This window comes from Streptomyces sp. NPDC023838 (genome assembly GCF_040639555.1).
Lineage (GTDB): Bacteria > Actinomycetota > Actinomycetes > Streptomycetales > Streptomycetaceae > Streptomyces.
This window is the reverse complement of the sequence record NZ_JBFAAD010000012.1, coordinates 55,648-113,318: the sequence shown is the minus strand read 5'-3', so window position 1 is coordinate 113,318 and position 57,671 is coordinate 55,648. Positions and strand designations below refer to the sequence as shown.

Here is a 57,671-nt window from a genome sequence, read left to right as displayed (position 1 = left end):
GAGGATCGGCATGGTCAGCGCGACGATGCGGCCGCCCGCGCGGCGGGCGCGCTCGCTCGCGGCGAGCTGACGGGGGACGCGTTCGGGGACGGCCGCGTCGATGGTGAGGACGTTCCAGTTGAGGGGGCGCCCGGCGGCGGCGGACATCTCCACGAGGAGGTCTATCTCCTCGTCCGAGAACTGGTCGAGGCACCCGGCCACGATCGCCTCGATCTGGGTGCCCTCGTGCTGCCCGACCGCCCTGGAGAGCGCGAGCAGCTCGGCGGGCCGGGCATGCCGGGAGGCGACGGGGTGGCCGTCGCCGTCGGAATGGGTGGACGACTGGGTGGTGGACAGGCCCCAGGCGCCCGCGTCCATGGCGTCGTGGAGCAGGCGCAGCATGGCGTCGAGCTGGGCCGGGGTGGGCCGGCCTCCGACGGCGTCCGGCCCCATCACGTACCGGCGCAGTGCGCAGTGCCCGACCATGAACCCGGCGTTGACGGCGATCCGTCCTTCGAGGGCGTCCAGATACTCCCCGAACGTCGACCAGCTCCAGTCGACCCCGTCCTCCAGCGCCTTGAGCGCCATGCCCTCCACCCGGGCCATCATCCGCCGGGTGTAGTCGGCGTCCTCGGGGCGGTCGGGGTGGAGCGGAGCGAGGGTGAAGCCGCAGTTGCCGCCGGCGACGGTGGTGACGCCGTGGTTCATGGACGGGGTGGCGTACGGGTCCCAGAACAGCTGGGCGTCGTAGTGGGTGTGGGGGTCGACGAAGCCGGGGGCGAGGACGAGGCCGTGGGCGTCCTCGCTGGTACGGGCGCTCTGCGGGGCGAGGGTGCCGGGCTCGGCGATCTCCGCGATGCGGCCTTCGTGTACGGCCACGTCGGCGGGGTAGGCGGGGGCGCCGGTTCCGTCGACGACGGTCGCGCGCCGGATCAGGTGATCGATCATGCTGTCCCTCTCTGCCGGCTCCTCCGGAGCGTGGGTGTGCCCCGGCCGGGGGTCACGCGCGGCGGGCCGCCGCCGGGTGGCCTCCGGCCGGGGTGGACGGGGTTACGGTCCGGGATGCCGCGACCCCGTGCTCCTTGTTCGGCCCCCACCCCGCCCCTTCCCTAAAGCCCTCTGGCGGGCGGCCGGGGGCTTCGCCCCTGGGGCGGGTGTTCGTCTGCGGGCCGTCCCCAACTGGTCGCGCAGTTCCCCGTGCCCCTTAAATGCGCCCCGCAGGGGCGCCCCTATAGGGGCGCGGGGAACTGCGCGAGCCACCCACCACCGGCCCGCAGACGAACCGCCCGCTCAGGCGCCCGCGGCCTCGCGGAATCGGGTCGTCCGGTGTACCGGATCCGTGTCGATCTTCGGGATGACATGCTCCCCGATCAGCCGGATCGTGGTCATCGTGTCCTCGTAGGGCACACCGATCGGCAGCCCGAACGACAGCTGATCCGCCCCCGCCTGCTCCCACCGCTTGCACTGCCGCGTGACCTCGTCCGGATCCCCACAGATCATCAGCTCCTCCGCGATGAGGAGCTCGATGATCTCCGTGGTGTACTCGGGCAGCAGCTCGGGCCACTCCGGCACACCCTCCGGCCGGGGGAACGTGTCGTGGTAGCGGAACACCAGCGACTGGAGGCGGTTCAGGCCGCCCGCCGCCGCGATGGCCACCGCCTTGTCGTGCGTCTCCGCACAGATCGCCGTCGACGTCACCATCACGTTGTCGTTGACGAAGTCCGCGATCGGCTCCGCCTCCCGTATCGCCGTCTTGTACTGCTCCAGGACCCACTCCATGTCCGAGACCTTCTGGACGGAGAAGCCGAGGACGCCCAGGCCCTTCTTCGCGGCCATGGCGTACGACGAGGGGGACCCGGCCGCGTACCACATCGCCGGGTGCGACTTCCCGTACGGCTTGGGGAAGACCTTGCGCGGCGGCAGCGACCAGTGCTTGCCCTGGAACCCCACGTACTCGTCCTGGAGCCACATCTTGGGGAACTCCGCGATGGTCTCCTCCCAGATCTCCTTGGTGTGGTTCATGTCGGTGATGCCCGGCATGAACCCGAGGATCTCGTGGGAGCCCGCGCCGCGCCCGGAGCCGAACTCGAAGCGGCCCTCGCTGAGGTGGTCGAGCATCGCGACCTTCTCCGCCACCTTGACCGGGTGGTTGACCGGCGCGAGCGGGTTGAAGATGCCCGAGCCGAGGTGGATGCGCTCGGTCGCGTGGGCGAGGTAGCCGAGGAAGACCTCGTTGGCCGACAGGTGCGAGTACTCCTCCAGGAAGTGGTGCTCGGAGGCCCAGGCGTACTTGAAGCCGGACTTGTCCGCCTGGATGACGTATTCGGTCTCCTCCATGAGCGCCTTGTGCTCCGCCTGGGGGTCGACCGACGAGCGTGCCACGGGCACGTATCCCTGTACAAACAGCCCGAATTCCAAGGAGGTTCACCGTCCCTGTCAGCGTTTCTGACGCCTCGTCAGATTCATACGATACGGCGACTGTTCCACCGGCGTCCGACGTCGTCAATACCTGACGCCAAGTCAGGGATGGCTCAGAACAGGCTCACCCCGGCCAGCCAGCCGCCGTCGATCACGAACGGCTGGCCCGTGATGTACGCGGAGTCCTCGCTGGTCAGGAAGAGCGCGAGGGCCGCCACCTCCTCCGGCCGCCCGATCCGCCCCAGCGGCACCAGCCGCTTGTACAGCTCGGCCACCGCCTCCCTCGACTCCTCCGGGTCGGCCGTCGGGTCCAGGGCCGCCGGGTTGGTCATCGGGGTGTCCACGGCCCCGGGGCACACCGCGTTCACCCGGATCCCCTTCGCCGCGAGCTCCACCGCCGCGACGCGGGTGAGGCCGAGGATGGCGTGCTTGGTGGCGGCGTACGCACCGACGTACGCCATGCCCGTGAGCGCGGTGTACGAGGCCGTGTTGACGATGGTGCCGCCGCCGGCCGCCTCGATCTCGGGCGCCGCGTACTTGATGCCGAGGAAGGCGCCCACCTGGTTGACCTGGATGATCTGCTGGAACTCTTCGAGGGGGGTGGCGACGAGTTCGTTGAAGCGGAGGATGCCCGCGTTGTTGACGAGCCCGTCGAGGTGCCCGAAGGCCTCTTTGGTGAGGCCGACGGCGGCGATCCACTCCTCCTCCCGGCTGACGTCGAGATGGACGAACCGCGCCGACTCCTCCCCCAGCTCCTTGGCCACCGCCTCCCCCTGCTCGTCCAGCACGTCCGCGAGGACCACCTTGGCGCCCTCGGCCGCGAAGAGCCGCGCCTCCTGCTCGCCCTGCCCGCGCGCCGCGCCCGTGACGAGGACGACCCGCCCGTCCAGCTTGCCCATGTCCGACTCCCTAGGTGAGGTGTGGGGCCACGTCGGCGGCGAACGCCGCGATCTGGTCGATGAGTTCGGCGCGCCCGCGCGAGCGGAAGCGCAGCTGGATCTGGTGGACGCCGAGCGCGGCGTACTCGCGCAGGGAGTCGGCGAGGGCGTCGGGCTTGCCGCTGAGGGTGCGGCGCCCGAGGTCCCAGCGCGCCTCGCCCACGTACAGGGGCTCGGCGATGGCGCCGACGCAGAACGGCCGCTCGATCCCGTTCTTCTCCCGCACCTCCCTGATGCGGGCGATCTGGTGCGGCAGCTTGTCCCGGGGGTCGCCCTGCGGCAGCCAGCCGTCGCCGCGCAGGGCGGCGCGCCGGACGGCGGCGGGCGAGGAACCGCCGACCCAGATGGGCACGCGCTCCTGCGCGGGCCGGGGCCGCTGCCCGAGGTCCTGGAAGTCGAAGAGCCGCCCATGGAACTCGGGGAACTCCTCCGACCCCAGCGCGGCCCGCAGCGCGTCGACGCTCTCGTCGAGCACGGCCCCCCGGTGCGCGAAGTCGGCCCCGAGGACCTCGAACTCCTCCTGTACGTGTCCGGCGCCCACCCCCAGGACCAGCCGGCCGCCGCTGAGGTGGTCCAGGGTCGCGTACTGCTTGGCGGTGAGGAGGGGGTGGCGCAGCCCGACGACGGCGACGTGGCTGAGCAGGAGCGTGCGGGTGGTCAGGGCCGCGAGGTAGGCGAGGGTGGCGACGGGGTCGTACCACGTGGTGCCCATCGCGCCCGCGAGACGGCGGGGGATGGCGACGTGGTCGCAGGTGGCCAGGTAGTGGAAGCCGGCGCGGTCGGCGGCCCGCGCGATCTCGGCGAGGTCGTCCGGGGTGGCGCCGGCCTCCCAGGGTTCGGCGTACAGGGTGCTCTGGGACTGGATGGGGAGCTGCATCCCGTAGACGAGGGCGTGCGCTGGCACCGGGCCTCCTTGGCGTGGGCGGACCGTACGTACACCTGACGGCCCGTCACGCGACCGCCGCGTCCAGCTTGCTATCTGACGTGTCGTCAGACAAGCCCGGGGGACGCGGCGGTATCGGCTCCTATCCCGAGAGGGTGGTATCGGGTCCTACCCCAAGAGGGCGGTATCGGGTCCTACCCCAAGAGGGCATACACGGCGCTGGCCCGAGCGGCGGGCCCGTCCGCCATCTCCCCCTCCCCCTCCCCCTCGGCGGTGAGCGTGATCTCGGCGAAGGCCATGCGCCGCCCGAGCTTGGTGACGCGCGCGTCGACGAGCACGTCCGCGCCGACGACGGCCCGCTGGAAGCTGGTGGACTGCTGCACGGTGGTCATGGGCCCGTACGCGCCCCGGGCAGCGGAAATGGCGATCACGGTGGCGGTGTCGGCGGCGGCCATCAGGGCCTGCCCCGACATCCCGCCCCCGTCCCGCGCCAGCCGCGCGTCCCACGGCAGCCGCAACACGGCGTGCCGTTCCCCGACCTCCACGACGGCGAGCTTCAGATCGAGCACCCAGGGGGCGAAGTTGTCGGCGAGGATCTTCTGTGCGGTTTGGGGGGTCATGGGGGGATGGTGGCGGGGGTGGGGGGTGGGGGCAAGGGGGCCTTCCCGGATCACGGGCCTTCCGCCACCCCCGGCGCCGGCCGGTGGTGCCGCCCGGCGCCTCACCCGCCGCGCCCTGACCGGGAGCTCGTCCCGGGGGCGCCGTACGTCAGGAGCGCCGTCGGCGGCGCAGGTGCAGGAGCCCTCCGCCTGCCGCCGACAGGGCTACCGCGCCGGAGGCGGCAGGGAGCCAGGGACGTGAGGAACCGGCGGCAGCGGCCGTTGTGGTGGCGGCGGCCGTCGTGGTGGCGGCCCGGTCTTCGACAGGGGCGTAACCGCCGGCGAGACCCTTGCGGTCGTAGGCCGAGCCCGGGAGCTTGTCGCTGTAGCGCTTGGCGACGAGTTGCTGGTAGGCCTTGAGGGTGACGTGCGGCTTGCCTTGGAGGGCCACGCCGGCCTCCTTGTTGAGTGGTTCGACGGTGCCGTTGCTGGTCACCCGGTACCAGGCGTGGATCTGAGGCTCCATGAAGGTCTGTGCCTGATCGGTCCCGCGCTCGGCGGTGCCGACGTCCGCGTCGCCGTCGCGGATCCCCGCCAGCTCCCAGGCGTGGCCGCCCTGCTTCTGGGCGAGCAGGACAGCGGCCTGGTGGCCGTCGGCCGCGGAGACACGGGAGACGAGGTAGGAGAGCCGCAGAGCCGCGGCTGCGGTCGGCTTGGTCTTACCGGTGACGAACTCGGGTGACAGTTCGTAGAGCGGCACGGGCTTCTTGAGGTCGAAACCGGTCGAGGTGGCGGGGGCTTGGACGAGGCCGCGCGGGCTGCCGGCCGTGCCGCCGTCCGCGCCGGAGGCCGCCGTACGGTGCTCGGCGGCCGTCAGGAAGCGGGAGACGGTGTCGTGGACCTGGCCGGAGCGCAGCACCTGCTGCGCGGCGGTGTAGTCCGTCGCGGCGGGTGCGACAGGGCGGTCGGCGGCTTGCGCGGGAGCGCCCGCGCACAGGGTGGCGGCAGCGGCCGCGAACAGGACGGCGGCGCGTGTGGTCGTACGGTGCATGGTGGGTCCTCTAGCCGTGGATGCCTGTGCGCGAGTGGGTCCACCGGAAGGAGTTGTTTCCGGCGTAGGTGGAGTAGTTCCACCAGGTGTACGTCTGGGTGCTGGGCCACGGGTCGCCGACCGCCACCATGTTGCTGGTGCTGTCGTAGCCGTAGATGACGTTCATGTGGCCGCCGCCGGAGGTCCAGCCGATGCGGACGGCGAACGGGCGCCCGTTCGCGATCTCGGTCTGGGTCTCGCTGAAGGACGCGCTGCGGTACAGGTCGGTGCCGCTGTTGCGGAAGCCCATGTTCTTGAGGGCGTTGGCCATGTCGCCGAGCGTGGCGGGCTGGTTGTTGCAGTCCAGCCAGCTGTTCTGGGCGGCCAGTCGGCAGAAGTCGTACTGGGTGTAGCCGGTGTATCCCCAGTAGTTGGCGATGGTCAGGCCGGAGGCGTCCCAGCACCACTGGTTCTGGACCTGCTTCTGCATACCGATGTTGAGGGCCGTCCAGCTGGTGGGCCGGGTGGAGCTGCAGACCGGCAGGCTGCCGGTGTCCTCGCGGATGAACGCGTCGGCGAGGTAGTACGCGCCGGACCAGATCCAGCGCGAGTTGTTCTCCACGGCGTCGCCGGTGGTCCGGCAGACCATGGGGATGTGGTCGCCGACCGGAGAGCTGCCGGTGACGTTGGAGGACAGGGTGGGCAGAGACCGCTGGTTGATGGTGGGGAAGTTCCCCTGGCCGCCGACGACCGTTCCGGTGGTGGCGGCCTGGGCCTGCGGGGCGGCGGCCAGCAGGAGGCCGGCGGACAGGGCGGCGGCCACGGTGGACGCGAGTGTCCTCATGCGGGCCCGTCGGCGGGTCGGCGTATGAGCGGGTATGCGGGAATTCCTGCGGAATCTGTGCATGGGGGTTTCCTTTGTCTTGATCAAGGTGGTCGTCCTGATCAGGAAGGGCGGTTCCGGCGGCGCCGCACTCGGAAGATGGCGAGGCCGCCGATGGCGACGAGCAGGGCGGCGGCGCCGATGGCCAACGGGGTGCCTACGCCAGGTCCGCCGTCGGATTCGGTACGAGGGGCCGCCGCCGGAGGTGCTGCCGCCGGAGGTGTTGCCGCTGCCGGCGCGGCGGCCGACGGGGCGACCGGCGCGGGGGCCACGTCGGCCTGGGACTCGGCGCGGCCGAGCGCCGGGAAGGCTGTCTGTGCCGTGATGGTCCAGTGACCGGCGGGCAGCGCTTCGGCGGTGGTGAACGTTCCGGGCTCACCGGCTACTGGTACGAACCGCCAGGGCCCGACGCTGGTGCCGTCGGCCGAGGTGGCGGTGAGGGTGCCGGCGACCTTGTCCTTGACGGGGTGACCGTCGTCCTCCCAGGTCGCCTTGGTGACGGGGTGGCCGGCGGACACCGTGACGGTCAGATGGATGGTGTCGCCGTGGGCGTGCGCCGTGGCCGCGGAGCCCAGGAGGAGCAGGCCGGTGAGGGCGGCGGTCACTGCCGTGAGGCGGCGATCGGGCATGAGGGGGTGGCTCCGGTATGAGGGGGGTGGCAGGGGCCGCATGAGGACGGCCCCTGCCGTTGGTGGGGGGTCAGGATGCTTTCTGCAGGGCCCAGTTCTGGTAGTTGGAGGTGCCCGGGTCCTGGAGTTCGAGCAGCCAGGCTCCGTAGTACGGGCTGTTGCCGACACCCAGGACCAGTGAGCTGTTCTTGGCGGTCAGGCGCAGGCCGGTTCCCGACTTGGTGAGTCGCCACTGCTGGGCGTCACTGCCGGAGCAGGGCTGCTGGGCGACCCACTGGCCGGGGGCCGCGGCACCGCCGATCTGCAGGCACTTGCCCGACACGGCCGAGCGAAGGCGCGTACTGCCATCGGCGACGTCGTCGAAGTACCACTGCTGAGGGGTGAACCCATTGGGCTGGGAACCGACCAGGACGGTACCGTTCGCGCTCCCGCCGCCCCAGATCTCGGCAGCAAGACCCGTCTGACCGTTGGTCAGCGTGTACCGCGTGCCGGGCTTGGTAGCGGTGCCGCCGACGGGCGGGGTGTGGAACGACAGCGCGCGGCCGGGTCCGGAGTCGCGGCCGGCCTTGTCGCGGACCGAGACGGCGAGCCGGTAGTCGGTGTCGGGCCGCAGGTTGTAGACCCGCGCCGAGTTGGGCTGGACCCATGCCAGGTGGCTGTCGTTGAGCAGGAGCTGATACCAGGACACGGAGGACGCCGCCGGCCAGCTGACCACGGCCGAGTCGGACGTCAGCTGCCCGAGGACCGGGACGGGGCCCGTCGTCGGTCCGGTGCTGCCGGTCGGCGTCGGGGTCGGGGTCGGCTTCGGGGTGGGGGTCGGGCTCGGGTTCGGGTCGGGCCGGGTTCCACCCCCGGTCATCAGGAACTGGTTGTTCGCGACGTTCCAGTGCGTGGCGAGGTAACTGCCCGCCCTCGGACTGGTGTTGTAGTAGTCGTCGTGATTGCAGTCCAGGCGCTCGTCCTTGCTCCGCTCGGTACAGACGTTGCGCATGGTGGGGTAGTACGGCGTGTCCGAGTAGCACATGATGTCCCACTCGTCGGTGCAGTGCGCGCCTCGGCTGCTGTTCGGAGCGCTGTTGTTCACCGCACCGAGGTTGTGTCCGAGCTCGTGCGCCGCGGTGGAACCGCTCCAGCAGCCGGCGTCCGTACGGCCGTAGGAGGGGCCGAAGTTGCTGAGGTTGGCGGCGCCGGGGCGCTCGTCACCGTTGAAGGTGCCGATGCCGCAGTAGACCTTGGCGTCCGCGAAGATCATGTACTTGCGGTCGCGCCGGTCGAAACCCTTCTGCGCGAGTGCGGAGTTCAGAGCGCCGAACTCGGCGAGTGCCGAGCTCGACACCTCCACGTCGAGCACGGACGGCGTGCAGTCGGCTGCGGTCACGTACCGGATGTGCCGTACGCCCCCGGTCTCCTGCGCGCTGGCGAAGTAGATGGTGTCGGCGTCGGCGGCCCACCTGCGGAACGACGCCACGTACTCGCCGTACCGGTCGTTGCCGGGACCGTGCGCGTACACCACCTGTACCCGGTTGCCCGTACTCCCGTCGCCGTCGCACTGCACCGTTTGACCACTCGGCCCCGCCTTCCCGCTTGCGGTGCCCTGGGTGGGGGCGGCGGGCGGCGTCTTGGCGGCGGCGGTGCCCGCCTGGCGGGCGTCCACAGATGCCGTGGTGCCGGAGGACGGCTGCTCCGTGGAGGGCTTCTGGGTGGCGGGGCGGCTCGGCGTTGCGGCCGCTCCCGGTGCCTTCACGGCGGGTGGCGTGTCCTTGGAGATGTCCACGCCCTTGGGCGGCTTGTCGGGACCGTGCGTGCACCGGCCGTCGGCGGTGCGCAGGACGCCGGCGCAACGGTCGTTCTTGGGTGCGGAACTGAGGCCCTTGTAGACGAGGCCGCGCTTGCGGTCCTCGTTGGGTATTCGGGTCACCGGTTCCGGGGTCTTGTCGTGTGCGGGTGCCGGAGCGGGACCGTCCACGGCGGCCTGCGCCGCGGTGGTCTCAGGTCGGGACGAGTGGTGGTCGAAGACGCCACCGAGCGCCGCTGTACCGACGAGCGCTCCCGCCGTGACGGCTACCGCTGCGACGAGAATGCCGCGTCTTCGCCGCCGTTGCTGAACCTGTCTTCTGCGACCGGACAAGGCCACACCTCATTTCTGTGGGGGAGTTGTGGTTGGCCGGAAGTGTGCCAGAACGAATGCACGGACTGACAGGCCCGCTTTGCGCGGGGAATGGGAGCGTGCACTGCAGAACAATGCGCGGGAACAGTCGGCCCGGGGCCAATTCCCGTGCTCTGTAAGGGATTTGACAGCACGGGATCCAAAGGTCCATTCCAATGGATGGCAAACCCGAGGGGCTCCACTTAGGGAGATCGTTATCATGGAATGAGTAGCTCCACTTGTGTGCAATTGCACAGCGTGTCGACGCTCTCACCCATGATCACATTTTTGGGGAATCCGTTTAGGTAAGCCCAAGGCGCGCTTATGGAACCGCCCATGACGCATTGCAGGTACTCGGCTACAGCCCGCTGAAAAGAGCGCCCTCACCCCTGACCGCCGGCACTGGATAAGCGAGCACTGCCCGGTTGCCTCTGCCACGCGACGCGGCGGTGGCCGACGAAGTGACAGAGCACCTGCTCTGGAGCATCGGGAAGGGGTGGGGAGGGGGACTCAGCCGGCCCACAACCCGTCAGCCCCCAGCGACAGCAGCTCAATCGCGTTGCCCCGCACAATCCTCTCCACCACGTCCCCCCGCAAGTGCGCCATCTGCGACTCCCCCACCTCCTTCGACTTCGGCCACGTCGAGTCCGAGTGCGGGTAGTCCGTCTCGTACAGGACGTTGCCCACGCCGATCGCCCCCAGGTTCCGGAGGCCGAACGCGTCGTCGAAGAAGCAGCCGTAGACGTGTTCCGCGAAGAGTTCGGACGGGGGGCGGTGGACCTTGTCCGCGACTCCGCCCCAGCCGCGGTTCTCCTCCCACACCACGTCCGCCCGCTCCAGGATGTAGGGGATCCAGCCGATCTGGCCCTCCGCGTACATCACCCGCAGCCGCGGGAAGCGTTCGAACTTGCCGCTCATCAGCCAGTCGACCATCGAGAAGCAGCAGTTGGCGAAGGTGATCGTCGAGCCCACGGCCGGGGGCGCGTCCGCCGAGGTGGACGGCATCTTCGAGGACGAGCCGATGTGCATCGCTATCACCGTGCCCGTCTCGTCGCACGCCGCCAGGAACGGGTCCCAGTAGTCGGTGTGGATGGAGGGCAGGCCCAGGTGCGGGGGGATTTCGGAGAAGGCCACCGCGCGCACGCCCCGCGCCGCGTTCCGGCGTACCTCCGCCGCCGCCAGTTCCGCGTCCCACAGCGGGATGAGGGTGAGCGGGATCAGCCGGCCCCGCGCCTGCGGGCCGCACCACTCCTCCACCATCCAGTCGTTGTACGCCCGCACCGACAGCAGCCCCAGCTCCCGGTCGGCCGCCTCCGTGAACGTCTGGCCGCAGAAGCGCGGGAAGGTGGGGAAGCAGAGCGCCGACTGGACGTGGTTGACGTCCATGTCCGCGAGCCGCTCCGGGACGCTGTACGAGCCCGGCCGCATCTGCTCGTAGGTGATGACCTCCAGGCGGATCTCGTCCCTCGCGTACCCGACCGCCGTGTCGAGGCGCGTCAGCGGGCGGTGCAGGTCCTCATACACCCACCAGTCGCCGACCGGACCCTCGTCCCCCGGCGCGCCCATGACCGGTGCGAACCTGCCGCCGAGGAAGGTCATCTCCTTGAGGGGCGCGCGGACTATGCGCGGGCCCGAGTCCCGGTACTTCGACGGGAGCCGGTCCTGCCAGACGTGCGGCGGCTCCACCGTGTGGTCGTCCACCGAGATGATCCTCGGGAAGCTCTCCACGGTCTCCACAGTCTTCATGGTCTCCATGACACTTCACGGTAGACCCGATCTGACGATCCGTCAGCTCCTCATGCGTGCACGCTTCGGCCGGTCCGCCACCCGTACACCGGTCGCACCTCGGCCACTCACCCGTCACTCGTCGGCCAATCGCCCCGCCCTCCCCGCCCCGCGGCCCCCGTCCGTCTCCCGGACCGGTCCGCGGACACGCGCCGGTGACCTGTAACGAAAGTGTGCAGAGGCCTTGTGCGGAGCGTCACCCGTAGCTGACGCGCATGCCATGGACAGGGCAGACTGGCACGGGCATTACCAGCGCTACGGGGGCACAGGGGGTCGCTATGGACCGAAACGGCGAGCCGCGCATTCCGGAGCAGCGGGCTCCGGTCCCGGCAGCGGACGCCACACAGGCCGCGGACACCGCCGGCCTGCGCTTCGGCGTGCTCGGACCCGTACGCGTCTGGCGCGGCACCGAGGCCCTGCCGTCCGGCTCGCCGCAGCAGCGCGCCCTGCTCGCCGCACTGCTGCTGCGCGACGGCCGCACCGCCACCGCCGCCGAGCTCATCGACGCCATCTGGGGCGACGAACCGCCCTCCCAGGCCCTGGCCGCGGTACGGACGTACGCCTCGCGGCTGCGCAAGACCCTGGGGCCCGGGGTCCTGGTGAGCGAGTCCGGCGGCTACGCCATCCGGCTGCCCGCCGGAGTCCTCGACCTCGCCCACGCCCAGGAGCTGGCCGCCGAGGCCGAGAAGGCGCGGGCCGCGGGCGACCAGGCCCGGGCGCGCGAGCTGCTCAAGACCTCGCTCGCGCTGTGGACCGGCGAGCCGCTCGCCGGGATCTCCGGCCCGCACGCGGACACCGAGCGCACCCGGCTCGTCGAGTGGCGCCTCCAGCTCACCGAGGCGCGGCTCGACATGGAGCTGGACGCCGGGTGCCACGCCGAGGCCGTCTCCGAACTGACCGCGCTCACCGCCGCCTACCCGCTGCGCGAGCGGCTGCGCGAGCTGCTGATGCTCGCGCTCTACCGCAGCGGACGCCAGGCCGAAGCCCTCGCCGTGTACGCGGACACGCGCCGGCTGCTCGCCGACGAGCTCGGCGTCGACCCGTGCGCCGAGCTCTCCCGCCTCCAGCAGCGGATCCTGCAGGCCGACGAGGACCTGGCCCGGCCCGCCGAGGCGCCCGCCGCTCCGGCGCCCGTACGCGCGGCCCAACTCCCCGCCTCGGTACCCGATTTCACCGGACGTGTCTCCTTCGTCCAGGAACTCTCCGCCCGGCTCGCCACCGCCGACACCACCGTCATGGCCGTCTCCGCGCTCGCCGGGATCGGTGGCGTGGGCAAGACGACGCTCGCCGTGCACGTCGCCCACGCGGCCCGCCCGCACTTCCCCGACGGCCAGCTGTACGTCGACCTCCAGGGCACCGGGCCGCGCGCCTGTGAGCCGGAGGCGGTGCTCGGCGCGTTCCTGCGGGCGCTCGGCACCCCCGACGCGTCCATTCCCGACTCGCTGGAGGAGCGCGCGGCCCTGTTCCGCTCCACGCTCGACGGCCGCCGCGTCCTGGTCCTGCTCGACAACGCGCGCGACGCCGCGCAGGTGCGCCCCCTGCTGCCCGGCACGGCGGGCTGCGCCGCGCTGGTCACCAGCCGGATCCGGATGCTGGACCTGGCCGGGGCCTACCTGGTGGACCTGGACGTGATGTCCCCGGAGGAGGCCCTCCAGCTCTTCACGAAGATCGTGGGCGAGGAGCGGGTGGGTGCCGAGCGCCAGTCGGCGCTCGACGTCGTGGCCGCCTGCGGCTTCCTGCCGCTGGCGATCCGCATCGCCGCCTCCCGGCTCGCCTCCCGCCGCACCTGGACCGTCTCGGTCCTCGCCGCCAAGCTCGCCGACGAGCGGCGCCGTCTGGACGAGCTCCAGGCGGGCGACCTCGCGGTCAAGGCCACCTTCGAACTCGGCTACGGCCAGCTGGAGCCCGCCCAGGCGCGCGCCTTCCGGCTCCTCGGCCTGCCGGACGGCTCGGACATCTCGCTGGCCGCGGCCGCCGCCGTACTGGACCTGCCGCTCCAGGACACCGAGGACCTGCTCGAATCCCTCGTCGACACCAGCCTGGTGGAGTCGGCGGCCCCCGGCCGCTACCGCTACCACGATCTCGTACGGCTCTACGCGCGTGCGTGCGCCGAGCGCGACGAGGACCCGCCGTCCGAGCGCGCCGCGGCGATGTCCCGGCTGCTCGACTTCTATCTGGCCACGGCCGCCCGGGTGTACGCGATCGAGCGGCCGGGCGACCGGCTGGTGGAGCACCTGGCGCCGACCCAGTACCCGGGGCTGCCGTTCGCGGACGGGCACGCGGCGGTGGACTGGCTGTACGCGGAGGCCAACTGTCTGCTCTCGTGCGTCCACCAGTGCGCGGGCGACCCCGCGCTGCTGCGGCGCGCGGTGGACCTGCTGTGGGCGGCGAAGGACCTCGCCGAGTCGGGGGCCAACTCGCGGCAGTACGAGACCACGGCGGTGGCGGTACGCGACGCCGCGCACGAGCGGGGCGACGCGAGCGCGGAGGCGCGGGCCCGGCTCGCGCTCTCCACCGTGCTGCTCGTCTCCGGCCGGTTCGCGCAGGCCGACGAGGAGGCGCGGGTCTCCTCGCTGCTCGCCAAGGAGGCCGGCGACCCGATGCCGGCCGGGGCCGCGCCCACCGACCGCGGGATCATCGCGTTCTACCAGAACCGGCACGCCGACGGTGAGCGCTTCCTGCAGGAGGCGATCGACAACTACCGCGCCGACGGCAACCGGCCGGGCGAGGCGAGCGCGCTGTGCAACCTCTCCCGTATCCACGTGAACATGGGCCGTACGGCGAGCGCGGTCGAACTCGCCCAGCGCGGGCTGGACATCTTCAGCGAGATGGGTCTGGCCCTGCGGGTCGCCAACGGCCGCTTCGCGCTGGGCATCGCGCTGACGCGGGCGGGGCGGCTGGACGAGGCGCTGTCCCAACTGGGCGAGTCCCTGCAGGTCTTCCAGGACAACCGCCAGCGGCTGTGGGAGGGCACGACCCACTTCCGTATCGCCGAGGCCCATTTCGCGGCGCGCCGCCCGGCGCGGGCGGCCCAGCACGCGGAGCAGGCGCTGGCGCTGCGCTGCATCGGCGGCGAGTGGATGCGCGGCAACGTCCTGACGACGCTGGGCCGCGCCCTGGACCAGCTCGGCCAGGCGGACCGGGCCCGCGCGTGCTGGCGCGAGGCGCTGGCCATCTACGAGTCGACGGGCGCGGCGGAGGCCAAGGACGTACGGCAGTTGCTGAGCCCGATGGCGGCGGCGTAACGCGGGAGTTCCGCCGGCTCGGACGGCTGTCGGCCGCACCTGTCCAAGGGGTTGCCGAGGCCGTTTAGCCATCGTTTATCGCCCCTCGGCACTCTCTTACTCAACGATCCGCCGCGTCGGGGGGCAGGCGGGTCGACGGTGGGCCTCCCCGCTACTGTGGACGGCCCTTGCAGTGCCCGTCCGGCGACCCTCGGGGGAGCCGCCGGGCGGGCACCGTTCACAGCACGACATGCAGCAAACTCAGGGGAGCTGAACACGATGAGTGACGGTAACAAGCCCGAGATCGGCGACACCACCACGCAGGAGAACCACGCGGGAAGCCCGGGCTCCGGCACGGGTACGGGCACGATCATCCCGATGGAGAACCACGCGGGCCTGCGCGGCGGCGACGCCACGATCAAGCCCATGGAGAACCACGCGGGTCTGCTGGGCGGGGACGCCACGATCAGGCCCCTGGAGAACCACGCCGGGCTCGTAGGGCCGGGCGGCCCGGTCAAGCCGATGGAGAACCACGCGGGCCTGATCGGTACGGACGTCCTCAAGCCCCAGGAGAACCACGCGGGTTCCGAAGAGGCCTGAGCACCACCTGAGTGCCACTGCTGTACGGGGACCGGCCGCGGCGACGTGGAGGGGGGGTCGTCGCGGCCGGCGACACACGGGGGACACGGGGGAAGTACGGGGGAACACGGGGGAACCACCGGGCCACGGGGGAACGGGGGTCACGGGGGAGCGGGGGCTCGCCGGGGGCGCGTACTTGGGGGTGCGCGTCCCCGACGGGGAGCACGGGGGAAGTACGGGGGGAACGGGGGAAGTACGGGGGAAACCAAGCGCCCCGCGGCCGGACGTGCCGCGGGGCGCTTGGTGTCGGGGAAGCACCACCGTGCCTGCGGCCCTGGCCCGCCGTTCGTCTGCGGGTCGGCTGTGGCTGGGTGCTGGCCGAGAAGCCGCCCGGGCGAGAGGGTGCAGGGGGCGCAGCCCCCGCTCGGGGTCCGGGGGCAAAGCCCCCGAGGGGTGCAGGGGGCGCAGCCCCCGCTCGGGGTCCGGGGGCGAAGCCCCCGGGAAACTGCCCCCTACCTCCTCCCACCCCCACCCCCGGAGGGTTCAGGGAAGGGGCGGGGTGGGGGAGAGCTCCCGTAGCGCACCCTTCACCACCTTCCCCCCGGCGTTCCGCGGCAACTCCCCCACGAACCACACCTCCCGCGGCACCTTGAAGTTCGCCATCTCCCGCCGTGCCCACGCGATCAGCTCGTCCGCCGTCAGGGCCGAGCCGGGGCGGCGGACCACGAACGCGCGTCCCACCTCCCCCAGCCGCCCGTCCGGCACCCCCACCACCGCCACGTCCGCCACCCCCGGATGCAGTCCGAGCACCTGCTCGATCTCGGCGGGGTACGCGTTGAAGCCCCCGACGATGAACATGTCCTTGATCCGGTCCGTGATCCGCAGGTTGCCCGCCGCGTCCAGGACCCCCACGTCCCCGGTCCGCAGCCACCCGTCCTCCGTGATCGCCCGCGCCGTCTCCGCCTCGTCCTCGAAGTAGCCGCGCATCACGTTGAAGCCGCGCACCTGCACCTCCCCCGGAGCGCCCGGCGCCGCCAGGACCCGTACCTCCGTACCCGGTATCGCCCGCCCGGACGTGGACGCGATCACCTCCGCCGGGTCGCCGCGGCGGCACATCGTGACGATGCCGCTCGCCTCGGAGAGGCCGTACGCCGTGAGCACCGTCCCGATGCCGAGCTCCGTGCGCAGCCGCTCGACGAGCCGCAGCGGGACGACCGCCGCGCCGGTCACCACGAGCCGCAGCGCGGACAGGTCGTGGGCCGCGCGCGCCGGGTGGTCGAGGAGGGACTGGTGGAGGGTGGGCGGACCCGGCAGTACGGAGATCCGCTCGGCGGCGATGTTCGCGAGCACGGTCTCCACGTCGAACACCGGCTGCGGCACCATCGTCGCGCCCCGCATCAGACAGGCGATGATGCCCGCCTTGTATCCGAAGGTGTGGAAGAACGGGTTCACGATCAGATAGCGGTCGCCCTCCCGCAGACCCGCCAGCTCGCTCCAGATGGCGTACCCCCGCAGCGTCTGCGCGTGGGTGATCACCGCGCCCTTGGGGCGGCCCGTCGTGCCGGAGGTGAAGACGATGTCCGAGGGGGCGGAGGGGGCCACCGCGTCCGCCCGCCCTCGTACGTCCGCCGCCGGGACGCCCTCCCCCGCCGCCAGGAAGTCCTTCCAGGTCCAGAAGTCGTCCGGCGCGTCCTCCGCGAGGACCACCACCCGTTCCAGATGCGGCAGTCCGGGCAGCGGCCCGGCGCCCTCGCCCTCGGCGGCGGCACGCCGCAAGGTGGCAACGTACGACGTGCCCAGGAACGTTCCCGTGATGAACAACAGCTTCGCCCGGCTGCGCTCCAGGACGTACGCCGCCTCCGCCCCCTTGAACCGCGTGTTCAGCGGGACGAGCACCGCCCCGGCCGTGACCGCGCCGAGCGCGGAGACGATCCAGTCCAGGGTGTTGGGCGCCCACACCGCGACCTGGTCGCCGCTCTCCACCCCGGCCGCCATACAGGCCGCCGCCGCCCGTTCGACCCGCTCGCCCAGCTCCGCGTACGAGACGCGGGTGCGGCCCTCGACGACGGCCTCCCGCTGTCCGTACCGCTCGGCCGCGTCCCGTACGAGGCCGGGGACCGAGCCCCACTCCAGATCTCCCCGCCGGTCTCCCCTCAGCGTTCCCCGCATGGCAAGCCCTCCCACCACAGTAGCTGACTACCCGTCAGATTAGCTGTACCCTTCCTCGCTGTCAGCAGCAATCCAGCAGCGGTGACGCACGGCGATCGCGGAGGTGGCGGGTGTCGATGCTCAAGGACGCGACGGCAATCGCGGGCATAGGCCAGACGGAGTTCGCCCGCCGACTGGGCGACTCCGAGAAGAAGTTGGCCTGCCGGGCCATCCTCGCCGCGCTCGACGACGCGGGCATCTCCCCCTCCGAGGTGGACGGCTTCGCCTCGTACACGATGGAGGAGACCGACGAGGTCGAGATCGCCAAGTCCATCGGCGCCGGCGACGTCACCTTCTTCGGCAAGGTCGGCTTCGGCGGCGGCGGTTCGTGCGCCACCGTCGCCCACCTGGCCACCGCCATCGCCACCGGCCAGGCGAACGTGGGGGTCGCCTGGCGCTCCCGCAAACGCGGCAGCGGCCCCCGGCCGTGGACCAACACGACCGTCCAACTGCCCACCCCCGCCCAGTGGACGCGCCCCTTCGGGCTGCTGCGGCCCGCCGACGAGATCGGCATGCTGGCGCGGCGCTATATGCACGAGTACGGCGCCACCCGCGACCACCTCTTCAACGTCGCCCTCGCCTGCCGCAACCGCGCCAACCAGAACCCGGCCGCGATCATGTACGAGCGCCCGCTGACCCGCGAGATGTACATGACCGCCCGCTGGATCAGCGAACCGCTCTGCCTCTTCGACAACTGCCTGGAGACGGACGGCGCGCTGGCCTGCGTGATCGTCTCAGCCGAGCGAGCCCGCGACTGTCGGCACAGGCCCGTGTACGTGCACTCCGCCGCCCAGGGCCTGCCCGCGCAGCACCACGGCATGGTCAACTACTGGAACGACGACCCGCTGACCGGCCCCGCCTGGACCGCCGCCCGCCACCTGTGGAAACAGGCGGACTTCGGCCCCCAGGACGTCGACGTCGCCCAGATCTACGACGCGTTCACCCCGCTCGTGCCGCTCTCCCTGGAGGGCTACGGCTTCTGCGGCCGGGGCGAGGGCGCCGCCTTCACCGAGGGCGGCGCCCTGGAGATCGGCGGCCGGCTGCCGTTCAACACGGGCGGCGGCGGCCTGAGCGAGGCGTACGTGCACGGCTTCAACCTCATCAACGAGGGCGTCAAGCAGCTGCGCGGCACCTCCACGGCGCAGGTCCCCGACGCCGCGACCTGCCTGGTCACGGCGGGCGAGGGTGTGCCCACGTCCGCGATCCTGCTGAGGAGTTGAGATGCTGGCCCCGGTGACCGACGACGACGGCGCCCCGTTCTGGGAGTACGCCGCGCGAGGCGAACTGCGCGTCCAGGCCTGCGCCGCCCCCGGCTGCGGACGGCTGCGCTTCCCGCCCCGGCCGTGCTGCCCGCACTGCCACTCCTTCGACAGCGAGTGGCGCCGGATGTCCGGCCGCGGCCGCATCTGGTCCTACGTCTTCCCGCACCCCCCGCTCCTGCCGGAGTACGCGGCCCAGGCCCCGTACAACGCGGTGGTCGTCGAACTCGTCGAGGACCCGCTGATCCGCCTCGTCGGCAACGTCGTCGCGGAGCCGGACGCGCCCCTGGACTCGGTGGCGCCGGAGCGGCTGCGGATCGGGGCGCGGGTGCAGGTGGCGTTCACCGAGCTGCCCACCGCCTCCGGCGTCATGACGCTCCCCCGCTGGCTCCTGGAGCGCGCATGACGCTGGAGGTCGTACGGGACGAGGGGACGGGCGTGGCGGTGGTGCGGCTGAACCGCCCGCACCGGCTCAACGCGATAGACGTCGAGACGGCGGCCGAACTGTCCGCCTCTTGGCGGCGGTTCCGCTACGACGACGCCGTACGGGCCGTCGTCCTGACCGGGACGGGCGAGAAGGCGTTCTGCACCGGCATCGACCGCGCGGCCGAGGTCCCGCAGCCCTCGTCCCCGTACTCGATCGACGACCCTCTCCTCACGATCGGCCCCAAGGCGAACGACCTGTGGAAGCCGGTGATCGCGGCGGTGCGCGGGATGGCGTGCGGCGGGGCGTTCTATCTGCTGGGCGAGGCGGAGTTCGTGATCGCCGCCGAGGACGCCACGTTCTTCGACCCGCATACGACGTACGGGATGGTCAGCGCGTACGAGTCCGCCTACCTGGCCACCCGTATGCCCTTCGGGGAGGCGGCCCGGCTCGCCCTGATGGGCACGGCGGAACGCCTCTCGGCCCGCAGGGCGTACGAAACGGGCCTGGTCAGCGAGGTGACGCCGCCGGGCGACGAGGTCCGGGCAGCGCTGACCTGTGCGGAGACCCTGGCCTCGTACCCCACGGAAGCGGTCCAGGGCACGGTCCGCGCCCTCTGGACGACCCGCACCCCCACGCTGCCCCAGTCGTTCGCGCAGGCCCCGCATCTGATCGCGCTGGGCAACCTGCCGCCGGAGAGGCAGGCGGAGCTGTTCGGGGGGAGGGGGGCGGGGAGCGGGGGCGGGGGGTTCAGGTTGAGGTGAGGTGGGGCCGGGAGGGACGGGGAGGGCCGAAGCCGTCAGCTCGGCTGAGCTCGGCTCGGCTCACCTCAGTCCAGCTCGGCTCCGCTCAGCTCCACTCCATGACCCGGGCCACGCGGCACTCCTTGACCTTGTCGACCCGCGACGGCAGCGCCATCGGCACCTGCACGCTCTGCGCCGCCCCCGCGTCGAGGGTCACGAACGTGGAGCCCGTGTCGACGGTCTCGTCGGCCGCGCCGAGGAAGTCGACCTGCAGGCGGTAGCGGTGACTGCCGCTCGCCGGCGAGTCACCGGTGACGCGTACGGTCGCGGAAGTGACGGCCGGGCGCTTGCCCTTGGCGGGCGAGACACAGGTGACGACCGTTCCCGTGGCGGTGGCCGAGGGGGACGGCGTGGGGCTCGCGGTGTAGCTCGACCCGGAGCTGGAGCCGGAGCCGGAGCCGGAGCCGCCGGTGCTGTCGTAGTCGTCGTCGTGGCGGTAGCTCGAACCGCCGTTGCCCGAACTGCCGTTACTCTTGTGGGAGTTGGAGCAGCCGCCACCACCGCTGCTCTTGCCGTGGCCGTGGCCGTGCCCGGAGAACCCGGTGAGCGCCAGCACCACTCCGGCCAGTACGGCCGTGAACCTCATCCGTCGACGGAACACCGTTTCCTACCCCCCGCATGAAAGCCTGCCGAAGACCGCCGACACCGTAACAGGAGGGGCGGGGTGGGCGGGGGCTCTCGCTTTCGGGCGGGGGGTGGGTGCGGGGCGCGGGGGTCCGGTGGTCTGCGGGCGGGGTGGGGAGTAGCGTCTTCAGCGAGAGCCGGGGTGGGTGGTTCGCCGTGTTTCCGCCCGCGGGCCGTGTCGCCCCGCGCTCGTGATCGGCGGCCGCCGTTCCAGCCCCTTCCGTGCCGGGTACGACGGCCGTCCCGGGGCGGTTTTCCGCTCCCCGCCCCACCCCTTCCCGAAAGCCCTCGCCGGGCAGCTGGGGCTGCGGCTGCGGCTGGGCCTGGACGGAGGCAACTTTCCCGGGCTGCGCCCGGGCCCCGGTTCGTCTGCGCGCCGTGAGGGGCCGGGCCTCATCGGGGCGACGTCGCCGTCCCCTTCACCGCGTCCAGCGCGTACACACACCGATCCTTGCTGCACGCATAGACCACCCCGTTCCGAGCCACCGGCGAGCCCGTGATCTCGCCCCCCGTCGCCAGCTTCCAGCGGAGTTGGCCGCCCGCCGCGTCCAGCGTGTACAGGCAGTGGTCGGCCGAGCCGAAGTGGATGCGGCCGTCGGCCACCACCGGTGCCCCCACCACCTCCGCACCCGCCGCGAAGCGCCACTTGGGGGTGGAGGTGACCGCGTCCAGCGTGTACAGCGCGCTGCCACTGCCCACGTGGATGTTGCCGTCGGCCACCAGCACCGGCTCGATGGACTGGCGGGACTCCGTCGCGATGCGCCAGCGGTCCTTGCCGGTGGCCGCGTCCAGCGCGTACACCGTGCCGAGGTAGTCCGCCAGGTACACGCCGCCCCCGGCCACCGCCGGGCCCGGTGCGAAGGCCGGCGGGCAGAGGAAGACCGCCGGGGCCTCGAAGTGCCAGCGGACGTGGCCGCTGGCGATGTCGATGGAGAGGACACGGGTGCCCGCCGAGACGTACACGTAGCCGTCCGACGCCGGGGCGAGGCGGACCGGGACCCCGCCGCACGACGCCGCGTCGCCCACGGGGTACGACCAGCGCTCGACGCCCGTACGCGCGTCCAGCGCACGCAGCCGCGCGTCCTGCCACACGTACGCCGTGCCCTCGTGGATCACCGGACCGGCCTCGGGGGTCTCGAAGTCGCTCTGGGCTCCGGTGATCTCCCACAGCTTCTCGCCGTTCGCGGCCTCCCAGGCCTGTACGCCGCCGCCCCGCGTCGCGGTGACGATCGTGCCCCGGTCCGCCTTGAGGGCGTACACCCAGGCGTCGGTCGGCAGGCGCCACAGCTCGCGGCCGTCCGTCGCGTCCAGCGCGTACAGCGTCGGGCCGTCCGAGGCGTGGATCCGGCCCGCCTCCACGGCCATCGCCCAGGCCACGTCACGGGTCTTGAACTGGCGCCGGCCACTGGCCACGTCCAGCGCGTGCACCTCGAAGGAGGTGACGTAGAGGAGATCGCCCGCCACGGCCGGGGTGCCCCACACGTCGTTCGACATGCGGAAGCGCCAGGGCCGCCAGCGGCCGGGCGGCTCGGGTGAGCGGGTCGGGGCCGGGACGGGCGGTGCCGCTGCCGGTGCCCCGTTCGCCGGGGGCCGGTCCGGTCTGCCCAGGGCGCCGCCTGCCGGGAATCTGACCCACCCCGTGGCAGGGCTGGCCTCGGCCACCGCGCGCGCCCCGTCGATGACCCGGGGTCCGGGCCCGATCGGCACCTTCGCCCCGGCCAGCCGCACGGGCCCGTCCGGCACGGCCTCCGGCAGGGAGGGCTGGTGCGGCGGCTGATACGGCGGGCGCGGCGGCGGCGAGGGGTCCACGGACTGGGCGACCGGCTGCGCCACCGGCTTGGCCCGGCCGCCGCCCCGGCGCTGCTCGATCATCGCCACCGACCGGTCCGGCAGCCACGCCGACGCGGTGCCGCTGTCGTCGGAGCCGCCGAAGAGGTGCGGGGCGAGCTGCGCCTGGAGGTCCTCGGGCGAGGGCCGCAGCCCGGCCTCCATCTGCATACAGGACTCGATGAGCGGGCGCAGCTCGTCCGGCAGACCGGTCACGTCCGGGCCCTCGCGCAGCAGCATGAAGACGGTCTCGACCGGGTTGGCGCCGTGGAAGGGGGCATGGCCGGTCGCCGCGAAGACCAGCGTCGAGCCGAGCGAGAACACATCGCTCGCGCCGGTCACGCTGCGCGAGTCCTTCGCCTGCTCGGGCGACATGTACGCGGGCGTGCCGACAGCCACGTTCGTCATGGTCAGGCGCGTGTTGGAGACGCCCGACGCGATACCGAAGTCGATCACCCGGGGGCCGTCCTCGACCACCAGGACGTTGGACGGCTTCAGGTCGCGGTGGACCAGGCCCGCCCCGTGGATGGACTGCAGTGCCTCGGCGATGCCGGCCGCGAGCCAGCGCACCGCCTGGGCCGGGAGCGGCCCGCACTCGTTCACTATTTCTTCCAGCGAGGGCGCCGGTACGTACGCGGTGGCCAGCCACGGCACCGCCGCGCGCGGGTCGGCGTCGACCACGGCGGCCGTGTAGAAACCGCTGACCGCCCGGGCCGCCTCCACCTCGCGGGTGAAGCGGACCCGGAACAGCTGGTCCTCGGCGAGCTCCGTGCGCACCGTCTTGATCGCCACGCGGCGGCCGGACGCCGAGCGCGCCAGATAGACCAGCCCCATGCCGCCGGCACCGAGCCGTCCCAGCACCTCGAAGGGGCCGATCCGCCTCGGGTCGTGCTGCGTCAGCTGCTCCACTTGCCTGCCACCTCCCCGTACGGGCCCTAAGTATCAACGCGTCGCAACAAGGCCCCGTGCAGCGTCTCACGCGCCGCCCCGATTCTTCCTGCCGGAGGCGCCCGGTGGCCAACCTGTTCACGGATCGGGATGTCTCGCCCCGATCCGGGCATCCCGCACCCGCTCCCCTCTCAGCCCCGGCCCAGCCCCGGCCCCGGGGCTCAGCCCCGCGCCCGCTCCCCTCTCAGCCCCGGCCCAGCCCCGGCCCCGCGGCTCAGCCCCGCACCCGCTCCCGTCTCAGTCCCGCTGGAGGACGGCGAAGCTCGCGCCCTGGTCGTCGTGGAGCACCGCCATCCGGCCGTACGCGATGTCGAACGGCTCGGCCTTGAGACGGCCGCCCAGCTCCACGCAGGCGGCGGCCGTGGCGTCGCAGTCCGCCACCGCGAAGTACACCAGGAAGTGGGCAGGCATCTCGGGAGGGAAGGTGTCCCCCATCAGAGCGCGGCCGCCGAAGGCGGTGTCGGGGCCGGGCGCGGCGCCCGCGGGCGACCAGGTGCGGAAGTCGCCGTCGGTCCCGTCGAGGTCGTCGCCCTCGAAGCCGAACACCGACTCGTAGAAGGCGTCGGCCCGCGCGGCGTCCCGGACGTAGACCTCGGCCCAGCAGAAGGAGCCCGGCTCGCCGGTCCTCTCGAAGCCGGTGTGGCTGCCCGCCTGCCAGAGGCCGAAGACCGCGCCGTCGGGGTCGGCGGCGACCGCCGCCGTGCCGAACGGTCCGACCGCCACCGGGCCGGTCAGCAGCCGGCCGCCCGCCTGGGTGATCCGCACCGCGAGCCCCGCCGCGTCGGGTGTCGCGAAGTACACGCCCCAGGCGGTCGGCATGCGGCCGTCCCGCTTGGGGACGAGGGCGGCGACGCGCTTTCCCTCGCTGTAGGCGTTGGTGTAGTAGCCGTACGCCGCGTCCGCGTCGTCGTCGAACGTCCAGCCCAGCAGTGCGCCGTAGAACCGCTTGCCGGCCGCCAGGTCGGGCAGCGTCGCGTCGGCCCAGCACGGCGCGCCCTCCGGATATCCGTCATATCCGCCCATGCTCCCGGTCCCTTCCTGGGGTAGCCCCGCCCGAAGTGCGCCCTGTGCGGTGAAGCTAACGGCGCCGGCCACGCCCCGCAGCGACGTAAATCGAACAAGCGATCTACTTTCTGATCACTTTAGCCACCTACGCCCTTTTCCCGCGCGGGTTGTCCACAGAATGTGTCCACAGGCTGTTGATAACACCATTCGAGTGGCGGACGCCCGGTCGACCCGGCGGCGCTGCGGGGGCCCACTCGACGCGCGCGTCAACCCCCGGCCCCCATTTGCAGTCGGCCGAATCGCGCTCCGATCACCCCTCGGTAAGCTGACGGCATGACAGGACAAGTACGCACCGTCGACGGCCGCGTGGCCGGCCGACGCGGCCAGGCGACGCGGCAGAAGCTGCTCGACTGCCTCAGCGAGATGCTCAGCTCCTCGCCGTACCGGGACGTCAAAGTCATCGACGTGGCCCGGAAGGCGGGCACTTCACCCGCGACCTTCTACCAGTACTTCCCGGACGTCGAGGGCGCCGTCCTGGAGATCGCGGAGGAAATGGCCAAGAAGGGCGCGGCGTTGACCGGCCTCGTCGAGGGCCGCTCCTGGGTCGGCAAGGCCGGATGGCAGACAGCGGAGGAACTGGTCGAGGGATTCCTCGACTTCTGGCGCAAGAACGACGCGATCCTTCGTGTGGTGGATCTGGGCGCGGCCGAGGGCGACAAACGGTTCTACAAGATCCGTATGAAGATCCTCAACTCCGTGAACAACTCCCTTACGGACGCGGTGAAGGAGCTCCAGTCGAAGGGCAAGGTCGACAAGGACGTCAGCCCCGCGGCGATGGCGGGCTCGATCGTCGCGATGCTCGCGGCGGTCGCCTCGCACCAGAAGGGCTTCCAGACCTGGGGCGTCAAGCAGGCCGAGCTGAAGCCGAACCTGGCGCTGCTCGTGCATCTGGGCATCACCGGCAAGAAGCCGACGAAGTAGAGGCGGCGGAGGGAACCGGGGCGCGCGCCCTCAAGTCCTGTCGCGCGGGCGGCGGTTCACCCAGGTGAGCCCCCGCCGGCGTCCCGCGCCCCGGCGACCCTCCCCCCTTCCCTCCTCGTTACTCCCTCCGCTGCTCCAGCCGGAAGAGCCGTATCTCGCGCTCGACGCGGGCCTGGTACGCGGCGTACGGGGGCCAGAACGCCAGCGCCGCCCGCCAGGCCGCCGCCCGCTCCTCCCCCGCGAGCAGCCGGGCCCGTACCGGCAGGTCGCGCCCCTTCCAGCTGATCTCGGCGTCCGGGTGGGCCAGCAGGTTGCCGGTCCAGGCCGGGTGGCCGGGACGGCCGAAGTTGGACCCGACGAGCAGCCAGGTCCCGCCGTCCTCCGGCATACAGGCGAGCGGAGTCCGCCGCGCGAGCCCCGATCTGGCACCGCGTGCGGTGAGCACGACTCCCGGCAGCATCCGCGCGCTCGGCAGCACCTTGCCCCGGGTGAGCCGGTGCACCGCCCGGTCGAGGGCGGGAACGACATGGGGGGCCACCTTCGCGAACGCGCGCGTGGAGGACACCTTCTGGACGAGGCGTACGCCGCGCGAGGTGCGGGCCCCCGTCACCGGACGCCCGCTCGCGCCGTACGTGACGTACGCGCCCCGAACAGCCCGGCCCGGTAGGCGGCATGGCCGCGCAGCAGCGGTACGGGCCCGAAGAGCAGCTCGTCGGACGCGGCCCGCTTGAAGTACAGATGGGCCTCGTGCTCCCAGGTGAACCCGATGCCGCCGTGCAGCTGGATCGCCTCGGCGGCGGTGCTCCGCAGCGCCTCCAGGGCCTGCGCGAGGGCGAGCCCGCCGGCGTCCGGGTCCCAGGCCGCGTAGTAGGCGGCGGAGCGGGCCGCCTGCACCTGTACATAACGGTCCGCGAGGCGGTGTTTGACGGCCTGGAACGACCCGATGGGCCGCCCGAACTGCTCGCGCTCCTTCACGTACGCGACGGTCCGCTCCAGCGCGTGCGCGGCGGCGCCGACGGCTTCGGCGGCGAGGGTGGCGGCGGCGGTACGGCCGGTGTCGAGGAGGGCAGCAAGGGGATCCCGCCCTCCCTCCCCCTCCCCCTCTTCGCCCAGCAACTCGACCCCCACATCACGGAGTTGGACTCTCCCCTGCGCCCGGGTCTCGTCGAGGGCGGTCTGCCGGGTCCGGTGCAGGCCGTCGGCGTCTCCGCGTACGAGGAAGAGACGGACGCGGCCGCGCGTGAAGCCGCCGGTGTGGGCGGCGACGAGGAGGAGGTCGGCGCGGTGGCCGTCGAGGACCTGGGCGGCCTCGCCGTACAGCCGCCATCCGCCCTCGACCCGCCGGGCCTGCACGCCCCCGGCGCGCCCGCCCCCCGCCCATGCGCCGTCGGCGTTGTCGCCGGTCAGCCCCAGGGCCAGGGCGAGGGCGGGGCCCGGGACGGCGAGGCTCGCGGTGAGCTCACCGCGCGCCAGCCGGGGGAGGTACGCGCGCTTCTGCGGCTCGGTCCCCAGGGCGAGGAGGAGGGGGGCGGCGAGGGCGGCGGTCGCGAGGAGCGGGGACGGCAGGAGGGCGCGTCCGGTCTCCTCACAGGCGAGGGCGAGTTCGGCGGGACCGCAGCCGACCCCGCCGTACGCCTCGGGAAGCGCGACTCCCGGAAGCCCCAGCTCGACGGCGAGCTGCCGCCACAGACTCTGGTCGTACCCCGGGGCGGTCCGGACGGCGGCTTTGACCTCGTCGGGGCCGCAGCGTTTGGTGAGCAGGGTGCGGAGGGTGCGGCGGATCTCGTGCTGCTCTGGGGTGAAGTCGACATCCATGAGCGGCTTCTCCTCCCGGGGGGGCGGGTCGACGCGGCGAATCTGACGGTACATCAGTTTCCGCTGCCCCACCCCTTCCCGAAGCTCCAAAGCCGGTCAGTCGAATGCGTCGGCGGGCAGTACGGGGGTCGCGCTGTCCCGTGCGGGTGGCAGCGCCTCGCACAGCTTCGCCGCAGAGCCCATGCGCAGTGCGCCAAGCTCGACGTACGGGTGCCCCGATCCCGCCACCAGGCCCCGAACTCGCGCCGCTTCCGCCTCAGGCACACCCACACGCACAAGAGCGGCCCGCAACAGAGCAGCCACGTGATCAGCTTCCGCACACGCACTCTTGTACTGGTCCATGGGGATCACCGCGCCGTCTCCTCGCCGCACTCAAAGTGCCTGTACAGAACGGTGGTTGGCCCAGCACCCGCACGCTGGAAGCGGCGCGCGGGCACCAGCGGCCTGAACTTCTCGCCGCATTCGGAGCACCGACTCTTGGCGGGTGGGTACGTGCTGTACTCGTCCTTGATCTGCGTGCCAGCGGCCATATTCGCCGTCCTCTCACGTCTTGGTGTGGTGATCCTCTCGCCGGTCGCCAGGACGGAGGAACCTCGTACGTTTCCCACTTCGGGACGTCCCGGTGCGGGTAGAACGTCCCCAAGCAGCGTCCACTGGTTAGGGGAGAGACCGGCCATGTCGAATGAGCGCCTACGGGCTGTCATGGCCTCTGGAGGATGGACGCACGGGAGCTTGGCCCAGGCAGCGGGCGTCGATCCCAAATCCGTTGAACGATGGGTCAATCTCGGCCGAACACCACGGCGAGCAACGGCGCTCAAAGCCGCCGAGACGCTGGGGGAAGACGTGCACGCTCTTTGGCCGTCGCTGAGGCAGGCACGTTCCGCACGGGCCGTCAGCCCGGAACTCGTGGCACTGTACGGCCAGCGGGCGGACTTGCCGGTTTCCGTGTACGTGGATCTCCTTGCGGCAGCACGGGAGCAGATCGACGTGTTGGTGTACGCCGCCGTGTTCCTTCACGAGGCGTACCCCCGACTGACCGACTTGCTCAGAGAGCGTGCCGCCGAAGGGTGCTCGGTACGGATCGCTCTGGGCGACGCTGATAGTACAAACGTTCAACAGCGCGGTCAGGAAGAGAAATTCGGCCACGGCATCGAGAGCCGCTGCCGTCTGGCACTCCTGCACTACCGGCCCTTACTGGAAGTACCCGGCATTGATCTGCGGACCCACGCAACGACGCTCTACAACAGCGTGTACCGCGCTGACGACCAGGTGCTGGTCAACGCCCACGTATGGGGCGTGAACGCCTATGGTGCGCCCGTGTGGCACCTTCGGCGCAACAGCAGCGGGGGCGTGTTCGACACCTACGCGGAGAGCTTCAACGCCGTATGGGAGATGGCCCGACCCGTGGAAGGCTGATCGCATGGCACGGACCGAGTACTACGACGACCCGAACGCACCGAAGCCCAACAGCCTGGTCGTTGCCGCCTCTGCCGTCGTCACGGACGCCCAGGGGCGCATCCTCCTCCAGCGGCGCCGGGACAACGACTTGTGGGCGCTTCCCGGCGGAGCCATGGACATCGGGGAGTCGCTGCCCGGCACGGCTGTCCGGGAGGTCAAGGAAGAGACGGGCCTGGACGTGGAGATCACGGGGTTGGTCGGCACGTACACGGACCCACGGCACATCATCGCGTACAGCGACGGAGAGGTTCGCCGGCAGTTCGCTGTCGTCTTCACGGCACGCGTGGTCGGAGGGAAGCTCGCCATGTCGGACGAGTCGACAGAGCTGCGCTATGTCTCGCCCGGCGACTTGGACGGGATGCCCTTGCACCACACGCAGCGGCTACGGCTCGCGCACTATCTGGAGCACCATGATCGGCCGTATCTCGGCTGAGCCACCAAGGTTCCCTACGCTGCCCTGCGGGACGGAGTGAGTCCTTCGTATGGTCTTCCCCTGTCCGGCTGGGGCTGTCCCCAGCCGCCACCCGCAGGCAAATCCCGCACCCACCAACCAAGCAGTCCGGCAAGAACTTTCGGGAAGGGGTGGGGGCCGGGTTTAGAAACTGATGTACCGTCAGATTCATGGCAGATGCCCGCCCGCGCGCCCGCCCCCGCCGCGTCGCCATCGTCGGCGCAGCCCTCTCCGACACCGGTCGCGTCGACGACGCGACCCCGTACGCCCTGCACGCCCAGGCCGCCCGCAGGGCGCTCGCGGACTCCGGGCTCGACCGGAGCGTCGTCGACGGGTTCGGGTCCGCGGGGCTCGGGACGCTCGCGCCCGTCGAAGTCGCCGAGTACCTGGGGCTGAAGCCGACCTGGGTGGACTCCACCGGCGTCGGCGGCGCCACCTGGGAGGTGATGGCCGCGCACGCCGTGGACGCGATCGCCGCCGGGCACGCCAACGCTGTACTCCTCGTCTACGGCTCGACCGCCCGTGCCGACATCAAGGCCGGGCGAAGGACATCGAATCTGTCGTTCGGCGGGCGCGGACCCCTGCAATTCGAAGTTCCTTACGGCCACACCTTGATTTCGAAGTACGCGATGGCTGCCCGCCGCCACATGCACGAGTACGGCACCACCGTCGAGCAGCTCGCCGAGATCGCCGTACAGGCGCGCGCCAACGCCGCGACCAACCCCGACGCGATGTTCCGCGACCCGATCACCGTCGACGACGTCCTGTCCGGGCCGATGATCGCGGACCCGTTCACCAAGCTGCACTGCTGCATCCGCTCGGACGGCGGCTGCGCGGTGCTGCTCGCGGCGGAGGAGTACGTGCCCGACACCGCCAAGGACCCCGTCTGGGTGCTCGGTTCGGGCATGGCCGTCTCCCACACCACGATGTCCGAGTGGGACGACTTCACCGTCTCCCCGGCCGCCGTATCGGGCCGCCTCGCCTTCGAACGGGCCGGGGTGCGCCCCTGCGACATCGACCTCGCGGAGATCTACGACGCCTTCACGTACATGACCCTCGTGACTCTTGAAGATCTCGGGTTCTGCGCGAAGGGGGAGGGTGGTGCGTTCGTCGGGAAGGGGCGGCTGCTGCGGGACGGGGAGCTGCCCGTCAACACGGACGGGGGTGGGCTGTCCGCCTGCCATCCCGGCATGCGCGGGCTGTTCCTCATCGTCGAGGCCGTACGGCAGCTGCGCGGCGAGGCCGGTCCCGGCCAGGTCCACAAGCCGGACGGCCGGCTGCCCGGGCTCGCGGTGGCTTCGGGCACGGGCGGGTGGTTCTGCTCGTCGGGGACGCTGGTCCTGGCGCGGGAGTGACCGCTGGTCCTGGCGCGGGAGTGACCGCTGGTCCTGGCGCGGGAGTGACCGCTCGTCCGGCGCGGGAGTGACCGCTCGTCCGGCGCGGGAGTGACCGCTCGTCCGGCGTCCGTCGAGGGTGACGAGTACGGCGACGTCGAGTACGCCCTTACACGCGCGCAGGGGCTCGCGCCGGGGGAGCGTGAGAGCGCCGGGTGACAATCTGCGGATGGACATGGGATTCGAGGAGTATCTGCACACCCTGCGCGTCTGGGACGTCGAGCTGCCGCACTTCGACCCTGAGGCCGCGCCGGACGAGCCCGTGCCGCTCTTCCGGGAGTGGCTGATGCATGCCGGGCGCGCGGGCCAGGCCGAGCCGCACACGATGACGCTGGCGACCGTGGACGGGGACGGGCGGCCGGACGTACGGACGCTGATGCTGCACGGGGCCGATGCGGGCGGGTGGTGGTTCGGGTCGCACTCCACCAGTGCGAAGGGGCGGCAGCTCGCGCTCTGCCCGTCGGCGGCGCTCGGGTTCTACTGGCCCGCCGTGGGGCGGCAGGTCCGGGTGCGCGGGGCCGTCCGGCCGGCGGGCTTCGACGCCGCCCAGGCCGATCTGCACGCCCGGTCGACCGGGGCGCTGGCCGCGGCGCTGGTGGGGCACCAGAGTGAGGTGCTGGGGTCCGTGGCGGAGCTTGCGGCGGCGTCTGAGGCGGCGTGGGTGCGGGCTGCGGCTTCACCCGACACGCCCGTACCGACCTGGACGCAGTACGTCCTCGACCCCGTGGAGGTCGAGTTCTTCCAGGGGGATGCGCGGCGGCGGCATGTGCGGCTGCGGTACCGGCGGGATGGGGGTGCGGGTGCGTGGGGGCGGGAGTTGCTTTGGCCGTAGTTCGTCCACGGGCCGTCTGTGGCTGGTCGCGCCCACGCGGCGGAGCCGCATATGTCACAGCCCCGCGCCCCTGAGGGCCCTCGGAACGTCAGCCCGGCCCGAACACCGGTACCGCCACCCCTCCTCCCCCCTCTCCTCCCCGGAACTCCACCCACAGCTCCATCCCGATCCTCAGCTCGCCCTCCCCGCACCCCACCACCTCCGTCATCATCCGCGGCCCCTCCGCCAGGTCCACCACCGCTGCCGTGTACGGGACTCGGGCGTCGAAGGGGGGCAGGTCGTTGCGGTGGATCACCGACCAGGTGTAGAGCGTGGCCCGGCCGCTCGCCTCCTCCCACGCCACGTCCTCGCTCCAGCAGTACGGGCAGAACTCGCGCGGGTAGTGGTGCGCCCGGCCGCACGCCCCGCAGCGGCGGATCAGTAGGCGGCCCTCGGCGGCCGCGTCCCAGTACGGGCGCGTGAACGCGTCGATCTCCGGCGTCGCCGCGTCGCCCGGCCTCATCAGAACCACCCGATCGCGTGAGCCGGCGACCACGTCTGCCACTCCAGTGAGTCCGTCGAGTCCAGCGAGTCCATCCGCGGCCCCCTCATCAACCCGCCCGTCAACCCAATCGTTTCTGACGGTACGTCAGTTCAGCGGACATGGCCGCCCCGCGCAAGAGCCCGTGCGGCGACCCTCCACCCGGCCACATCGCCCCCACCGCCGCCCGCCCCCGACGCAAACTCCGGAGCGTGATCGATTCGTAACCGATTCAGGTCTTGACCGAGACCCATCAAGTTGGTGCGTCGTTACGCTCGGTTCCCATGGCCACCAACGACCCCACCCGCCCTGTCTACGTCATCGGCGCCGGCCCCGGCGGTCTCGCCGTCGCCGCCGCCCTGCGCGGGCGGGGCGTACGGGCGGTCGTACTGGAGAAGGCCGACGCCGTCGGGGACTCCTGGCGCCACCACTACGACCGACTGCGGCTGCACACCACCCGCCGGCTCTCCGCGCTGCCGGGGCTCAAGATGCCCCGGTCGTTCGGGCGCTGGGTCGCCCGGGCCGACGTCGTGCGGTACCTGGAGAAGTACGCCCAGGTGCATGAGCTGGAGATCGTCACCGGTGTCGAGGTCTCACGGATCGAGCGGATCGAGCGTGCCGAGGGTGTCGAGGGGGTCGAGCGCGCCGAAGGGGCGGACGACGAGGGCGGCTGGCTGCTGCACGCCACCGGTGGGCGGCGGCTGACCGGGCGGGCGGTCGTGGTGGCGACGGGGTACAACCACACCCCGTACCTGCCCGAGTGGCCCGGCGCCGACGCGTACACCGGCACCCTGCTGCACGCTGGGCAGTACCGGAACCCCGCCCCGTACGCGGGCAAGGACGTCCTCGTCGTCGGCAGCGGGAACACCGGCGCGGAGATCGCCGTCGACCTGGTCGAGGGCGGGGCCGGGCGGGTGCGGCTCGCCGTGCGCACCGCGCCGCACATCCTGCGCCGCTCCACCGCCGGCTGGCCCGCCCAGGCCTCCGGCATCCTGGTGCGGCGGCTGCCCGTTCCGCTGGTGGACCGGGCGGCCGGGGCCATGGCCCGGCTCAGCGTGCCCGACCTCGCGGACAAGGGGCTGCCCCGGCCGGAGACCGGCCTCTACGCGCGCGTACGCGAAGGCGCCATCCCCGTACAGGACGTGGGTCTGATCGCGGCCGTGCAGGCGGGGCGGGTGGAGCCGGTCGCGGCGGTCGACTCGTTCGAGGGCGCCAAGGTCGTGCTGGCCGACGGCAGCCGTATCTCCCCCGAGGTCGTCGTGGCCGCCACCGGCTACCGGCGGGCCCTGGAGGGGCTGGTCGGCGAGTTGGGTGTGCTCGACGGGCGGGGCCGTCCCACCGTCCACGGCGGCCGCACCGCACCCACCGCCCCCGGGCTCTACTTCACCGGGTTCACCAACCCCATCAGCGGCATGCTCCGCGAGCTGGCCATCGACGCCGAGAAGATCGCCAAGGCGGTCGCGCGCTCCTGAAGCCGAGGGCACGCATCGTCGGCACGCCTCTTCCCCGCCGCCCGCGCACGCCGTAGTTGGCGCAATGGTGACGGGTAGGCGCCCCCCGGGCGGGTACGGAAAACGTACTCGGCCGGACCTCCCGCGCGTCCCGGAGCCTTCGGTGAGCCTTTGCCCGCAGGACGGTTCCTGACTGGTCGTCAGGTCTGTAATCTGACTATGCGTCAGTTACCAGCCAGTTGCGCAAGAGCCACAAGAGCCATGTTGGCCATCGACCAGGAGCGGGCGGAACGATGCTTGGATCGACTCACGGCACCCTCACGACCGACTTCCGCGCACGGGTGGTCGCCTGCGGCGAGCAGCCCCGGCCCGGCGCCGTCCACGGCACCGCCGCCGCCGAGGGCGATCTGGACGTCAGCGGCCGGCCACTGTACGTGCCCGTACCCGACCTCGACCGGTTCTTCCGGCCCGAGTCGCTGGCCGTCGTCGGCGCCTCCGACGCCGAGGGGCGACCCAACACCGGGATCACCCGCCAGCTGATCGCCTGGGCCGAGCGGGTGGGCGCGCGCGTCCACCCCGTGCACCCCACGCGCGACTCCGTCTTCGGCCTGCCCTGCGCCGCGTCCGTCGCGGACCTGCCCGAACAGGTGGACCTGGCCGTGCTGCTGGTCGGCGACCCGCTGCCGCTGATCGACGAACTCGCCGAGACCAAGGTGAAGTTCGCGGTCGCCTTCGCGTCCGGGTTCGCGGAGACCGGCGAGGACGGCGCGGCCGCCCAGGAGCGCCTCGCCGCCGCCGTGGCGCGCTCGGGGATGCGGCTGCTCGGCCCCAACACCAACCTCAACGCCTTCGAGCGCTTCCGGGACGATCTGGAGGGGCCCGCGATCGCCCTGATCACCCAGTCCGGCCACCAGGGCCGCCCCCTGTTCGCCCTCCAGGAGCTGGGCGTCCGGCTCTCCCACTGGGCGCCCACCGGCAACGAGGCCGACCTGGAGAGCGCCGACTTCATCTCGTACTTCGCGGAGCGCCCCGGGACCGGGGCCATCGCCTGCTATCTGGAGGGGCTCAAGGACGGGCGCTCCTTCCTGCTCGCCGCCGACCGGGCGGCGCGGGCGCGGGTGCCCGTGGTCGCGGTCAAGGTCGGCCGCACCGAGACCGGGGCCCGCACCGCCGCCTCCCACACCGGCAAGCTGACCGGCGCGGACCAGGTGGTGGACGCGGCGATGCGGCAGTACGGGGTGATCCGCGTCGACGGGCTCGACGAGCTCCAGGACACCTCGGCCCTGCTGGCGCGGGCGCGTCCGCCGATGGCCGACGGGGTCGTCGTCTACTCGATCTCGGGCGGCACCGGCGCCCACTTCGCGGACCTGGCCACGGCCGCCGGGCTGACGCTCCCCACGCTCTCCGAGGCGAAACAGGCCGAGCTGCACGAGTGGATACCGCCGTATCTGAACGTGGCCAACCCCGTCGACAACGGCGGCCACCCGGTGGGCGACTGGCGCGGACGGAAGATCATCGACGCGATCCTGGCCGACCCCGCCGTCGGCGTACTGATCTGCCCCATCACCGGGCCCTTCCCGCCCATGAGCGACCAGCTGGCGCGGGACCTGGTGGAGGCGGCGGAGCACACCGACAAGCTGGTGTGCGTGGTGTGGGGGTCGCCGGTCGGCACCGAGGCCGCCTACCGCGAGACGCTGCTGGGCTCGTCCCGGGTCGCCACCTTCCGTACGTTCTCCAACTGCATAGGCGCCGTCCGCGCCTACCTCGCCCACCACCGCTTCACCTCCGCCTACCGCTCGCCCTTCGACGAGGCGCCGCGCGTGCCGTCGCCGTCGTTCCGCAAGGCCCAGGCGCTGATGCGGCCGGGCCGGCAGCTGAGCGAGCACGCGGCGAAGCAGCTCCTTCGCGCGTACGGGATCCGGGTGCCGCGCGAGCAGCTGGTGACCAGCGCCGCCGCGGCCGTACGGGCGGCGGGCCAGGTCGGCTACCCGGTGGTGATGAAGGCCTCGGGCACCCGGCTCGCCCACAAGACCGAACTCGGCCTGGTGAAGGTCGGGTTGACCTCCGCCAGCCAGGTGCGGGACGCGTATCGCGAGCTGACCGACATCGCCCGGTACGAGGGCGTGGAGCTGGACGGCGTGCTCGTCTGCCAGATGGTCGCGCGGGGTGTGGAGATGGTCGTCGGCGTCACCCACGACGCGCTCTTCGGGCCGACCGTGACCGTCGGCCTCGGCGGGGTCCTGGTGGAGGTGCTGGGCGACGCGGCCGTGCGCGTACCGCCGTTCGGTGAGGAGCAGGCCCGCGCCATGCTCGGCGAGCTGCGCGGCCGGGCGCTCCTGGACGGCGTACGGGGCGGGCCGCCGGTCGACGTGGACGCGCTGGTGGAGGTGGTGCTGCGGGTGCAGCGCATGGCCATGGAACTCGGCGGCGAGCTCGCGGAGCTGGACATCAACCCGCTGATGGTGCTGGAGCGCGGGCAGGGCGCGGTGGCGCTGGACGCGCTGGTGGTGTGCTCATGAGTGCTGCGGGCTCTGCCGCTTCCGCTCATGAGGCCGCCGCTGATGTCGCTGGGGCCGCCGAGGCCGCGGCTTCGGGGGGACTTCGTCCCCCTGGGGAGACCGTACGCCACACCACTGACAGCGGCGTCTCATGGATCACGCTCGACCGGCCCGAGGCCATGAACGCCGTGACCTGGGAGCAGCGGGAGCGGATCATCGCGCTCCTGGACGGGGCGAACGCCGACCCGGCCGTACGGGCCGTCGTGATCACCGCGACCGGCAAGGGGTTCTGCGCGGGCGCCGACCTCAGGGGCGGGGCGATGGCCGGTGAGCGGGTCGCCGGGGACGTGGCCCGCACCATCCGCCTGGGCGCCCAGCGGCTCATCGCGGCCGTGCTCGACTGCGAGAAGCCGGTGATCGCCGCCGTCAACGGCACGGCGGCGGGCATCGGCGCCCATCTGGCCTTCGCCTGCGACCTGGTGCTCGCCGCCGAGTCGGCCCGCTTCATCGAGGTGTTCGTACGGCGCGGACTCGTCCCGGACGGCGGGGGCGCCTATCTGCTGCCGCGGCTCGTGGGGCCGCAGCGCGCCAAGGAGCTGATGTTCTTCGGGGACGCGGTGGCGGCGGCGGACGCCGAGCGCCTGGGGCTGGTCAACCGGGTGGTGCCGGACGACGACCTGCCCGCCGTGGCACGGGAGTGGGCCCAGCGGCTCGCGGCGGGCCCGACCCGCTCGCTCGCCCTGGCCAAACAGCTGGTCAACGCGTCCCTGGACGGCGACCGCAGGACCGCCTTCGCGGCGGAGGCGGCGGCCCAGGAGATCAACATGACCACCCAGGACGCCCGGGAGGGCGTGGCGAGCTTCGTGGAGCGCAGAACGCCGAAGTACCGGGGCCTGTAAGGCGTTCACCCGCGATCGGGTGGTGCGGTTTCCATCCCGTACGCCCCCTCCGTCCTGCGCGAGGGTTCCCATCTGACGACCCGTCAGGTTCAATGGATGGCGTGATGGGACACGAAGGGATGGCGGCGACCGTCGTCCGATACCTGCGGTCCGTCGGCGCGGCGGCCACGGCCCCCGCCGAGCCCGTCGAGGCGCTGCCCCGGCCCGACTTACGGGCCGTACGGGACGACGAGCGGCTGCCCGTCGACCCCGCCGAGTTCAGAGGCGTCCTCGGCCACTTCGCCACGGGCGTCACGGTCGTCACAGCTCGGGACGAGGCCGGCCCGGCCGGCTTCGCCTGCCAGTCCTTCGCCTCCCTCTCCCTCGACCCGCCGCTGGTCGTCTTCATGGTGGGCCGTACGTCGACGACCTGGCCGCGCATCGCCCGCGCGGGCACGTTCTGCGTGAACGTCCTGGGGGCCGAACAGGGGCCGCTGTGCCGGGCGTTCGCGGTGAGCGGCGCTGACAAGTTCGCGGGGGTGGCCTTCGACGCGGCCCCCGTGACCGGCTCCCCGCGCCTGGACGGGGTACCGGCGTGGGTGGACTGCCGCATCCAGAACGTCCACACCGGCGGCGACCACCTGATCGTGGTGGGCCGCGTGGAGGCGCTCGGGGGGACGGCGGAGGGGGAGCCGCTGCTGTTCCACCGGGGGCGGTTCGGGCGGTTCAGCGCCTGACCGCGCGCCCTTTTTTGGCCCGGCCTTTGTCTGCGGCTGAGTGGGGGCTGCTCGCGCCGTTCCCCTCGCCCCCAAACCCCCTGTCCCCTGCGGGCCGTGCCGGGTTGCTCGCGCCGTTCCCCGCGCCCCTTGGGCATCTGCGGCCGCAGGGAACCGTTGCGGTGGCCCGGCCGCGCCGGGGCGCAGGCGCGGAGGGGCTACCAGCGTCGCTCCAGCACCTCTCCCCCGCTGCGCGTCTCGATCCGGAGCTCGCCCCTGTCCCCGTAGGCCTCCCGGCGCCACGCCGCGAACACCTCCGCGATCCGGCGCCCGCTGAAGTCGTCCCCGCCGGACGGAATGAAGTTGACCGTCACCAGAGCCCGTACCGAGTCGCCCTCCTGCTTGAGGCGGGCGGCCACCAGGAACGGCCACATGCCGTCGTCGGCCTTGGTGAGGTGCTTGGCGTAGTAGTCGGCGAAGTCCTGGGTCATGTCGAACCAACCGGCGGGGAGGCAGGGCGGGGCCGTGCCCTCGGTCGGCGGGCCGGGGTCACCGGCGTCGTCGTCGGTGGTCTCGTCGGTGGGCGGGCCGGGGGTGCCCGTGTCCTCGTCCGTGGGCGGCTGGGAGGACCCGGCAGGGTCGTCGTCCGTGGGCGGCTGGGAGGACCCGGCAGGGTCGTCGTCCGTGGGCGGCTGGGAGGACCCGGCAGGGTCGTCGGTCGTCTCGTCCACACCCCCGCCCGACGCGTCCTGAGTCGTCTCGTCCGGCCCCCCGGCCCCCTGCTCCGTCGTCTCGTCCGGCGGACACGGCACCTTCTCGGCCGCGAGCGACGGCGACGACGGCGGCGACGCGGGCCGCCCCGCCGACTCCGTCCCGCACCCCGCCAGGGCCGCGCACAGCAGCCCCGCCACCGTCACCGCGTCCCGCAGTTTCCTCGGCTTCATCACTCCCCCTCCGAAGGAGGAGGGGATCACGCCGCCGCCGGTTCCACCAACGGTCCCGTCGGCGGCCCGCCGCGCCGGATCACCAGGGCCATCAGCGCCGCCACGGCGCAGAGCGTGCCCGAGCCGTACCAGACCATGTCGTACGAGCCGAAGGTGTCGCGAGCCAGGCCGCCGAGGAAGGCGACGGCGGCCGCGCCCACCTGGTGGGAGGCGAGCACCCAGCCGAAGACGATGGCGCTGTCCTCGCCGTAGTGCTCCCGGCAGAGCGCGAGCGTCGGCGGGACGGTGGCGACCCAGTCCAGGCCGTAGAAGACGATGAAGAACAGCATCGGCGGATGGATGGAGGGCGCGAGCAGCATCGGCAGGAAGAGGAGCGAGATGCCGCGCAGCGCGTAGTACGTGGCGAGCAGGCGCCGGGACTCGAAGCGGTCGGTGAGCCAGCCGGAGAAGATCGTGCCGGCCACGTCGAAGACGCCGATGACGGCGAGCAGTGAGGCGGCGGCCGTCACCGGCATGCCGTGGTCGTGCGCGGCGGGCACGAAGTGCGTCTGGATCAGGCCGTTGGTGGACGAGCCGCAGATCGCGAAGGTGCCCGCGAGCAGCCAGAACGGCCCGGTGCGGACGGCCGAGACCAGCACCTTCAGCGCGCGCCCGGCCGCGCCGGGGACGGGCGCGGGCTTCTCCACGTACGTGTCCGAGCCGTACGGCGCGAGCCCCACGTCCGCCGGGTGGTCGCGCAGCAGCAGCCACACGAACGGCACCACGGCGAGGGCGGTGAGCGCGACGGTGACGGCGGCCGGGCGCCACCCGTGGTGCTCCACCAGCCAGGAGAGGACCGGCAGGAAGATCAGCTGGCCGGAGGCGGAGGCGGCGGTGAGGATGCCGGTGACCAGGCCGCGCCGCTCGGTGAACCACCGGTTGGTGACGGTCGCGGCGAACGCCAGCGCCATCGACCCGCTGCCCAGCCCCACGAGCAGGCCCCAGCAGAGCATCAGCTGCCAGACGGAGTCCATGAAGACGGTGAGCCCGGCCCCGGCCGCGATCACCGTCAGCGCGACGGCCACGACCCGGCGGATGCCGTACCGGTCCATCAGCGCGGCGGCGAAGGGCGCGGTGAGCCCGTACAGCGCGAGGTTGAGCGAGACCGCCGCCCCGATCGTGCCGCGCGACCAGCCGAACTCGGCGTGCAGCGGATCGATGAGCAGCCCCGGCAGCGACCGGAAGGCGGCCGCGCCGATGATCGTCACGAAGGTGACGGCGGCGACGAACCAGGCACGGTGGAAACGGGGGGCGGGGCGGGGCCGCGGGGCGGCCCGCTGCCCCTCCGGGGCGACGGCATCGGTTGTCTGGGACATGCCGACAGCCTGGCGGGGCGGTCCCGGTCCGTACGAGTGGCTGGATAGCCATGGTTCGCAGGGATCGGGCCAGAGGGCGGCCGGTGGAGCGCCGGGACGACGGCCAGGGATCCGGCCACCGGGTTCGGGCCACACGCCAGGGCCGGAGTGTCTATCCTCGCACTCACACTGAGTGGTTGGGGATCCACTCGTGGTGATCATGGGGGTGAGGGCATGGCCGAGCCGCTGACCGAACGGCTGTTGGTCGACTTGCGCGACGACGGCCGGGTGCAGGTGTCCTCCTGGCCCGCGGCGGAGCAGGCGCCGAACCCGGCGGGGGAGCCGGTCGAGCTGGTGTGGCCGCTGGACGAGCAGGAGATGGCGGACCTGCGGTGGTATCTGGAGCAGTATCTGCGGATGCCGTTCGGCGTGTACGAGCAGCGCGGGCCGCGGGTGGCGGAGCGGCTGCCCGAGTGGGGCGCCCGGATCTTCTCGGCGCTGTTCGCGACGCCCGAGGCGAAGAAGGCGTACACGGAGGCACGCACGCGCGGCGGGAAGCTGGAGATCGTGCTGCGGTCGGGCTCCGCCGAGCGGCTGGGCCTGCCGTGGGAGCTGATGGCCGATCCGGCGCGCACGGTCCCGATCGCCCTCGACCAGGTGGCGGTCTCGCGCAGCCTCCAGACCGGCGACACCCATCAGGTGTTCACCGTTCCGGGCTCGCGTCTGCGCGTACTGATGGTGATCTCGCGGCCGGACGGCGAGGCGGACGTCGGCTACCAGATGATCGCCCGGCCGCTGCTGCGCCGCCTGGAGGCGGTGCGCGGGAGCGTGGAGCTGGTGGTGCTGCGGCCGCCGACCCTGGAGCGGCTGGAAGAGGTGCTGACGCGGGCGCGCGAGGACGGTGAGCCGTTCCAGGTGGTGCACTTCGACGGCCACGGCGTCTTCGGCCGGCCGCCGGACTCCGGCGGCTGGGGCCCGATGATGTTCCGGCAGTCGGGCCCGCAGGGAATGCTGGCGTTCGAGAAGAGCGGCGGCGGCAGCGACCTGGTGCCCGCGGGCCGGGTGGCGCAGGTGCTCGCCGGGGCGCAGGTGCCGGTGGCGGTCCTCAACGCCTGCCAGTCGGCGGTCGTCGGTTCCCAGGTCGAGGCGGCGGTGGCGACCCGGCTGATGCAGGAGGGCGTGGCCTCGGTGGTGGCGATGGCGTACAGCGTGTACGCGGTGGCCGCGGCCGAGTTCATGGCCGCCTTCTACGAGCGGCTGTTCGCGGGCGACCGCATGGCCGAGGCGGTCTCGGCGGGCCGCAGACGGCTCGCCCTCAACGACGAACGGCCGTCCCTCAAGGGGATGCTGACGCTGGCCGACTGGATGGTGCCGGTCTTCTACACCCGCAGCGAGGTGCGCTTCCCGGGGCTGCGCACCGAGCGCGAGTCGGCGGAGTCGCTGGACGGCATCCTCGACGCGATCCGCCGCCGTCCCGAGGGCGGCCAGGAGGCCGGGCCGGGCCAGGAGCTGGCCCCAGAGGGCGAGTTCATCGGCCGCGACGCGCTCTTCTACCGGCTGGACGTGGCCGCCCGGCTCCAGCGTGTGGTGGTCCTGCACGGCCCCGGCGGGACCGGCAAGACGGAGCTGGCCAAGGCGTTCGGGCGCTGGTGCCGTGACACCGGGGCGGTCGACCGGCCGGAGTGGGTGATCTGGCACTCCTTCGAGCCCGGCGTGGCCTCGTTCGGCCTCGACGGCGTCGTCAACGCGATCGGGCGGCGCGTCTTCGGGGAGAAGTTCGACACCCAGTTCGTCATGCTCGACGCGGCGCAGCGCCAGGAGGCGGTCGAGCGGGCGCTGAAGACCCGGCGCGTGCTGCTGCTGTGGGACAACTTCGAATCGGTACGGGAGATGCCGGACCGGGGGCAGGCCACACCGCCGCTGCCGGAGCCCGAGCAGCGCGAGATGCGCGCGTTCCTGTCCCGCCTGGCCCGTGACAGCGGCAGCACGGTCGTCATCACCAGCCGCTCCGACGAGGACTGGCTGGGTGAGGGGATCCGCCGCATCCGGGTCGACGGCCTGGACACGGAGGAGGCCACCCAGTACGCCGAGCAGCTGCTCGCCCCGTATCCGCACACCCGCAAGACCCGCGAGTCGCGCGCGTTCGGCGAGGTGATGCAGTGGCTGGACGGCCATCCGCTGAGCATGCGGCTGGTGCTGCCGCATCTGGACACCACGAGCGCGGCCGATCTGCTCGACGGGCTGCGGGGCATCAGGGCGCTGCCGGGGAACGGCAATGGTGGCCGGACCACTTCGCTGGCGGCGAGCATCGCGTACTCCTTCGATCATCTGGCGGAGGAGGATCAGCGGGCGATGACGGCGCTCAGCCTGTTGCAGGGCGTGGCGGATCCGAACGTGCTGGCGGCCTTCTCCGCCATGGGCAGGGTGCCCGAGCCGTTCCGCGGTCGCACCGCCGAGAAGTGGGGACAGCTGCTCGGCCGGGCCTGCGCCCTGGGCCTGCTGTCCCCGGGCCCGGTCGGGACGTACCGGATCCACCCGGCGTTGCCGGCCTATCTGACCGACCGCTGGAAGACCCAGGCGGCCGACGCATACGCGGAGGAGCGCGCGGCCACCGTCGAGGCCCTGTTGGACGCTCACGTCGTCTTCAGCGTCCGGCTCACCGAAGGACTCGACGGCGAACACGCCCAGCTCGCGGTGGTGCTGATCACCGCCCACCGCCGGATGCTGGGGAGCATGCTCGGCTCCGCCCTCGACCAGCAGATGTGGGAGCACGCACAGCTGATCGCCCAGCTCCTCGACGCCTACTGGGACATGCGGGGCCTCGGCGAGGAGGCCCGAGGCTGGACCGCCCGCATGCGGCTGGCCGTGGAGGGGCCGGGCGGCACCCCGCCCGACCCGGGCACCCCGGCAGGGGACCTCTGGGCGTACGCCACCGGGTCGCAGGCCAACCGGGAGCTCGTGGCCGGCCGGCTCGACCAGGCCGAAAGCACGTACCGCTCCCACCTCCAAGCCCTGCTGGCCGGCCCGGAGAGCCCCGGACAGCGCAAGAACCTCGCCACCGGGTACCACCAGATCGGCATGGTCGCCCAGCACCGGGGACGGCTGGAGGAGGCCGAGGAGTGGTACCGCAAGTCCCTCGCCATCGAGGAACTCCTCGCCAACCGCTCCGGCATGGCCAGCAGCTACCACCAGCTCGGCATCGTCAGCCAGCTACGAGGCCGGATGGCCGAAGCCGAGGAGTGGTACCGCAAGTCCCTCGCCATCACGCAGGAGCTGGGCAACTGGGTTGGTATCGCCAGCAGTTACCACTCGCTGGGCATGGTCGCCCAGCACCGAGGGCGCCTGGAGGAGGCGGAGAAGTGGTACCGCAAGTCCCTCGCCATCGCTGAGAGGTTGGGCAACCGGGGAGCGACGAGCAGCAGTTACCACCAACTCGGCATCGTCAGCCAACTGCAGGGGCGGCTCGCGCACGCGGAGGAGTGGTACCACCGGTCCCTCGCCATCGAAGAGGACCTCCGCAACAGGCCCGGTATGGGGAGCAGTTACCACCAGCTCGGCATCATCAGCCAACTGCAGGGGCGGCTCGCGGAGGCCGAGGAGTGGTACCACAAGTCCCTCGCCATCAAAGCGGATCTCGGCGACCTGATGGCCGTCGCCACCGGTTACCACCAGCTCGGCGCCGTCAATCACACGCGCGGCCGGCTGGAAGAGGCGGAGGAGTGGTACCGCAAGTCCCTCGCCATCAAGGAGGATCTCGGCAACCGGCCCGGCATGGCCGGCAGCTACCACTCGCTGGGCATGATCGCCCAGGCCCGCGGCCGGTTCCCGGAGGCCGGGGAGTGGTACGGCAAGGCCCTCGCCATCAGGAGAGACCTTGACGACCTGCCGGGCATGGCCCTGACGTACGGGAACCTCGGCGCCCTTGCCCTGGCGCAGGACCGGCCGGACGTGGCGCTGGAGTGGACCGTCAGATGCGTGTCGCAGTTCGAGGAGGTCCCGCACCCCGAGACCGGGCACGGCCCCGCGCGCCTGAGGGGGCTGACCGAACTGCTCGGTCTGGCCGCCCTGGAGCAGGCCTGGCAGGCCGTCACGGGAAGTCCGCTCCCCGCCGCCGTACGCCAGTACGCCCTTACGCCAGCGCCCACCACCGACTGACCCCGATCGACTGATCCCGACCGGCCGATCCCAACCGGCTGATCCCCCAGGAGGGCTTCCGCACATGGCCGACCCCATCGCCGAATCCACCGACCCCGTCGAGCTCGGCGCCCGAGCCGCCGCCCGGCGGCTCGCCGCGCAGACCTACCCGGGGCTTCCCGACGACGTGGAGGCCGCGCTGTACGCGCGCGGCGCCGCCGCCCGACCCGATCAGTACACCGACGTCGCCTCCCTCGGCGCGCTCGTCGTGAGCATCGCTACCCTGGCCTGGACGGTCTACAACGACCTGAAGAGCCGGGCGGCCGCGCCCCCGCGCGAGGTGACCGTACGGCACGTGCACGACAGGCTGGTCCGGGACGACGCACTGCCGCCCGCGCTGGGCCCCGCCGAGCGGGACCGGATCATCGTCGTCACCGTGGACGAGATCCTCGACGCGGCGGCCCGGCAGGAGGAGCCGGGAGGGCAGGCGTCGCCGTAGCGGGATGGCCGGATAGGTATGGTCCGCAGGGATCGGGCCACCTAGACTCGGCCCATGGCCCCGCCCCCGCCCCCGCCGACGCCGACGCCCCACCGCATAGTCGTCCTCGCCCTGGACGGCCTGCTCCCCTTCGAGCTCGGCATCCCGCAGCGCATCTTCGGGCGGGCGCGGAGCGCGGGCGAGGGGCGGGTGGCGCTGTACTCCGTCACCACCTGCTCGGTCCGGGCGCCGGGGCCCGTGCAGACCGACGCCGACTTCGCCGTGCTCGTGGAGAACGGGCCCGAGGCGCTCGCCCTCGCGGACACCGTCGTCGTGCCCGCCTCGCACGAGCTGGGGCCGGTGTACGAGGAGGGGGTGCTCACGCCCGAGCTGGCGGCGGCGTTCGCGTACGTACGGCCCGGTACGCGCATGGTCTCCATCTGCACCGGCAGCTATGTGCTGGCCGCCGCCGGGTACCTCGACGGGCGGCCCGCCACCACCCACTGGCGGCACGCCGAGCACTTCCAGCGGCTCTTCCCGTCCGTCGACGTCGACCCGGACGTGCTCTTCGTCGACGACGGGGACGTGCTGACCTCGGCCGGGGTCGCCGCCGGGATCGATCTCTGCCTGCATCTGGTGCGGCGCGACCACGGGGCGGCGGTCGCCAACGACGTGGCGCGGCGGACCGTGGTCCCGCCGCACCGGGACGGCGGCCAGGCCCAGTACATCGAACGGCCGCTACCCCAGCCGCAGTTGGCGACCACGACCGCCGCCCGCGCCTGGGCGCTCGGGCGCCTCGACGAGCCGATCCAGCTGCGGGACATGGCGGAGCAGGAGGCGATGTCCGTACGGACGTTCACGCGCCGGTTCCGTGAGGAGACGGGGATGAGCCCGGGGCAGTGGCTCACCCAGCAGCGCGTCGAGCGGGCCCGGCATCTGCTGGAGTCCAGCGACCTGTCCGTGGACCGGATCGCGCGGGCGGCAGGGTTCGGCACGGCGACCTCACTGCGCCAACACCTACAGGCTGCGCTCGGGGTCCCGCCGACCGTCTACCGGCGCACTTTCCGGGCCGCCGGAAGCGGCACGGTCGGCAGTCTCGTCGGAAACAGCCCCGCCGGAAGCGCCCCCGCCCGAAGCAGTCCCGCCGGAAGCGGCCCCGTCGGAAGCAGTCCCACCAGACGCGGCCCCCTGCCCCGCTGAGCCCGCCGCCCCCTCGCGGGCCGGTTCGCGAACCGGTTCGCGCAGCACGCCGATCACCGTCAGCAGCAGCGTCAGGCCCACCCCCGCCAGGATCGCCGTCGACGGGGCGACCGAGCGCAGCAGGACGCCGGAGAGGGTGCCGGTGACCGCGTAACCGGCGCCCACGGCCGCGTACATCACCGAGTATCCGGCGGCCAGCGCGCTCGGTGGGAGCACCTCGCGCAGCAGCAGGTTGCGGGTGAGCATCGCCCCGGCCTGCAGGATGCCCGCGAGCGCCAGGAGCACGGCGAGCCAGACCGCGCCCGGCACCAGCGCGACGAGCGCCACGCACCCCGAGACCGCGAGCAGCAGCACCAGGCTCTGCGCGCGCAGGGCCCCGGGCCACGTGCGCAGCCCGTACACGAAGGCGCCCGCCGCCGACCCGGCCGAGAACGCGGCGAGCAGCGGGCCCGCCCAGCCGAGCGCGATCCCGCGCTGCTCCAGGAGCGCGGGCAGGACGAGTTCGGCCAGGGCCAGCAGGGAGATGCCGGCCGCGCCGGTCACGTACACCGGCCAGGCCCGCCACAGCACCCGGCGCATCGGCTCGCCGCCCCGGTCGGCGGTGTCGGCCTTCCAGCCCGGCGGCAGCGCCCACAGCCCGGCGACGGCGGCGGCCATCAGCCCGGCCGCGAGCAGCATCGGCAGGTACGGGCGGACGCTCAGCGCCAGCCAGGTGGTGACGGCCGGGGCCACCGACCAGATGCCGAAGATCAGCATCGACTCGCCGCTGACCGCCTGCGCGACCGCCCGCTCGGGCACCATCTGGGCGAGCATGGCGCGCAGTCCCCCGGAGGTCGCGGCGGGCGCCGCCCCGGCGACGAACGCGGCGGCGCCGAGCACGACCGGATGCCCGTCGTGGGCGAGGCCGAGCGCGGCGAACCCCACCGCCCCGCCCGCGAGCCCCACGGCCAGGTGCGGCCGTGCCCGCTCGGCGTGCATCCGCATGCCGAGCAGGGGGGCGCCGACGATCTCGCCGAGGACGTAGACGGCGGCGAGCACGGCTCCGAGGGTGTATCCGCCGGGCCGGTCGCGGACCATGAAGACGACGGCCAGCGGCGCCATCGCGACCGGAGCGCGCGCCCCGACTGCGACAAGTGCCCAGGTCAGGACGGGGCGCGTGGCGAGATCGCGGTAGCTCATGGGGCGAAGATAGCCGGGGGGCGGGGGGTGACCTCAAGCGCTTATCGGGATGCTTATCGGGGCGGGGCCCGCGGGCTGACGGGCCCTCAGGCGGTCAGCCGTCGGCGCGGGACCCGTGACTCGACCGGCCCTCAGAAGGTCAGCCGTCGGCGCGGGACCCACGAGCCGACCGGTCCTCAAAAAATCAGCACCCCGCGCGCCACCCTCCCCTGCCGCGCGTCGTCCACCGCCTTGGCGAAGTCCTCCACCGGGTACGTCTCGGTCACCAGCTCGTCGAGGAGCAGGGCGCCCGTGCGGTACAGCTCGGCGTACCGGGGGATGTCGTGCTGGGGGCGTGAACTCCCGTACCGGCAGCCGAGGATGGACTTGTCCAGGAACATCGCGGCGGGCGCGAAGGTCGCCTCGGCACTCGGCGCGGGCATGCCGAGCAGGACCGCCTGGCCGTGCCGGTCGAGCAGGTCGACGGCCTGCCGGACGAGCCCGACGTGGCCGACGCACTCGAAGACGTGGTCGGCGCCGGTGGGCAGCACCTCCCGTACGCCGTCCACCGACGCCAGGAAGTGGGTGGCGCCGAACTGCCGGGCGGCGGCCTCCTTCGCCGGGTTGGTGTCGACCGCGACGACCGTGCGCGCGCCCGCGATCCGGGCGCCTTGCAGGACGTTGAGGCCGATACCGCCGGTGCCGATGACGACGACGGTGTCGCCCCGGTCGACGCGGGCCCGGTTGAGGACCGCGCCCACGCCGGTGAGGACGGCGCACCCGATGAGGGCGGCGGAGGCGAGCGGCAGGTCGGCGGGGATCTTCACGGCCTGGACGGCCTTGACCACCGTACGTTCGGCGAAGGCGGAGTTGGAGGCGAACTGGTGGACCGGGGCGCCGCCCCGCGAGAACGGCCGCCCGGGCCGGCCGATCGCGCGGCGGCACATGGTGGGCCGGCCCCGGTCGCAGTCGGCGCACGCCCCGCAGTTGGCGAGGGTGGAGAGCGCCACGTGGTCGCCGGGGGCGACATGGCCGACGCCCGCCCCGACCGCCTCGACGACGCCCGCGCCCTCGTGGCCGAGCACCACGGGGACGGGGAAGGGGATCGTCCCGTCGATGACGGAGAGGTCGGAGTGGCAGAGCCCGGCGGCCGCGATCGCCACCCGCACCTCGCCGGGCCCCGGGCCCCGTACCTCCAGATCGTCGACCACCTGCGCGTGCGTACCGTCGAACAGAACACCTCTCACTGGCCCCGTGCCTCCCTCGGCAGGCCGAGCACGCGCTCGGCGATGATGGTGCGCTGGATCTCGTCCGAGCCGCCGTAGATGGTGTCGGCCCGGGAGAAGAGGAACAGCCGCTGGGCGGCGTCGAGTTCGTACGGTTCCGACTCGCTCCAGTCGTACGGTCCGGCCGTCGCGGCCGCGCCCCGTACGGCCATGGCGAGCTCACCGAGGCGCTGGTGCCAGCCGCCCCAGAGGAGTTTGGCGACGCTGGGGGCGGCGGGGTCGGGGCCGCCGCCGAGGGTGCGCAGGGCGTTCCACCGCATGGTGCGCAGCTCGGCCCACTGGCGGACGAGACGCTCGCGGAGGAGGGGGTCGGCGGTGTCCCGCGCTTTTTCGAGCACTCGCTCCAACTCCTCCCCGAAGCCGATCTGTTGGGCGAGGGTGGAGACGCCGCGCTCGGCGGCGAGCAGGTCCATGGCGACACGCCAGCCGTTGCCCTCGCCGCCGACGACGTGGTCGGGGTGCGCGCGGGCGCCGTCGAAGAACACCTCGTTGAACTCGCTCGTCCCCGTCAGCTGCCGGATCGGCCGGACCTCGACGCTGCCGTCCGGCTGGTCCATGGGAACGAGGAGGAGGGAGAGGCCGTGGTGCCGGTGCGAGCCGGCTTCGGTACGGGCGAGCACGAAGCACCAGTCGGCTTCGTGGGCGTGCGAGGTCCAGATCTTCTGGCCGGTGACGCGGTACGTGTCGGGGGGGCGGGGGGAGGTGGTGCGGGCGGAGGGGGTGCGGGCGGAGGGGGTGCGGATGGCCGTGGTGCGGATGGCGGCGAGGTCGGAGCCGGCGCCGGGTTCGCTGTAGCCCTGGCACCAGATCGCCTCGCCACGGGCGATGGGGGGCAGGAACTGGTCCTTCTGGGCCGCCGTGCCGTGGGCGAGGAGGGTGGGCGCGAGGAGGTTTTCGCCGATGTGGCCGAGGCGGGGCGGGGTGTGGGGCGTGCGGGCGTACTCCTCGGCCCAGACGACCTGTTGGGTGAGGGTGGCGGTGCGGTTCCCGTACGGGGTGCGGCCCCAGCCGAGGCCGATCCAGCCGTCCGCGCCGAGCGTGCGTTCCCACTGGCGGGGGGTTGCCTCGGCCGGCGGGTGCGCGTCGAGCCAGGCGCGGGCGTCGCGGCGGAACGCGTCGTCGCTGGGCGAGAACCGGAAGTCCATGCGCTTGCCTCCTGGTCGCGTGTGGCTTTCCCCCACCCCGCCCGTTCCCTTAAGCCCTCCGGCGGGCGGCCGGGGGGTCGGGGGGCTGCGTGGGGCTGCACCCCCAGACCCCGGTTTTGCCTGCGGGCCGGTGGGGGCTTGTCGCGCAGTTCCCCGCGCCCCTAAAGGCCCGGCCGGTGGTCGAGTGCGGGCCGGTGGGGGTAAAAGCCTGGCCGTCGTTCAGGTGCGGGTCGCGTGTGGCCGAGCGCGCAGTTCCCCGCGCCCCTAAAGGCCGGGCCGGTGGTCGAGTGCGGGTTCGCACATGTCACAGGCCCGCGCCCCTGAAGATGCGAGGTAGGCAGCAACCGCAACCCCCTCAGGGGCGCGGGGCTGTGACATATGCGGCTCCGCCGCGCGGGCGCGGCCGGCCCCCACCGGCCCGCGGACGAAACCCAGGCCCAAAAGGGGCGCGGGGAACTGCGCGACCAGCCCACCACCGGCCCGCAGACGAACGGAGACCCGCGGGGTGCAGGGGCCGCAGGCCCCGCGACGGGGGCCGGGGGCGTAGCCCTCGGGAGAATCAGCCTTACCCCCACCACCCCCGGAGGGTTTAGGGAAGGGGCGGGGTGGGGGCTACGACATTCGGGCGCGCCCCCGCACCCGCCGCCCGCTCCATCTCCCCCACCCGTTCCAGCAACGGCATCGGATCCACCCCCACACCCCCCGGCAAGAACGACGCGATCCGCTCCGGCGTCCACGTACCCTCCGCCACATACCCCGCCCGCAACTCCCGCGGCTGCGCCCACACCGCGATCTTGGGCCCGGCGACCGTGTACACCTGCCCGGTGATCCCCGCCGACCGGGCCCGCTCGCTGAGCAGGTAGACCACGAACGCCGCCACGTCCTCCGGCTCCCCGATCTCCGTAAGCTCCATGGGGACGTTGGCGGACATCCGCGTACGGGCGACCGGCGCGACCGCGTTGGCCGTGACGCCGTACTTGTGCAGACCCAGCGCCGCGCTGCGGACCAGCGAGATCACGCCCCCCTTCGCCGCGCTGTAGTTCGCCTGCGCCACACTCCCCTGGTGGTTCCCGCTGGTGAAGCCGATCAGCGTGCCGGACCCCTGCTGGCGCATCACCGCCGACGCCGCCCGGAACACGGTGAACGTGCCCTTGAGGTGCGTGGCCACCACCGGGTCCCACTCCTCCTCCGTCATGTTGAAGAGCATGCGTTCGCGCAGGATCCCCGCCACGCACACCACCCCGTCCACCCGGCCCCACCGGGTGAGCGCGGTGTCGACGATCCGCTGGCCGCCCGCCATCGTGGAGACGTCGTCGGCGACGGCCACCGCCTCGCCGCCCGCGGCCTCGATCTCCTTGACCACCGCCTCCGCGATGTCGCTGCTGGGCGAGGCGCCGTCGATCGAGACGCCGTAGTCGTTGACGACGACCTTCGAGCCCTCGGCCGCCGCCGCGAGCGCCACCGCGCGGCCGATGCCGCGCCCGGCGCCGGTCACGGCGACCACTTTGCCTGCCAAGAAGTTCCCCACGCCCGGCCCCTTCCCGCGGTTTCTGACGGACCGTTAGATTTTATGGCCCGGCAGGTACCGGAAGACAAGACCCATGGAGGCCCCACATGCCAGCCACCGCGTCCCCGTCCGCCCTGCCCCCCGAGTTCCACGAGATCGCCAAACGCGTCAACAACTGGGGCCGCTGGGGCCGGGACGACGAGATCGGGACCCTCAACCTCATCACCGACGACGTCGTACGCGCCGCCGCCGCCACCGTCCGCACCGGCCGCCGCGTCCCCCTCGCGCTACCCCTGGAGCAGAACGGCGTCCAGACCGGGCTGATCCCCGGCCGGGTCAACCCCCTGCACACGATGGTGCAGATCAACCAGGAGATCTTCGGCCCCGGCACCGTCGCCACCAGCGACGACGCGGTGACGTTCGGGCTCCAGGCCGCCACCCACTGGGACGCCCTCACCCACGCCTCGCACTCCGGCCGCATCTACAACGGCCGCCCCGCCACCACCATCACCGCCCACGGCGGCGCCGAGTTCAGCGGCATCGACAAGCCCCGCCACCTCGTCTCGCGCGGGGTCCTGCTCGACGTGGCCCGCGTCCACGGCGTGGACCGGCTGCCCGGTGGGCACGCAGTCACCCCGGAGGACCTGGCGGCCGCCGAGGAACTGGGCCGCGTCACCGTACGGGCCGGCGACATCGTGCTCGTACGCACCGGGCAGATCCAGCTCTGCCTCGGCGGCGACAAGCACGGCTACGGATTCCCCTCGCCGGGCCTGTCCGTCCGTACGCCCGAGTGGTTCCACGCGCGCGATGTCGCGGCCGTCGCCAACGACACCCTCACCTTCGAGATCTTCCCGCCGGAGATCGAGGACCTGTGGCTGCCGGTGCACGCGCTGGACCTGGTCGAGATGGGGATGCTCCAGGGGCAGAACTGGAATCTCGAAGAGTTGTCCACAGCCTGTGCGCAAGAGGAGCGGTACGCGTTCTGGCTGTCGGCGATGCCCGAGCCGTTCGTGGGCGCCACGGGGACACCGGTCGCACCGGTCGCCGTGCTGTAGACGCACGGGCGGGCGCCAACGCACATCCAGGGGTGGCGGCGCGTCATGCGCACCCCGAGCACGGCACGGCGGCCGCCACCCGGCACGGCGTGCTCGCTCTGCTCCCCATGCCCTGAAGGAGCCTTGCCCTGAGCTCACGCCGAGCCACGACCCGCACTCGCCGAGGAGAGCCAGGACCGGCCCAGGACGGACCAGGGGCCAGTCCGCGCCCTCGGCGTCCCCTCGCGACGAATCGCTCATCCAAGGGTGATCAGACCACCACGGCGCGTCAACACCTAGTGAAAGCTATGCCGCTTACGCCCGATTTGTGACAGCGCACGACGGCTCATACGCGCCCGGCTCGAACGCCCCTCCCGTACGCTCCGGCGCGCCCCCGTCGCAGCACCGGTCCACCTCGCACCAGATCGACTTGCCCGCGCCCTCCGCCTGCCAGCCCCAGCGGTCGGCGAGGCCGTCGACCAGCTCCAGGCCCCGGCCGTTGGTGTCGTCGCCGTCCGCGTGGCGCGGCTTCGGGGCGCACGCGCTGGTGTCGGCCACCTCGACCCGGACCGTACCGCCGTCGGCCGGTCCTCCGACGGGGCCGAACAGCATCCGCAGCACGGCCGGACAGCCGGTGTGCACCACCGCGTTGGTGACGAGCTCCGAGATCAGCAGGATCAGCGTCTCGGCGAGCGGCTCGTCCAGCCGTATCCCGCACCCCGCCAGCCGTGAGCGGGCCCATCTGCGAGCGCGCCCCACCTCTGCGGGGTCGGCTCCGACCTCCAACTGAACCTGAAGCACCTGCACCGCTCACACCATCCGAACCGGCGGACACATCGCCTCGCGCCTCGACAAGTTCACGGAACGTGATTTCCTTACGAGACAGCATGGTTGACGTACAGTCACCGCAACAAGCGCTTCAGGCATATTCCAGCGCGAAGGAGTACGCGTGGTGCATACTGTGCGACGCACATTGCGGGGGGTCGAACAGGGGCGCGCAGGATACCTGGGGGATCGCACCCCACGGAGGGTACCCGAGGGCGGCCCCGACTCCGGCGTGTGACGAGTCCGGCTAAGGACACAACCAGGACACAACCCGGTATCGACGCTCAGTGACGCTTCATCACGCCTGGGCCAACGGCTCGTCAGACTGGCGCCCGCCACCCCACGTCCGGCGGAAACCCGTGGACGCGGCTGCGCTCACATCGCCTCCTCCAGCGCCGCCGCCAGCCGCTCCTGCGCCGGGGCCGTCGCCATCCACCGCTCGCGCCGCAGCCACGCCCGCTTCAGGTGCAGATGGACCTCGGCCTCCCAGGTGAAGCCCATTCCGCCGTGCACCTGGAGGCAGTCCCGGGCGCACCGCACCGCCGCCTCGTCGGCCAGCAGCTTGGCGCCCGCGATCTCCACCGGGTCGCCGGTCACCGCCGCCGCGTACACGGCGGCGCGGGCCACCTCGGTGCGGACCAGCATCCGCGCGCACAGGTGCTTCACCGCCTGGAAGGCACCGATGGGCTGCCCGAACTGCTCGCGCTCGCGGGCGTATTGGGCCGCCATGGCGGTGGTGCGGCCCGCGCTGCCCAGCTGCTCGGCGGCGGTCAGCAGCGCCCGCTCCGGCGGCCCCCCGTCCCCGCCGCCCGGGAGGCGGTGCAGGGGGGTGAGCGGGTCGGCCGAGCGGATCGGCTCGGCGCCGGTGACGTCTCCGAGTACGACGTCGGCCTCCTCCAGCCACTCCACCAGGCCCCCGTCGGGCGCGGTCACCACGGTCTCGCCCTCGGCCGCCCCGTCGACCAGGCCCGCCGCCAGATGCGTGGCGATCAGCGGGCCCGGCAGCAGCGCCCGCCCGGCCTCCTCGAAGACCAGCACCGCCTCGGGCAGCCCGAGCCCCACCCCGCCCGCCTCCTCCGGCAGCCGCAGCGCGAAGAACCCGGCTTCGCCGAGCGCGCGCCACAGGTCCCGGTCGAGCCCTCCCTCGTCGACGGCGGCTCGCAGCGCCGGGCCGTCGAAGCGCCGGGCGAGCAGCTCGCGTACGCCCGTCCTCAACGCCCGCTGGTCGTCGGTGAGTCGGAAGTCCATCAGCGGCCCTTCGGCAGGCCGAGGATCCGCTCGGCGACGATGTTCTGCTGGATCTGCGAGGTGCCGGCGGCGATGGTGTACGAGAGCGAGGAGAGCCGGTCCAGGGTCCACTCGCGGCCGAGGTCCAGGGCGTCGGGGCCGAGGACGGCGGCGGCCGCGTCGTACAGCTCCTGGCGCGCGTGCGAGTACCGGAGCTTGAAGACCGAGCCGCCGACCCCGGGGACGCCGCCGCTGCGCTCGGCCTCGCTCACGTTCCACTGGATCAGCCGCCACAGCGCGCAGAACTCGGCGTGCAGACAGCCCAGTTGGCGGCGGATCACCGGGTCGTCCCAGGTTCCGTTCTTGTGGGCCGCGCGGGCGATCTCCACCAGGACGCGGCGGCAGGCGACCACCTCGCCGACGAAGGCCGTGCCGCGCTCGTACGACAGCGTCACCATGGTCACGCGCCAGCCGTCGTTCTCGGCGCCGACCCGGTGGGTGACGGGGATCCGCACCTCGTCGAGGAAGAGCTGGGCGAACTCGTCCGACCCGGCGAGGGTGCGCAGCGGCCGCACCGTGATGCCGGGCGCGTCCATGGGCATCGCCAGCCAGGTGATGCCCCGGTGCTTCGGGGCGTCCGGGTCGGTGCGCACCAGCAGTTCGCACCAGTCGGCGACCTCCGCGTGCGAGGTCCAGATCTTGGAGCCGCTCACCACGTACGCGTCCCCGTCGCGCACCGCCCGGGTCCGCAGCGCCGCCAGGTCCGAGCCCGCGTCGGGCTCGCTGAACCCCTGGCACCACACCTCGTCCCCGCGCAGCACCGGCTCCAGCCACCGCGCGCGCTGCTCCTCGGTGCCCTCGGCGGCGATGGTGGGCCCCGCGTGCAGCAGCCCCACGAAGTTCGCGCCGACATAGGGCGCCCCGGCGCGCTCGGTCTCCTCCAGGAAGATCAGCCGCAGGGTGGCGGACGCGCCCCAGTGCACGCGCGCGTACCCCGCGTCGTACAGCATCCGCTGCCAGCCGGTGTCGTACGCGCGCCGCCCCGGCCAGTCCAGCGGGTCCGGCTTCGGCGGCAGCCCCGGCAGCACGGCGGCCAGCCATTCCCGCAGGCGCGCCCGGAACTCCTCTTCCTCCGGGGTGAAAGCCAGGTCCACTACAGGTCCAGGCCCAGCATGCGGATCGCGTTCCCCCGCATCAGCTTGTACACCGTCTCGTCGTCGAGACCCTTGACGTGGTCGAGGGCGACCTCCTTGGTGTGCGGGAAGGTCGAATCGACGTGCGGGTAGTCGGTCTCGAAGGTGGCGTTGTCGACGCCGACCGTCTCGATCGACGCGATGCCGTGCTTGTCGCGGAAGAAGCAGCAGAAGATCTGCCGGTAGTAGTACGTGGAGGGCGGCTCGGGGATCAGGTCGCGGACCCCGCCCCACGCGCGGTGCTCCTCCCACACGTCGTCGGCGCGCTCCAGGGCGTACGGGATCCAGCCCATCTGCCCTTCGGAGTACGCGAGCTTGAGGCGCGGGAACTTCACCAGGACGCCGGAGAAGAGGAAGTCCATCATCGAGGCCATGGCGTTGTTGAAGCTGAGCGAGGCCTGGACGGCGGGCGGGGCGTCGGGGGAGGCGGCGGGCATCTGCGAGCTGCTGCCGATGTGCATGTTGACGACTGTGCCGGTCTCCTCGCAGGCAGCGAAGAAGGGGTCCCAGTAGCCGGAGTGGATCGAGGGCAGCCCCAGATAGGTGGGGATCTCGGAGAACGTCACGGCCCGCACCCCGCGTGCGGCGTTGCGGCGGATCTCGGCGACGGCGAGGTCGATGTCCCACAGGGGGATGAGGCAGAGCGGGATGAGCCGCCCGCCGCTGTCCCCGCACCACTCCTCGACCATCCAGTCGTTGTAGGCGCGCACACAGGCGAGCGCGACCTCCTTGTCCTGGGCCTCGGCGAAGGTCTGCCCGCAGAACCGGGGGAAGGTGGGAAAGCAGAGACTGGCCTCGACGTGGTTGAGGTCCATGTCGTCGAGCCGCGCCTTGGGGTCCCAGCAGCCCCGCCGCATCTCTTCCCGCGTGATGCCGTCGAGCGTCATCTCATCCCGGGAGAACCCGACGGCGGCGATGATCCGCTTGTACGGGAAGAGCAGCCCCTCGTACTCCCACCAGTCGGTGATCTGGCCTGCCGGGTCCGTGGTGAACCGGTACTTTCCCCCGATGTACGCCAGTTCCCCGATCCCGGCGGTGAAGGGCTTCGGGCCCTTGTCGCGGTACTTGCCGGGGAGCCAGGTCTCGAAGAGGTGCGCGGGCTCGATCACATGGTCGTCGACGCTGACGATGCGCGGCAGTTCGGTCATGCGTGGCCTCCGGCCGGTCCGTATATCTGATGGCCCGTCAGAAATCAGGCTAGCCCCGGACCCCTGGACCGACAAGGCGCTGCGGCCTACGCTCTGCGCACGATCTGACTGCTCGTCAGTTCTCGTCAGTTACCACGGTCACTGGGGGTCGACGTGAACGACACCGCACACGCCCTGGGCGCCTCGCGCACCCTGTGGGAACTGGTCACCCGGCGCGCCTCCCTCACCCCCGACCGGCCCGTCCTGCTCCAGGACGACCGCGCCCTGAGCTTCGGCGAGCTGCGCGACCGCGCCGAGCGGGTGGCGGCGGGCCTGTACGGCATGGGGGTGCGGCCCGGCACCGTGGTCGCCTGGCAGCTGCCCACCCGGATCGAGACGGCCCTGCTCTCCTTCGCGCTGGCCCGGCTCGGCGCGGTGCAGTCGCCGGTGATCCCCTTCTACCGGGACCGTGAAGTGGGCTTCGCGCTACGGGAGTCGGGGGCGGAGTTCTTCGGGGTGCCGGGGGTGTGGCGCGGGTTCGACCACACCGCGATGGCGGTCCGACTGGGCGCGCGGGGCGTCTTCTCGGCGTACGAGACGCTTCCGGACGGCGACCCGGCCGTCCTGCCGCCCCCGCCCGCCGACGGCACCTCCGTCCGCTGGATCTACTGGACCTCCGGCACCACCTCCGACCCCAAGGGCGTGCTGCACACCGACCGCTCGCTGATCGCGGGCGGCTCGTGCCTGGCGCACGCGCTGCACCTGTCGGCGGACGACGTGGGCTCGATGGCGTTCCCGTACGCCCATATCGCCGGGCCCGACTACACGGTGATGCTCCTGCTGTACGGCTTCCCGGCGGTGATGTTCGAGCACTTCGCGCTGCCGGACGCGCTGGAGGCGTACCGCAAGCACGGTGTGACGGTGGCGGGCGGGTCGACCGCGTTCTACTCGATGTTCCTGGCCGAGCAGCGCAAGCGGCCGGGCACGAAGGTCATCCCCTCGCTGCGGCTGCTCGCGGGCGGGGGCGCGCCGAAGCCGCCGGAGGTCTACCGCTCCGTCGTACGGGACATGGGCGTCCAGCTCACCCACGGCTACGGCATGACCGAAGTCCCGATGATCACGATGGGTTCGCCGGACGACACGGAGGAGAACCTGGCGACGACGGAGGGGCGGCCGCCGGAGGGGATGGAGATACGGATCGTGGACGGGGAGGTGCGGCTGCGGGGGGAGGCCGTCTGCCAGGGGTATCTGGATCCGGCGCAGACCGCCGAGGCGTTCGACGCGGACGGGTTCCTGCGGACCGGTGACCTGGGGTTCGTGAAGGAGAGCGGGCATCTCGTGCTCACCGGCCGGCTCAAGGACGTGATCATCCGCAAGGGCGAGAACATCTCGGCGAAGGAGATCGAGGACCTGCTGGCCGCGCATCCGGCCGTCGGGGACGTGGCGGTGATCGGGCTGCCGGATGTGGCGCGGGGGGAGTTGGTGTGTGCGGTGGTCGAACAGCCGTCGGGGGCCGGTGAGTTGACCCTGGCCGAGGTCACCGCCTACCTGCGCGATCAGGGGCTGTCCGTGCACAAGCTGCCGGAGCGGCTGGAGGTGGTGGGGGCGCTGCCGCGCAACGAGACGTTGCGGAAGGTACTGAAGTATCGGTTGCGGGAGATGTTCGGGGGTGGCGGGGGCTGAGTGCTTGACTGCGGGCTGGTGGTGGCTTGTCGCGCAGTTCCCCGCGCCCCTTTCTGGCCCAGCCTTTGTCTGCGGCTGAGTGGGGGCTGGTCGCGCCGTTCCCCGCGCCCCTTTCTGGCCCGGCCTTTGTCTGCGGCTGAGTGGGGGCTGGTCGCGCCGTTCCCCGCGCCCCTTAAAACCCTCGTTCGTCCGCCGACCGTGCTGGGTTGCT

45 protein-coding genes and 1 pseudogene (1 of these 46 running past the window's edge) are annotated in these 57,671 nt (G+C 72.4%); 19 read left to right on the top strand and 27 right to left on the bottom strand.

Features of this window, described 5'->3' with window-relative positions; all coding sequences use genetic code 11:
• From AB0G17_RS17470 to AB0G17_RS17425, 10 genes are all read right to left on the bottom strand, one after another.
• Positions 1-927, bottom strand: partial view of a D-aminoacylase gene (locus AB0G17_RS17470; RefSeq protein ID WP_361382661.1) — the 5' portion only. The gene continues 816 nt to the left of window position 1, outside the view; 927 of the gene's 1,743 nt are visible here — the first part of the coding sequence; the start codon lies at positions 925-927; its stop codon lies off the left edge, out of view.
• Between the two features lie 342 nt (positions 928-1,269).
• A complete protein-coding gene (locus AB0G17_RS17465; protein ID WP_361382658.1) occupies positions 1,270-2,397 on the bottom strand; it encodes an LLM class flavin-dependent oxidoreductase in 1,128 nt (375 codons plus the stop codon).
• 113 nt (positions 2,398-2,510) lie between these two features.
• Positions 2,511-3,296 (bottom strand): SDR family NAD(P)-dependent oxidoreductase, encoded by a 786-nt coding sequence (locus tag AB0G17_RS17460; protein WP_361382655.1) that lies wholly within the window; start codon positions 3,294-3,296, stop codon positions 2,511-2,513.
• A gap of 10 nt (positions 3,297-3,306) precedes the next feature.
• Complete coding sequence (locus tag AB0G17_RS17455; RefSeq protein ID WP_361382884.1) at positions 3,307-4,212, bottom strand: LLM class F420-dependent oxidoreductase; 906 nt, start codon at positions 4,210-4,212, stop codon at positions 3,307-3,309.
• Between the two features lie 200 nt (positions 4,213-4,412).
• A complete protein-coding gene (locus AB0G17_RS17450; RefSeq protein ID WP_361382652.1) occupies positions 4,413-4,838 on the bottom strand; it encodes a PaaI family thioesterase in 426 nt (141 codons plus the stop codon).
• Between the two features lie 148 nt (positions 4,839-4,986).
• Positions 4,987-5,868, bottom strand: a complete 882-nt coding sequence (locus tag AB0G17_RS17445) for a hypothetical protein (protein WP_361382649.1) — start codon at positions 5,866-5,868, stop codon at positions 4,987-4,989.
• Between the two features lie 10 nt (positions 5,869-5,878).
• On the bottom strand, positions 5,879-6,691 hold the full coding sequence (locus AB0G17_RS17440) for a papain-like cysteine protease family protein (RefSeq protein WP_361382646.1): 813 nt from the start codon (positions 6,689-6,691) through the stop codon (positions 5,879-5,881).
• A 101-nt stretch (positions 6,692-6,792) separates the two neighbouring features.
• Complete coding sequence (locus AB0G17_RS17435) at positions 6,793-7,359, bottom strand: hypothetical protein (protein ID WP_361382643.1); 567 nt, start codon at positions 7,357-7,359, stop codon at positions 6,793-6,795.
• A gap of 70 nt (positions 7,360-7,429) precedes the next feature.
• Positions 7,430-9,277: an RICIN domain-containing protein gene (locus AB0G17_RS17430; protein ID WP_361382640.1), complete on the bottom strand. Its 1,848-nt coding sequence runs from the start codon at positions 9,275-9,277 to the stop codon at positions 7,430-7,432.
• A gap of 738 nt (positions 9,278-10,015) precedes the next feature.
• A complete protein-coding gene (locus AB0G17_RS17425) occupies positions 10,016-11,260 on the bottom strand; it encodes an amidohydrolase family protein (protein WP_361382637.1) in 1,245 nt (414 codons plus the stop codon).
• Between the two features lie 308 nt (positions 11,261-11,568).
• Between AB0G17_RS17425 and AB0G17_RS17420 the strand changes: the two genes are divergently transcribed.
• Positions 11,569-14,535, top strand: a complete 2,967-nt coding sequence (locus AB0G17_RS17420) for a BTAD domain-containing putative transcriptional regulator (RefSeq protein ID WP_361382634.1) — start codon at positions 11,569-11,571, stop codon at positions 14,533-14,535.
• Positions 14,536-14,793: 258 nt separating this feature from the next.
• Complete coding sequence (locus AB0G17_RS17415; RefSeq protein WP_361382630.1) at positions 14,794-15,114, top strand: hypothetical protein; 321 nt, start codon at positions 14,794-14,796, stop codon at positions 15,112-15,114.
• A gap of 522 nt (positions 15,115-15,636) precedes the next feature.
• Here AB0G17_RS17415 and AB0G17_RS17410 read toward each other — a convergent pair.
• Positions 15,637-17,262 carry a FadD3 family acyl-CoA ligase gene (locus AB0G17_RS17410; protein ID WP_361382627.1) on the bottom strand — a complete coding sequence of 542 codons (1,626 nt, stop codon included), beginning with the start codon at positions 17,260-17,262 and terminating at the stop codon, positions 15,637-15,639.
• A 116-nt stretch (positions 17,263-17,378) separates the two neighbouring features.
• Here AB0G17_RS17410 and AB0G17_RS17405 point away from each other — a divergent pair, with 116 nt between their 5' ends.
• Genes AB0G17_RS17405 through AB0G17_RS17395 form a run of 3 tightly spaced genes read left to right on the top strand, consistent with a single transcriptional unit; the run spans position 17,379 to position 19,748 of the window.
• Entirely contained in the window at positions 17,379-18,521 is a 1,143-nt protein-coding gene (locus AB0G17_RS17405) for a lipid-transfer protein (protein WP_361382881.1), read from the top strand.
• A gap of 1 nt (position 18,522) precedes the next feature.
• Positions 18,523-18,966: an OB-fold domain-containing protein gene (locus tag AB0G17_RS17400; RefSeq protein WP_361382624.1), complete on the top strand. Its 444-nt coding sequence runs from the start codon at positions 18,523-18,525 to the stop codon at positions 18,964-18,966.
• Positions 18,963-19,748, top strand: coding sequence for an enoyl-CoA hydratase/isomerase family protein (locus tag AB0G17_RS17395; RefSeq protein WP_361382621.1), 786 nt, complete (start codon positions 18,963-18,965; stop codon positions 19,746-19,748). The genes AB0G17_RS17400 and AB0G17_RS17395 overlap by 4 nt, the downstream gene beginning before the upstream one ends.
• A gap of 85 nt (positions 19,749-19,833) precedes the next feature.
• On the opposite strand, the gene AB0G17_RS17390 is transcribed toward AB0G17_RS17395, so the two are convergent.
• The 3 genes from AB0G17_RS17390 to AB0G17_RS17380 form a co-directional block, all read right to left on the bottom strand.
• Positions 19,834-20,373 (bottom strand): hypothetical protein, encoded by a 540-nt coding sequence (locus tag AB0G17_RS17390; RefSeq protein ID WP_361382618.1) that lies wholly within the window; start codon positions 20,371-20,373, stop codon positions 19,834-19,836.
• Between the two features lie 431 nt (positions 20,374-20,804).
• Positions 20,805-23,147: a PQQ-binding-like beta-propeller repeat protein gene (locus tag AB0G17_RS17385; RefSeq protein WP_361382615.1), complete on the bottom strand. Its 2,343-nt coding sequence runs from the start codon at positions 23,145-23,147 to the stop codon at positions 20,805-20,807.
• A gap of 276 nt (positions 23,148-23,423) precedes the next feature.
• Complete coding sequence (locus AB0G17_RS17380) at positions 23,424-24,209, bottom strand: VOC family protein (protein WP_361382612.1); 786 nt, start codon at positions 24,207-24,209, stop codon at positions 23,424-23,426.
• A gap of 315 nt (positions 24,210-24,524) precedes the next feature.
• On the opposite strand from AB0G17_RS17380, the gene AB0G17_RS17375 reads away from it, so the two are divergent.
• Entirely contained in the window at positions 24,525-25,172 is a 648-nt protein-coding gene (locus tag AB0G17_RS17375) for a TetR family transcriptional regulator (protein WP_361382609.1), read from the top strand.
• Positions 25,173-25,290: 118 nt separating this feature from the next.
• Here the strand turns inward: AB0G17_RS17375 and AB0G17_RS17370 are convergent, their stop codons facing one another.
• Positions 25,291-25,782 (bottom strand): nitroreductase/quinone reductase family protein, encoded by a 492-nt coding sequence (locus AB0G17_RS17370; RefSeq protein WP_361382606.1) that lies wholly within the window; start codon positions 25,780-25,782, stop codon positions 25,291-25,293.
• Complete coding sequence (locus tag AB0G17_RS17365; protein WP_361382603.1) at positions 25,779-26,987, bottom strand: acyl-CoA dehydrogenase family protein; 1,209 nt, start codon at positions 26,985-26,987, stop codon at positions 25,779-25,781. The genes AB0G17_RS17370 and AB0G17_RS17365 overlap by 4 nt, the downstream gene beginning before the upstream one ends.
• A 675-nt stretch (positions 26,988-27,662) precedes the next feature.
• Here AB0G17_RS17365 and AB0G17_RS17360 point away from each other — a divergent pair.
• From AB0G17_RS17360 to AB0G17_RS17345, 4 genes are all read left to right on the top strand, one after another.
• Entirely contained in the window at positions 27,663-28,403 is a 741-nt protein-coding gene (locus AB0G17_RS17360; RefSeq protein ID WP_361382600.1) for an XRE family transcriptional regulator, read from the top strand.
• A 4-nt stretch (positions 28,404-28,407) separates the two neighbouring features.
• Complete coding sequence (locus AB0G17_RS17355) at positions 28,408-28,878, top strand: NUDIX domain-containing protein (protein ID WP_361382597.1); 471 nt, start codon at positions 28,408-28,410, stop codon at positions 28,876-28,878.
• Positions 28,879-29,066: 188 nt separating this feature from the next.
• Entirely contained in the window at positions 29,067-30,251 is a 1,185-nt protein-coding gene (locus AB0G17_RS17350) for an acetyl-CoA acetyltransferase (RefSeq protein ID WP_361382594.1), read from the top strand.
• Between the two features lie 208 nt (positions 30,252-30,459).
• The gene (locus AB0G17_RS17345) at positions 30,460-31,122 is read left to right on the top strand and encodes a pyridoxal 5'-phosphate synthase (protein WP_361382591.1); all 663 of its coding nucleotides are present in this window, start codon (positions 30,460-30,462) and stop codon (positions 31,120-31,122) included.
• A gap of 88 nt (positions 31,123-31,210) precedes the next feature.
• On the opposite strand, the gene AB0G17_RS17340 is transcribed toward AB0G17_RS17345, so the two are convergent.
• Positions 31,211-31,624 carry a Zn-ribbon domain-containing OB-fold protein gene (locus tag AB0G17_RS17340; protein ID WP_361382588.1) on the bottom strand — a complete coding sequence of 138 codons (414 nt, stop codon included), beginning with the start codon at positions 31,622-31,624 and terminating at the stop codon, positions 31,211-31,213.
• Positions 31,625-31,926: 302 nt separating this feature from the next.
• Between AB0G17_RS17340 and AB0G17_RS17335 the strand changes: the two genes are divergently transcribed.
• The 4 genes from AB0G17_RS17335 to AB0G17_RS17320 all read left to right on the top strand — a co-directional run bounded on the left by AB0G17_RS17335 (position 31,927) and on the right by AB0G17_RS17320 (position 37,206).
• A complete protein-coding gene (locus AB0G17_RS17335; RefSeq protein ID WP_361382585.1) occupies positions 31,927-33,114 on the top strand; it encodes an NAD(P)/FAD-dependent oxidoreductase in 1,188 nt (395 codons plus the stop codon).
• A gap of 272 nt (positions 33,115-33,386) precedes the next feature.
• Positions 33,387-35,612, top strand: coding sequence for an acetate--CoA ligase family protein (locus AB0G17_RS17330; protein ID WP_361382582.1), 2,226 nt, complete (start codon positions 33,387-33,389; stop codon positions 35,610-35,612).
• Complete coding sequence (locus AB0G17_RS17325; protein WP_361382579.1) at positions 35,609-36,490, top strand: enoyl-CoA hydratase-related protein; 882 nt, start codon at positions 35,609-35,611, stop codon at positions 36,488-36,490. The genes AB0G17_RS17330 and AB0G17_RS17325 overlap by 4 nt, the downstream gene beginning before the upstream one ends.
• A 119-nt stretch (positions 36,491-36,609) precedes the next feature.
• Complete coding sequence (locus AB0G17_RS17320; protein ID WP_361382878.1) at positions 36,610-37,206, top strand: flavin reductase family protein; 597 nt, start codon at positions 36,610-36,612, stop codon at positions 37,204-37,206.
• Positions 37,207-37,403: 197 nt separating this feature from the next.
• Here AB0G17_RS17320 and AB0G17_RS17315 read toward each other — a convergent pair whose 3' ends face one another.
• Together AB0G17_RS17315 and AB0G17_RS17310 are read right to left on the bottom strand one after the other, a co-directional pair.
• Positions 37,404-38,129, bottom strand: coding sequence for a hypothetical protein (locus tag AB0G17_RS17315; protein ID WP_361382576.1), 726 nt, complete (start codon positions 38,127-38,129; stop codon positions 37,404-37,406).
• A gap of 26 nt (positions 38,130-38,155) precedes the next feature.
• Positions 38,156-39,484 (bottom strand): MFS transporter, encoded by a 1,329-nt coding sequence (locus tag AB0G17_RS17310; protein WP_361382573.1) that lies wholly within the window; start codon positions 39,482-39,484, stop codon positions 38,156-38,158.
• A 213-nt stretch (positions 39,485-39,697) separates the two neighbouring features.
• Between AB0G17_RS17310 and AB0G17_RS17305 the strand changes: the two genes are divergently transcribed.
• The 3 genes from AB0G17_RS17305 to AB0G17_RS17295 all read left to right on the top strand — a co-directional run bounded on the left by AB0G17_RS17305 (position 39,698) and on the right by AB0G17_RS17295 (position 45,275).
• On the top strand, positions 39,698-43,618 hold the full coding sequence (locus tag AB0G17_RS17305; protein ID WP_361382570.1) for a tetratricopeptide repeat protein: 3,921 nt from the start codon (positions 39,698-39,700) through the stop codon (positions 43,616-43,618).
• A 64-nt stretch (positions 43,619-43,682) separates the two neighbouring features.
• Positions 43,683-44,096 carry a hypothetical protein gene (locus AB0G17_RS17300; RefSeq protein WP_361382567.1) on the top strand — a complete coding sequence of 138 codons (414 nt, stop codon included), beginning with the start codon at positions 43,683-43,685 and terminating at the stop codon, positions 44,094-44,096.
• 54 nt (positions 44,097-44,150) lie between these two features.
• Positions 44,151-45,275 (top strand): helix-turn-helix domain-containing protein, encoded by a 1,125-nt coding sequence (locus tag AB0G17_RS17295; RefSeq protein ID WP_361382564.1) that lies wholly within the window; start codon positions 44,151-44,153, stop codon positions 45,273-45,275.
• A 51-nt stretch (positions 45,276-45,326) separates the two neighbouring features.
• Here AB0G17_RS17295 and AB0G17_RS17290 read toward each other — a convergent pair.
• From AB0G17_RS17290 to AB0G17_RS17275, 4 genes and pseudogenes are all read right to left on the bottom strand, one after another.
• A pseudogene (locus tag AB0G17_RS17290) lies at positions 45,327-46,454 on the bottom strand (MFS transporter); the annotation flags it as partial.
• A gap of 176 nt (positions 46,455-46,630) precedes the next feature.
• Positions 46,631-47,680 (bottom strand): Zn-dependent alcohol dehydrogenase, encoded by a 1,050-nt coding sequence (locus AB0G17_RS17285; RefSeq protein ID WP_361382561.1) that lies wholly within the window; start codon positions 47,678-47,680, stop codon positions 46,631-46,633.
• Positions 47,677-48,864 carry an acyl-CoA dehydrogenase family protein gene (locus AB0G17_RS17280; protein WP_361382558.1) on the bottom strand — a complete coding sequence of 396 codons (1,188 nt, stop codon included), beginning with the start codon at positions 48,862-48,864 and terminating at the stop codon, positions 47,677-47,679. The genes AB0G17_RS17285 and AB0G17_RS17280 overlap by 4 nt, the downstream gene beginning before the upstream one ends.
• A gap of 589 nt (positions 48,865-49,453) precedes the next feature.
• A complete protein-coding gene (locus AB0G17_RS17275) occupies positions 49,454-50,392 on the bottom strand; it encodes an SDR family oxidoreductase (RefSeq protein WP_361382555.1) in 939 nt (312 codons plus the stop codon).
• A gap of 86 nt (positions 50,393-50,478) precedes the next feature.
• On the opposite strand from AB0G17_RS17275, the gene AB0G17_RS17270 reads away from it, so the two are divergent.
• The gene (locus tag AB0G17_RS17270) at positions 50,479-51,426 is read left to right on the top strand and encodes a cyclase family protein (protein WP_361382551.1); all 948 of its coding nucleotides are present in this window, start codon (positions 50,479-50,481) and stop codon (positions 51,424-51,426) included.
• A gap of 294 nt (positions 51,427-51,720) precedes the next feature.
• On the opposite strand, the gene AB0G17_RS17265 is transcribed toward AB0G17_RS17270, so the two are convergent.
• From AB0G17_RS17265 to AB0G17_RS17250, 4 genes are all read right to left on the bottom strand, one after another.
• Entirely contained in the window at positions 51,721-52,212 is a 492-nt protein-coding gene (locus tag AB0G17_RS17265) for an ATP-binding protein (RefSeq protein WP_361382548.1), read from the bottom strand.
• 393 nt (positions 52,213-52,605) lie between these two features.
• A complete protein-coding gene (locus tag AB0G17_RS17260; protein ID WP_361382545.1) occupies positions 52,606-53,478 on the bottom strand; it encodes an acyl-CoA dehydrogenase family protein in 873 nt (290 codons plus the stop codon).
• On the bottom strand, positions 53,478-54,611 hold the full coding sequence (locus AB0G17_RS17255) for an acyl-CoA dehydrogenase family protein (RefSeq protein ID WP_361382542.1): 1,134 nt from the start codon (positions 54,609-54,611) through the stop codon (positions 53,478-53,480). The genes AB0G17_RS17260 and AB0G17_RS17255 overlap by 1 nt, the downstream gene beginning before the upstream one ends.
• Positions 54,611-55,798, bottom strand: a complete 1,188-nt coding sequence (locus tag AB0G17_RS17250; RefSeq protein ID WP_361382539.1) for an amidohydrolase family protein — start codon at positions 55,796-55,798, stop codon at positions 54,611-54,613. The genes AB0G17_RS17255 and AB0G17_RS17250 overlap by 1 nt, the downstream gene beginning before the upstream one ends.
• Before the next feature lie 153 nt (positions 55,799-55,951).
• Between AB0G17_RS17250 and AB0G17_RS17245 the strand changes: the two genes are divergently transcribed.
• Positions 55,952-57,460: an AMP-binding protein gene (locus tag AB0G17_RS17245; protein ID WP_361382536.1), complete on the top strand. Its 1,509-nt coding sequence runs from the start codon at positions 55,952-55,954 to the stop codon at positions 57,458-57,460.
• Positions 57,461-57,671: the final 211 nt, after the last annotated feature.

Coding starts and splice junctions, on each gene's coding strand:
- AB0G17_RS17420 (WP_361382634.1), top strand. CDS start 11,569: ATGGACCGAAACGGCGAGCCGCGCATTCCGGAGCAGCGGGCTCCGGTC.
- AB0G17_RS17355 (WP_361382597.1), top strand. CDS start 28,408: ATGGCACGGACCGAGTACTACGACGACCCGAACGCACCGAAGCCCAAC.
- AB0G17_RS17360 (WP_361382600.1), top strand. CDS start 27,663: ATGTCGAATGAGCGCCTACGGGCTGTCATGGCCTCTGGAGGATGGACG.
- AB0G17_RS17320 (WP_361382878.1), top strand. CDS start 36,610: ATGGCGGCGACCGTCGTCCGATACCTGCGGTCCGTCGGCGCGGCGGCC.
- AB0G17_RS17315 (WP_361382576.1), bottom strand. CDS start 38,129: ATGAAGCCGAGGAAACTGCGGGACGCGGTGACGGTGGCGGGGCTGCTG.
- AB0G17_RS17335 (WP_361382585.1), top strand. CDS start 31,927: ATGGCCACCAACGACCCCACCCGCCCTGTCTACGTCATCGGCGCCGGC.
- AB0G17_RS17415 (WP_361382630.1), top strand. CDS start 14,794: ATGAGTGACGGTAACAAGCCCGAGATCGGCGACACCACCACGCAGGAG.
- AB0G17_RS17460 (WP_361382655.1), bottom strand. CDS start 3,296: ATGGGCAAGCTGGACGGGCGGGTCGTCCTCGTCACGGGCGCGGCGCGC.
- AB0G17_RS17330 (WP_361382582.1), top strand. CDS start 33,387: ATGCTTGGATCGACTCACGGCACCCTCACGACCGACTTCCGCGCACGG.
- AB0G17_RS17440 (WP_361382646.1), bottom strand. CDS start 6,691: ATGAGGACACTCGCGTCCACCGTGGCCGCCGCCCTGTCCGCCGGCCTC.
- AB0G17_RS17435 (WP_361382643.1), bottom strand. CDS start 7,359: ATGCCCGATCGCCGCCTCACGGCAGTGACCGCCGCCCTCACCGGCCTG.
- AB0G17_RS17375 (WP_361382609.1), top strand. CDS start 24,525: ATGACAGGACAAGTACGCACCGTCGACGGCCGCGTGGCCGGCCGACGC.
- AB0G17_RS17390 (WP_361382618.1), bottom strand. CDS start 20,373: ATGAGGTTCACGGCCGTACTGGCCGGAGTGGTGCTGGCGCTCACCGGG.
- AB0G17_RS17250 (WP_361382539.1), bottom strand. CDS start 55,798: ATGACCGAACTGCCGCGCATCGTCAGCGTCGACGACCATGTGATCGAG.
- AB0G17_RS17300 (WP_361382567.1), top strand. CDS start 43,683: ATGGCCGACCCCATCGCCGAATCCACCGACCCCGTCGAGCTCGGCGCC.
- AB0G17_RS17405 (WP_361382881.1), top strand. CDS start 17,379: ATGCTCAAGGACGCGACGGCAATCGCGGGCATAGGCCAGACGGAGTTC.
- AB0G17_RS17365 (WP_361382603.1), bottom strand. CDS start 26,987: ATGGATGTCGACTTCACCCCAGAGCAGCACGAGATCCGCCGCACCCTC.
- AB0G17_RS17400 (WP_361382624.1), top strand. CDS start 18,523: ATGCTGGCCCCGGTGACCGACGACGACGGCGCCCCGTTCTGGGAGTAC.
- AB0G17_RS17455 (WP_361382884.1), bottom strand. CDS start 4,212: ATGCAGCTCCCCATCCAGTCCCAGAGCACCCTGTACGCCGAACCCTGG.
- AB0G17_RS17270 (WP_361382551.1), top strand. CDS start 50,479: ATGCCAGCCACCGCGTCCCCGTCCGCCCTGCCCCCCGAGTTCCACGAG.
- AB0G17_RS17380 (WP_361382612.1), bottom strand. CDS start 24,209: ATGGGCGGATATGACGGATATCCGGAGGGCGCGCCGTGCTGGGCCGAC.
- AB0G17_RS17350 (WP_361382594.1), top strand. CDS start 29,067: ATGGCAGATGCCCGCCCGCGCGCCCGCCCCCGCCGCGTCGCCATCGTC.
- AB0G17_RS17445 (WP_361382649.1), bottom strand. CDS start 5,868: ATGCACCGTACGACCACACGCGCCGCCGTCCTGTTCGCGGCCGCTGCC.
- AB0G17_RS17305 (WP_361382570.1), top strand. CDS start 39,698: ATGGCCGAGCCGCTGACCGAACGGCTGTTGGTCGACTTGCGCGACGAC.
- AB0G17_RS17450 (WP_361382652.1), bottom strand. CDS start 4,838: ATGACCCCCCAAACCGCACAGAAGATCCTCGCCGACAACTTCGCCCCC.
- AB0G17_RS17310 (WP_361382573.1), bottom strand. CDS start 39,484: ATGTCCCAGACAACCGATGCCGTCGCCCCGGAGGGGCAGCGGGCCGCC.
- AB0G17_RS17410 (WP_361382627.1), bottom strand. CDS start 17,262: ATGCGGGGAACGCTGAGGGGAGACCGGCGGGGAGATCTGGAGTGGGGC.
- AB0G17_RS17340 (WP_361382588.1), bottom strand. CDS start 31,624: ATGAGGCCGGGCGACGCGGCGACGCCGGAGATCGACGCGTTCACGCGC.
- AB0G17_RS17395 (WP_361382621.1), top strand. CDS start 18,963: ATGACGCTGGAGGTCGTACGGGACGAGGGGACGGGCGTGGCGGTGGTG.
- AB0G17_RS17280 (WP_361382558.1), bottom strand. CDS start 48,864: ATGGACTTCCGGTTCTCGCCCAGCGACGACGCGTTCCGCCGCGACGCC.
- AB0G17_RS17345 (WP_361382591.1), top strand. CDS start 30,460: ATGGACATGGGATTCGAGGAGTATCTGCACACCCTGCGCGTCTGGGAC.
- AB0G17_RS17295 (WP_361382564.1), top strand. CDS start 44,151: ATGGCCCCGCCCCCGCCCCCGCCGACGCCGACGCCCCACCGCATAGTC.
- AB0G17_RS17325 (WP_361382579.1), top strand. CDS start 35,609: ATGAGTGCTGCGGGCTCTGCCGCTTCCGCTCATGAGGCCGCCGCTGAT.
- AB0G17_RS17425 (WP_361382637.1), bottom strand. CDS start 11,260: ATGGAGACCATGAAGACTGTGGAGACCGTGGAGAGCTTCCCGAGGATC.
- AB0G17_RS17260 (WP_361382545.1), bottom strand. CDS start 53,478: ATGGACTTCCGACTCACCGACGACCAGCGGGCGTTGAGGACGGGCGTA.